At 65.1% G+C, this 45,332-nt stretch carries 45 protein-coding genes, 1 tRNA gene and 1 pseudogene; 21 read left to right on the top strand and 26 right to left on the bottom strand.

Annotated features, from left to right (window positions below):
• Positions 1-779, bottom strand: a 779-nt coding sequence (locus Q4G14_RS12690) for an AbrB family transcriptional regulator (protein WP_303362125.1), incomplete at its 3' end; no start/stop codon positions are given.
• 77 nt (positions 780-856) lie between these two features.
• Here Q4G14_RS12690 and Q4G14_RS12695 point away from each other — a divergent pair.
• The 4 genes from Q4G14_RS12695 to Q4G14_RS12710 all read left to right on the top strand — a co-directional run bounded on the left by Q4G14_RS12695 (position 857) and on the right by Q4G14_RS12710 (position 4,473).
• A complete protein-coding gene (locus Q4G14_RS12695; RefSeq protein ID WP_303362126.1) occupies positions 857-1,522 on the top strand; it encodes a GntR family transcriptional regulator in 666 nt (221 codons plus the stop codon).
• On the top strand, positions 1,519-2,907 hold the full coding sequence (gene tcuA, locus Q4G14_RS12700; protein WP_303362127.1) for an FAD-dependent tricarballylate dehydrogenase TcuA: 1,389 nt from the start codon (positions 1,519-1,521) through the stop codon (positions 2,905-2,907). The genes Q4G14_RS12695 and tcuA overlap by 4 nt, the downstream gene beginning before the upstream one ends.
• A complete protein-coding gene (tcuB, locus tag Q4G14_RS12705; protein WP_303362128.1) occupies positions 2,897-3,991 on the top strand; it encodes a tricarballylate utilization 4Fe-4S protein TcuB in 1,095 nt (364 codons plus the stop codon). The genes tcuA and tcuB overlap by 11 nt, the downstream gene beginning before the upstream one ends.
• 98 nt (positions 3,992-4,089) lie before the next feature.
• Positions 4,090-4,473, top strand: a complete 384-nt coding sequence (locus Q4G14_RS12710; RefSeq protein ID WP_303362129.1) for a VOC family protein — start codon at positions 4,090-4,092, stop codon at positions 4,471-4,473.
• Here the strand turns inward: Q4G14_RS12710 and Q4G14_RS12715 are convergent.
• The 5 genes from Q4G14_RS12715 to Q4G14_RS12735 all read right to left on the bottom strand — a co-directional run bounded on the left by Q4G14_RS12715 (position 4,470) and on the right by Q4G14_RS12735 (position 11,063).
• Positions 4,470-5,555 carry a 4-oxalomesaconate tautomerase gene (locus Q4G14_RS12715; protein WP_303362130.1) on the bottom strand — a complete coding sequence of 362 codons (1,086 nt, stop codon included), beginning with the start codon at positions 5,553-5,555 and terminating at the stop codon, positions 4,470-4,472. The genes Q4G14_RS12710 and Q4G14_RS12715 overlap by 4 nt on opposite strands.
• 66 nt (positions 5,556-5,621) lie before the next feature.
• The gene (locus tag Q4G14_RS12720; protein WP_303362131.1) at positions 5,622-7,616 is read right to left on the bottom strand and encodes a tripartite tricarboxylate transporter permease; all 1,995 of its coding nucleotides are present in this window, start codon (positions 7,614-7,616) and stop codon (positions 5,622-5,624) included.
• Between the two features lie 183 nt (positions 7,617-7,799).
• On the bottom strand, positions 7,800-8,900 hold the full coding sequence (locus tag Q4G14_RS12725) for a tripartite tricarboxylate transporter substrate binding protein (RefSeq protein WP_303362132.1): 1,101 nt from the start codon (positions 8,898-8,900) through the stop codon (positions 7,800-7,802).
• A gap of 97 nt (positions 8,901-8,997) precedes the next feature.
• Complete coding sequence (locus Q4G14_RS12730) at positions 8,998-10,395, bottom strand: sensor histidine kinase (protein ID WP_303362133.1); 1,398 nt, start codon at positions 10,393-10,395, stop codon at positions 8,998-9,000.
• Positions 10,392-11,063, bottom strand: a complete 672-nt coding sequence (locus tag Q4G14_RS12735) for a response regulator transcription factor (RefSeq protein ID WP_303362134.1) — start codon at positions 11,061-11,063, stop codon at positions 10,392-10,394. Before Q4G14_RS12735 ends, Q4G14_RS12730 begins: the two co-directional genes overlap by 4 nt.
• Positions 11,064-11,232: 169 nt before the next feature.
• Between Q4G14_RS12735 and Q4G14_RS12740 the strand changes: the two genes are divergently transcribed.
• Entirely contained in the window at positions 11,233-12,339 is a 1,107-nt protein-coding gene (locus tag Q4G14_RS12740) for a tripartite tricarboxylate transporter substrate binding protein (protein ID WP_303362135.1), read from the top strand.
• A 19-nt stretch (positions 12,340-12,358) separates the two neighbouring features.
• Here Q4G14_RS12740 and Q4G14_RS12745 read toward each other — a convergent pair whose 3' ends face one another.
• Positions 12,359-13,432: an isocitrate/isopropylmalate dehydrogenase family protein gene (locus Q4G14_RS12745; protein ID WP_303362136.1), complete on the bottom strand. Its 1,074-nt coding sequence runs from the start codon at positions 13,430-13,432 to the stop codon at positions 12,359-12,361.
• Between the two features lie 111 nt (positions 13,433-13,543).
• Between Q4G14_RS12745 and Q4G14_RS12750 the strand changes: the two genes are divergently transcribed.
• From Q4G14_RS12750 to Q4G14_RS12790, 9 genes are all read left to right on the top strand, one after another.
• Entirely contained in the window at positions 13,544-14,479 is a 936-nt protein-coding gene (locus tag Q4G14_RS12750) for a GntR family transcriptional regulator (RefSeq protein WP_303362137.1), read from the top strand.
• Between the two features lie 3 nt (positions 14,480-14,482).
• Positions 14,483-15,304: a universal stress protein gene (locus Q4G14_RS12755; RefSeq protein ID WP_303362138.1), complete on the top strand. Its 822-nt coding sequence runs from the start codon at positions 14,483-14,485 to the stop codon at positions 15,302-15,304.
• Between the two features lie 123 nt (positions 15,305-15,427).
• Entirely contained in the window at positions 15,428-15,670 is a 243-nt protein-coding gene (locus tag Q4G14_RS12760) for a BolA family transcriptional regulator (protein WP_303362139.1), read from the top strand.
• 33 nt (positions 15,671-15,703) lie between these two features.
• Complete coding sequence (grxD, locus tag Q4G14_RS12765) at positions 15,704-16,066, top strand: Grx4 family monothiol glutaredoxin (protein WP_303362140.1); 363 nt, start codon at positions 15,704-15,706, stop codon at positions 16,064-16,066.
• A 117-nt stretch (positions 16,067-16,183) separates the two neighbouring features.
• On the top strand, positions 16,184-17,140 hold the full coding sequence (locus Q4G14_RS12770; RefSeq protein ID WP_303362141.1) for a TAXI family TRAP transporter solute-binding subunit: 957 nt from the start codon (positions 16,184-16,186) through the stop codon (positions 17,138-17,140).
• A 71-nt stretch (positions 17,141-17,211) separates the two neighbouring features.
• Positions 17,212-19,323 (top strand): TRAP transporter permease, encoded by a 2,112-nt coding sequence (locus Q4G14_RS12775; protein WP_303362142.1) that lies wholly within the window; start codon positions 17,212-17,214, stop codon positions 19,321-19,323.
• An 11-nt stretch (positions 19,324-19,334) separates the two neighbouring features.
• Entirely contained in the window at positions 19,335-19,679 is a 345-nt protein-coding gene (locus Q4G14_RS12780) for a DUF1850 domain-containing protein (RefSeq protein ID WP_303362143.1), read from the top strand.
• A gap of 57 nt (positions 19,680-19,736) precedes the next feature.
• Positions 19,737-20,939, top strand: coding sequence for an L-2-hydroxyglutarate oxidase (gene lhgO, locus Q4G14_RS12785; RefSeq protein ID WP_303362144.1), 1,203 nt, complete (start codon positions 19,737-19,739; stop codon positions 20,937-20,939).
• 52 nt (positions 20,940-20,991) lie between these two features.
• A complete protein-coding gene (locus Q4G14_RS12790; protein ID WP_303362145.1) occupies positions 20,992-21,357 on the top strand; it encodes a hypothetical protein in 366 nt (121 codons plus the stop codon).
• A 39-nt stretch (positions 21,358-21,396) separates the two neighbouring features.
• Here the strand turns inward: Q4G14_RS12790 and Q4G14_RS12795 are convergent, their stop codons facing one another.
• Both Q4G14_RS12795 and Q4G14_RS12800 read right to left on the bottom strand, forming a co-directional pair.
• The gene (locus Q4G14_RS12795) at positions 21,397-22,101 is read right to left on the bottom strand and encodes a phage holin family protein (protein WP_303362146.1); all 705 of its coding nucleotides are present in this window, start codon (positions 22,099-22,101) and stop codon (positions 21,397-21,399) included.
• Between the two features lie 9 nt (positions 22,102-22,110).
• Positions 22,111-22,569 (bottom strand): DUF883 domain-containing protein, encoded by a 459-nt coding sequence (locus Q4G14_RS12800; RefSeq protein ID WP_303362147.1) that lies wholly within the window; start codon positions 22,567-22,569, stop codon positions 22,111-22,113.
• Positions 22,570-22,634: 65 nt separating this feature from the next.
• Between Q4G14_RS12800 and Q4G14_RS12805 the strand changes: the two genes are divergently transcribed.
• Entirely contained in the window at positions 22,635-23,858 is a 1,224-nt protein-coding gene (locus tag Q4G14_RS12805) for an amidohydrolase (protein WP_303362148.1), read from the top strand.
• Positions 23,859-23,864: 6 nt separating this feature from the next.
• On the opposite strand, the gene Q4G14_RS12810 is transcribed toward Q4G14_RS12805, so the two are convergent.
• Positions 23,865-23,941 (bottom strand) — tRNA-His (locus Q4G14_RS12810).
• Positions 23,942-24,036: 95 nt separating this feature from the next.
• Here Q4G14_RS12810 and Q4G14_RS12815 point away from each other — a divergent pair.
• Positions 24,037-24,264, top strand: coding sequence for a DUF6324 family protein (locus Q4G14_RS12815; protein ID WP_303362149.1), 228 nt, complete (start codon positions 24,037-24,039; stop codon positions 24,262-24,264).
• Here the strand turns inward: Q4G14_RS12815 and Q4G14_RS12820 are convergent.
• From Q4G14_RS12820 to Q4G14_RS12850, 7 genes are all read right to left on the bottom strand, one after another.
• Complete coding sequence (locus Q4G14_RS12820; protein WP_303362168.1) at positions 24,245-24,712, bottom strand: MmcB family DNA repair protein; 468 nt, start codon at positions 24,710-24,712, stop codon at positions 24,245-24,247. The genes Q4G14_RS12815 and Q4G14_RS12820 overlap by 20 nt on opposite strands.
• Positions 24,713-25,072: 360 nt before the next feature.
• Positions 25,073-25,945, bottom strand: coding sequence for a YdiY family protein (locus Q4G14_RS12825; protein ID WP_303362150.1), 873 nt, complete (start codon positions 25,943-25,945; stop codon positions 25,073-25,075).
• Positions 25,946-26,343: 398 nt separating this feature from the next.
• Positions 26,344-26,664 (bottom strand): hypothetical protein, encoded by a 321-nt coding sequence (locus Q4G14_RS12830; protein WP_303362151.1) that lies wholly within the window; start codon positions 26,662-26,664, stop codon positions 26,344-26,346.
• Positions 26,665-26,740: 76 nt separating this feature from the next.
• Complete coding sequence (nusB, locus tag Q4G14_RS12835) at positions 26,741-27,202, bottom strand: transcription antitermination factor NusB (RefSeq protein WP_303362152.1); 462 nt, start codon at positions 27,200-27,202, stop codon at positions 26,741-26,743.
• Positions 27,199-27,750, bottom strand: a complete 552-nt coding sequence (locus tag Q4G14_RS12840; protein ID WP_303362153.1) for a 6,7-dimethyl-8-ribityllumazine synthase — start codon at positions 27,748-27,750, stop codon at positions 27,199-27,201. Before Q4G14_RS12840 ends, nusB begins: the two co-directional genes overlap by 4 nt.
• Positions 27,751-27,753: 3 nt before the next feature.
• A complete protein-coding gene (gene ribB / locus Q4G14_RS12845; RefSeq protein ID WP_303362154.1) occupies positions 27,754-28,872 on the bottom strand; it encodes a 3,4-dihydroxy-2-butanone-4-phosphate synthase in 1,119 nt (372 codons plus the stop codon).
• Positions 28,873-28,911: 39 nt separating this feature from the next.
• Complete coding sequence (locus tag Q4G14_RS12850) at positions 28,912-29,499, bottom strand: riboflavin synthase (RefSeq protein WP_303362155.1); 588 nt, start codon at positions 29,497-29,499, stop codon at positions 28,912-28,914.
• Between the two features lie 291 nt (positions 29,500-29,790).
• Here Q4G14_RS12850 and Q4G14_RS12855 point away from each other — a divergent pair, with 291 nt between their 5' ends.
• The 3 genes from Q4G14_RS12855 (at position 29,791) to Q4G14_RS12865 (ending at position 34,360) form a co-directional block, all read left to right on the top strand.
• Positions 29,791-31,125, top strand: coding sequence for a capsule biosynthesis protein (locus tag Q4G14_RS12855; RefSeq protein WP_303362156.1), 1,335 nt, complete (start codon positions 29,791-29,793; stop codon positions 31,123-31,125).
• Positions 31,126-31,256: 131 nt separating this feature from the next.
• Positions 31,257-32,360: a polysaccharide biosynthesis/export family protein gene (locus tag Q4G14_RS12860; RefSeq protein ID WP_303362169.1), complete on the top strand. Its 1,104-nt coding sequence runs from the start codon at positions 31,257-31,259 to the stop codon at positions 32,358-32,360.
• A gap of 5 nt (positions 32,361-32,365) precedes the next feature.
• Positions 32,366-34,360, top strand: a complete 1,995-nt coding sequence (locus tag Q4G14_RS12865) for a capsular polysaccharide biosynthesis protein (protein ID WP_303362157.1) — start codon at positions 32,366-32,368, stop codon at positions 34,358-34,360.
• A 69-nt stretch (positions 34,361-34,429) separates the two neighbouring features.
• On the opposite strand, the gene ribD is transcribed toward Q4G14_RS12865, so the two are convergent.
• From ribD to rpoD, 6 genes are all read right to left on the bottom strand, one after another.
• Entirely contained in the window at positions 34,430-35,437 is a 1,008-nt protein-coding gene (gene ribD / locus Q4G14_RS12870; RefSeq protein WP_303362158.1) for a bifunctional diaminohydroxyphosphoribosylaminopyrimidine deaminase/5-amino-6-(5-phosphoribosylamino)uracil reductase RibD, read from the bottom strand.
• Positions 35,434-35,895, bottom strand: coding sequence for a transcriptional regulator NrdR (gene nrdR, locus Q4G14_RS12875; protein ID WP_303362159.1), 462 nt, complete (start codon positions 35,893-35,895; stop codon positions 35,434-35,436). Before nrdR ends, ribD begins: the two co-directional genes overlap by 4 nt.
• Before the next feature lie 181 nt (positions 35,896-36,076).
• Positions 36,077-37,573: a DNA recombination protein RmuC gene (rmuC, locus tag Q4G14_RS12880; RefSeq protein ID WP_303362160.1), complete on the bottom strand. Its 1,497-nt coding sequence runs from the start codon at positions 37,571-37,573 to the stop codon at positions 36,077-36,079.
• 153 nt (positions 37,574-37,726) lie between these two features.
• The gene (locus tag Q4G14_RS12885; protein WP_303362161.1) at positions 37,727-38,326 is read right to left on the bottom strand and encodes a VPLPA-CTERM sorting domain-containing protein; all 600 of its coding nucleotides are present in this window, start codon (positions 38,324-38,326) and stop codon (positions 37,727-37,729) included.
• A 187-nt stretch (positions 38,327-38,513) separates the two neighbouring features.
• On the bottom strand, positions 38,514-38,948 hold the full coding sequence (locus tag Q4G14_RS12890) for a BLUF domain-containing protein (protein ID WP_303362162.1): 435 nt from the start codon (positions 38,946-38,948) through the stop codon (positions 38,514-38,516).
• Positions 38,938-40,905, bottom strand: a complete 1,968-nt coding sequence (gene rpoD / locus Q4G14_RS12895; protein ID WP_303362163.1) for an RNA polymerase sigma factor RpoD — start codon at positions 40,903-40,905, stop codon at positions 38,938-38,940. Before rpoD ends, Q4G14_RS12890 begins: the two co-directional genes overlap by 11 nt.
• Positions 40,906-41,501: 596 nt before the next feature.
• Between rpoD and Q4G14_RS12900 the strand changes: the two genes are divergently transcribed.
• Both Q4G14_RS12900 and Q4G14_RS12905 read left to right on the top strand, forming a co-directional pair.
• On the top strand, positions 41,502-42,116 hold the full coding sequence (locus Q4G14_RS12900) for a PIN domain-containing protein (protein ID WP_303362164.1): 615 nt from the start codon (positions 41,502-41,504) through the stop codon (positions 42,114-42,116).
• Between the two features lie 43 nt (positions 42,117-42,159).
• Positions 42,160-42,711, top strand: a complete 552-nt coding sequence (locus Q4G14_RS12905; RefSeq protein ID WP_303362165.1) for a MarR family winged helix-turn-helix transcriptional regulator — start codon at positions 42,160-42,162, stop codon at positions 42,709-42,711.
• Between the two features lie 114 nt (positions 42,712-42,825).
• On the opposite strand, the gene Q4G14_RS12910 is transcribed toward Q4G14_RS12905, so the two are convergent.
• The 3 genes and pseudogenes from Q4G14_RS12910 to Q4G14_RS12920 all read right to left on the bottom strand — a co-directional run.
• Positions 42,826-43,254, bottom strand: coding sequence for a GNAT family N-acetyltransferase (locus Q4G14_RS12910; protein ID WP_303362166.1), 429 nt, complete (start codon positions 43,252-43,254; stop codon positions 42,826-42,828).
• A 44-nt stretch (positions 43,255-43,298) separates the two neighbouring features.
• Positions 43,299-44,345 (bottom strand): pirin family protein, encoded by a 1,047-nt coding sequence (locus Q4G14_RS12915; protein WP_303362167.1) that lies wholly within the window; start codon positions 44,343-44,345, stop codon positions 43,299-43,301.
• A gap of 505 nt (positions 44,346-44,850) precedes the next feature.
• A pseudogene (locus Q4G14_RS12920) lies at positions 44,851-45,332 on the bottom strand (aminomethyl transferase family protein); the annotation flags it as partial.

Below are 45,332 nucleotides of genomic sequence, written 5' to 3' on the forward strand. Positions count from 1 at the left end.
TCGCGCAGGGTGACGCCGACATAGTTCACACCGATGCCAATGCCGATGAACAATTGCGCGGCCATGATCGCCTCGGCCGGCGGGCGGGTGGTGATGATCCCTGCCAGCGACAGCACCGTTGTCACGATCATCGGCCCAAGGATCGAGGCTCCGAACAGACCGATCCGTTCGCCCCCCTTCCAGCCGATCAGCGCGGCAACCACCATCAGCGCAAGCTGATCCCAGCCGGTCTGCGCCATCGGCTTGCCGATCGCGCCGGTCAGCGACACATCATACAGCCCGACCAGAACGACCGGCACGATCGTCACCAGAACCGCAACGCGCGTCGCATGGATCAGCGACAGGGCGCGCACATCGGCCCCTGCCTCGGCACCGAACACGACCATATCCTGCAAGCCACCGGGCATGGCGGCATAATATGACGTGACCGGATCAAAGCCCAAACGGCGAAAGAACGGCACGCCGATCAGCCCGATCAGCAGAACATACAGCGGCACCAGCGCCACGCTCAGCGCCATGTGCGGCACCTGCGCCACCACATCGGGGGTAATGGATGCGCCCACGGCCACGCCCAGCACCGTCCGCGCCGCAACCGAAATCTGCCCCAGACCACGCAACGGCGCGCCAGCCAGTGCCGCGATCAGGCAAAAGCTCATCGGGCCGAACAGGAACGGCAGCGGCAGGCCCAGCAGCCAGAAAACCGCAGCGCCACACAGTGCCAGCGCGATGGTCGCGCCGCGAGGGACAAGCTGCGGCGGCAGGGTCAAGGGATGGGCCATCAGCATCAACTCCTCTGGTTGACAGGTTTGGGATACTCTTGTATCCACTCGTATGCAACGCAAAGCCGCAGCTTATAATGACTGACGATCCCAATTCCCCGCAAGGGCAATCCGCCTATCGCCGCCTGCTGACCGAGATTCGTTCCGGCCAGCTTGCCCCCGGCGCGCGGCTGCGTGAAACCGAACTGGCCGACCGCTTTGGTATTTCCCGCACCCCCGTGCGCGAGGCGATCCGCCAGCTAGAGGCGGACGGGCTGGTGATCCATCAGGCCCGGCAGGGCGCGACGATCCGCACGCTGGACCATGCCGAGGTGATCGAGCTTTACGAAATGCGCATCGTGCTGGAGGGCACGGCGGCGCGCATGGCTGCGCGCATGGTCCTGCCGGTCGAGCTTGACGAATTGCGCGACATAAACGCCACGATGGCGCAGGCCGCGCCGGGGTTCGAGGCGCAGGAGCTGAACCGCCAGTTCCACCGCGCGGTTCTGGGGGCCGCGCGCAACCGCTTTCTGGTCAAGGCGGTCAGCGCGCTGCAAAAGACCATGCTGATCCTTGGCCCGACCACGCTGGCCGAACCCGCCCGCCCCGAAACCGCTGCATCCGAACATGCCGCCGTCATCGACGCGCTGGATCTGCGCGATGGTGCCGCCGCCGAACAGGCCATGCGTGCCCATCTGGAAAGCGCGCTGAACGCCCGCCTGCGCGCGATGCGCAGTCTCGAAATTCCGCTGGAGGACGAATGACCCAAGCCGAAACCTATGACATCGCCGTGGTCGGTGGCGGCAACGCCGCATTGTGCGCCGCCATCACCGCCGCCCGTGCAGGTGCCCGCGTCATCATCCTGGAAGGCGCGCCCGAACCCTATCGCGGCGGGAATTCACGTCACACCCGCAACTTTCGCTGTATGCACCGCGGGCCGATGTTCCCGCTGACCGGCGCCTATGAAGAAGACGAATACCTGCACGACCTGATGCTGGTCACAAAGGGCAAGACCGACGAACATCTGGCCCGCATGGCGATCCGCACATCCGAAGAATGCCTGCCGTGGATGCAGGAAAACGGCGTGCGCTTTCAGCCATCCTTGTCGGGCACGCTGTCGCTGTCGCGCACGAATGCGTTCTTTCTGGGCGGCGGCAAGGCGCTGGTGAACGCCTATTACAACACCGCCACCGATCTGGGCGTTTCTGTGATCTATCAGGCACAAGTGCGCCATGTTCACCGCGAGGGGCAGGACATCACCCATCTCGACATCGAGGTAAAGGGCGTGCCACAGACCATCCGCGCGCGGGCCTATGTGCTGGCCTCGGGCGGGTTTCAGGCCGACATCGACTGGCTGGCCCGCGCCTGGGGGCCAGCCGCGCGGAACTTTCTGATCCGCGGCACGCCCTATAACCGTGGCGTGGTGCTGCGCGACATGCTGGATCAGGGGGCCGACAGCGTGGGCGACCCGACGCAATGCCACGCCGTCGCCATCGACGGGCGCGCGCCGAAATATGACGGCGGCATCGTGACGCGGCTGGATTGCGTGCCGTTTTCGGTGGTGGTGAACCGCGATGGCCAGCGGTTCTATGACGAGGGCGAAGATACCTGGCCCAAGCGTTACGCGATCTGGGGCCGACTGGTCGCGGCGCAGCCCGATCAGGTCGGCTATGCGCTGATTGACGCCAAGTCGATCGACCTGTTCATGCCCTCGGTCTTTCCGCCGATCAAGGCGGACAGCATCCCGGAACTGGCGCAAAAGATGGGCCTTGATCCCGACGCGGTGGACCGCACCGTGGCCGATTTCAACACCGCTTGCCATCCCGGCACGTTCCATGCGACGGAACTGGACGGGCTGGCGACCGAGGGGCTGAACCCGCCGAAAACCAACTGGGCGCGGCCTTTGGATACGCCGCCCTTCTATGGCTATCAACTGCGCCCCGGCGTGACCTTCACCTATCTGGGGCTGAAAGTGTCCGACCGCGCGCAGGTCCACAGCGCGCAAGGCCCGATCCGCAACCTGTGGGCGGCGGGCGAGATCATGGCCGGGTCGATCTTGGGTCAGGGCTATCTGGCTGGTTTCGGCATGACCATCGGCACTGTATTCGGACGTATCGCAGGCAAGGAGGCCGCCGCCCATGTCGCTTGATTTCACCCTTCCCGCCCAAGCCTCTGCCATGGACGAGGCGCGCCGCCAGATCGAGATCTGCAACGCCTGCCGCTATTGCGAGGGGTTCTGTTCGGTTTTTCCGGCGATGACCCGCAACAAGGCCTTTGCCGATGGCGATCTGACCCATCTGGCGAACCTCTGCCACAATTGCCGGGGCTGTTACTATGCCTGCCAATATACCCCGCCGCATGAATTCGCGCTGAACATCCCCGCCGCACTGGCCGAGGTGCGCACCGACAGTTGGGAACGTCTGGCCCGCCCGCGCGCGCTGGCCGGGCTGTTTCAGCGGCATGGCGTGGCGATGGCCGGGCTGCTGGTGGCGGCACTGGCGCTGTTCTTTTGGCTGGTTGCCGCGTTCCGCCCGGTCGAGGGCGCGGGTTTCTATGCCCATATGGCGCATAACCTGATGATTGCGCTGTTCATTCCGGCTTTTGTTGGGCCGCTGGCGCTGATCGCGCTGTCGCTGCGCGATTACTGGCGCGAGGTGGGCGGAGGGCGCATCCGGCTGGCCGATCTGGCGCGCGCAGGCGACATGGCCGCGCGGATGAAGAACCTGAACGGCGGCCATGGCGACGGCTGCAACTTTGAACAGGGCACCCGATTCAGCCAGAACCGGCGCGTGTTCCACCAGTTGCTGATGTGGGGCTTTATCGCCTGTTTCGGCGCGACCAGCGCAGGGACAATCATGCACTATGTCTTTGGCTGGCACGCCCCTTATCCGCTGTGGTCGCTGCCGAAACTGCTGGGCGTTCCCGGCGGGCTGGCGATGGTGATCGGCGCGGGCGGTCTGGCGGCGCTGAAACTGCGCGCCGACCCCGAACTGGGCGATCGGCGCGTCTGGGGCGGCGAAATGGCCTTTGTGCTGCTGCTGGCGATTGTCGCGGCCACCGGGCTGGCACTGTATGCCGCCACCGGCACGGGTGCCGTCGGCGCGCTGCTGGCCGTGCATCTGGCCAGCGTGATGACGCTGTTCCTGCTGATGCCGTTTTCCAAGATGGTCCACGGATTTTTCCGCTTTACCGCACTGGTGGCCGAGGCGGGCAAGCAGAGGCAGAGCGCCTAAGCCTGCTGACCCAAGGTTGCGGGGCTGCCTGACCTGTGCAAACGTGCAGGTTGGCGGCCCTTGCTGTTGGCCTGACCAGACAACAAGGGAACAGGCAGATGTTGCAGATCGACCGGCTGGATCACCTTGTTCTGACCGTCGCGGATATTGACCGCACCTGCGATTTTTACCGCGATGTGCTGGGCTTTCAGGTGGTCACATTCGGTCAGGGGCGCATCGCGCTGAGCTTTGGTCAGCAAAAGATCAATCTGCACCAAACGGGGCAAGAGTTCGAGCCAAAGGCCCTGCGCCCCACCGCCGGGTCTGCCGATCTTTGCCTGATTACGACGCTGCCGCCCGATGCCGTCATTCAGGCCCTGACCCGCGCGGGCATCGCTATTGAACAAGGCCCCGTGCCCCGCACCGGGGCCACGGGGCCGATCACCTCGGTCTATATCCGCGATCCCGACCAGAACCTGATCGAGATCGCCAGCTATGATTAGACGGTGCCAGCGGGCACAAACACCTCGCCTGTCAGCAGCTTGCGCGCGGTGCGGATGGCGCCGGCGCTGACCACCTGCAAATCCGCGCCCTGCCCTTGGGTGCGCAGCGCCACGTCGATCATGCCGCTGGGGTGTTCGATCAGGATCTCGCGATCCTCACCCTCGGGGCGCAGCGCCAGCCCGTCAGAGACCGAGCCTTGCAGCATAGCCACGGTGGACACGCACAGCGCGCCGGTGACGGCAAAGGCGGCGTGGGTCTTGTGCGGCACCAGATAGCGCGCGGCGATATGGCCGTCGCCCTTGGGCGCGGCGATGATGCCGATCTTGGGGATCACCTTGCCCGCGACATCACCAAGGCCCATGCGCTGCCCCGCCTCGCGCCGCATTGCCTCGATCCGGGTGAAAAAGTCACGGTCGGCATCCAGTTCGTCGGGGGTTTCATAGCCGGTTTTGCCCATATCGGCGGCGCGCACGATCATCATCGGCACGGCCACGTCGATCAGCGTCACATCCACGCCGTCAATCTGTTCGCGCAACTGGCCCGTCGGCAGCAGCGCATCGGTTTTCGACCCGACAATATCCATAAAGTTCAGCCGCACCGCCGCCGCCGTGCCGGGCACGCCCGCAATCGCCGTGTCTCCATCGTAAACCACGCCATCCGCATCGGTCTGCACAATCGCCTCGATCCGGCTGGAGGTGTTCAGGTTGTGGATCACGACGCGCGTTTCGCCGCCCGTCGCCGCAACCATTCCGCGTTCGATGGCAAAAGGCCCGACTGCGGCCAGAATATTGCCGCAGGACGGCGCGGTATCGACCACCGGATCCGTGATCGAGACCTGCGCGAACAGGTAATCGACATCCACCCCCTGACGCGATGATGGCCCGACAATCGCCACCTTGGAGGTCAGCGTATCCGCGCCGCCGATCCCGTCGATCTGGCGCAGATCTGGCGACCCCATCACGGCCAGCAACATCCGGTCGCGCGCGGCCTCGTCTGCGGGCAGGTCGTCCATGCGGAAATACGGCCCCTTGGACGTGCCGCCGCGCATGACCATCACCGGGATTGCGTGTTGTTTTGCCATGATCTTTCCTTCCATATGAAAAGGCCCGCACCGGTGATGGCGCGGGCCGATGCTGTCATCCGCGACCTAGCCCAAGAGCCATGGCAACTGGCCATAGAACTGATCCTGCAACAGCCCGGCGGGCAGCATCAGGTTCAGCGTCGAGGTCAGCGCCGCCAAGATCGCCACGGCCAATGCCGTCAACGCAATGATCTGAAGCCAGCCCGACTTGGCCACGATCCGCAAGAAGGCGACAAAGAACACCATCAGCGCCAGGAAATACCCGACCAGTGAAATCGCCACGACAAAGCCCACCAGCCAGGCCATGTATTTGCGCGGCGTCAGGGGGCCGTCGTCATCCGTGCTCAGCTTTTCTTCGCTGTCGAACACCGCGCCGCTGGTGCGGTTGCCGGTGATCTGCGGATACAGCACAAAGAACGACGCGATCAGCCCGACGATGGCCACGCCCATCGGGAACACCTTGCCCAGCAATTGCAGGTTGTAGGTGTCATAGATGGTAAACAGAAAGAACGCGACCAGAACCAGCGTAAAGGTGATCTGCGGCCACAGCGGATAGGCATCCGATACGGTCCCCGCACCTTCGGTCTGGATCTTGTTGTTGCCGCCCCTGGACCGCAGGCTAAGAAAGATCGACAGCGCAATGATGGCCGCGATAATCAGCACGATCGGGCGTCCGAAAAAGCTCCACCCCGAAAATTGCAACGCCTGATACAGATAGCGTTCCCCTTGGGTGGCCAGAACGAAGCCGATCAGAAACGCCGGGCGCGGCCAGCCAAAGCGGCGCAGCATGATGCCGATGATGCCCATGCCCACCAGCGCCACCAGATCATAGAGCGAGCGGTTGGGCTGGAACGCCGCGAACGAGATCACCATCACCATAAACGGCGCGATCAGCGCGTAGCGCACCATGGTAATGCGCGCGATCCCCGGTGCCAGCATCAGGCACAGCAGCGTGCCCATGACGTTGGCCAGCGCCAGCGACCAGACGATGGTATAGGTCACGTCAAGGTTGGTGGACACCATCGAGGGGCCGGGCTGCAAGCCGATCAGCACCATCCCGGCCAGAAAGATCGCCATCGCCCCCGAACCCGGAATGCCGAACAGCAGCGTCGGCACCAGACCGCCGCCCTCTTTCGACGAGGTGGTCGATTCCACCGCGATCACGCCGCGAATGTCACCCTTGCCGAACTGGCTTTTGTCCTTGGCGGTCTGCACGACATGGCCATAGGCGATCCAGTCCACGACCGAGCCGCCAAGACCGGGGATCATCCCCAGCATCGCGCCCAGTCCGGCCAGACGCAGGGTCAGCCAGCGATAGGCCCATGTGTCCTTGATGCCCTGCTTCCAGCCTGCGCCCAGCGCCGAACCCTTGGCCGCAATTGCGCTGTTCTTGCGCAGCAGATCGCCGATTTCCGGCACGGCGAACAGCGCCAGACCGACGATCACCAGCGGCAGGCCGTTCATCAGGTAAAGCGTGCCGAACTCCATCCGGTATTCGCCGGTGGCCGGGGCAGACCCGACCGAGCCAAGCGCCAGACCGGCAGCAGCGGCGACCAGACCTTTCGCAAGGCTCTGCCCCGACAGCACGCCGACCATCGACAGGCCGAACATCGTCAGCATGAACAGTTCCGCCGCGCCGAACGACAGGATCAGCGGCCGGGCGACCAGAACGCAGACGGTCAACACCGCCGCGCCGAACAACCCGCCAATGAACGAGGCCGTGAATGCCGCGCTGAGCGCGCGGGCAGCCTGCCCCTTTTTCGCCAGCGGGAATCCGTCAAGGATCGTCGCCTGCGACGATGACGACCCCGGAATCCCCATCAGGACCGAGGCGAATGTGTCGGAAATCGCCAGCACCGGCAGAATGCCGATCAGCATGGCCAGCGCCGAGGTCGGCTCCATCCCGTAAACGAACGGCAGCAGCAGCGACATGCCGACAATACCGCCCAGACCGGGCAGAATGCCGACGATCAGACCGACGCCAACCCCGACCATCAGATAAGTAAAGTGATTCAGCGTCAGCACAGTGCCAAGCGCCTGATAGATTGCATCCATTATCATGGTGTGCCCCCTGACCCCCTGATCCGGGCCAGACAGCGACGCACCGAACGGCACTGCACCGACAAGACCGGAAAAGCTGAAAATGCGATGCCTTGCGCCACGCCATGGCCCGCTGGCATCCGCCCGTTACCCCTCGGGCAGCAAAGCGGGCGCCGCAATGGTCGCGGCGCCCGGACCGGACAATCAGTCCAGCGTGACGTTGTGACGCTCACGCAGATAGTTGCGCACCCATTCGCGCGATTCCGGGTCGATGGTGGTGGCGACGCGATACAGCCTTTCCGCATCATCCCCCACGGCCTGCGTGTATTCGCCCAGGATTTCGCCCGCAGCAGCGACCAGTTCCGGGTCGGCGGCAGCGGCAGCAAAGGCATCGCGATAGGCCTTGACGATCGGTTCGGGCGTATCCTTGGGCAGAACCGCGTTCTTTTGCGCCGCGAAACCGGCGACGAAAAAGGCTTTATACGCCTCGAACGCCACGCCCGAGGGCGGTTCGCCGTGCATCATTTCATAGGCTTCGGCGAAATGCGGAATGTCGGGGAAGGTCGGATCGCGCTGGATGTTGCCCTCGGCGTCAAGCACGCCATAGGAAAACAGCGGCACGGCGGTGCCCGCCTGAACCAGCGGCACCACGTTGGTCAGATAGGCCGAGGTGGTCTGATAGTCGATGGTCGCCTCGCCCCGTTCAAAGGCCAGACGGCCATCGCCGCGCCCGGTCATGCCGAACACATGGCGCACGTTCAGGCCCATCACCTCGAACGCCAGCATCGGCACCAGATCCAGCGAGGTCGCGCCCTGGCTGGCGTAAACCAGTTCACGGTCGGCGATCTTGCCCAGTTCCGAGGCATCGGCCACCTCAAAGCTGGACGGGATATAGACGACGCCGCCGGTGGGCGACACGACGACCGGCTGGAATTCGGCCAGATCGTAACGCACCCGCCGGTCGCCCAGCAGATACGGGAATTGCGTGGACCCCGAGGTGCCCAGCATTTGCAGCCCGTTCGGGCGCGCCCGCGCCGCAAATTCGTTCGATCCGGTGATGGACCCGCCGCCCGGCACGTTGCGGACGATTACGTTGGGATTGCCGTCCAGATGGCGCACCAGATAGGGCGACAGAAAGCGCGCCCACACGTCCGAACCGCCCCCTTCCGAGAAGGGAATCCAGAACTCGACCGTTTTGCCCGAGAAATCCACATCCTGCGCCATCGCAGGGGCAGAGACGGCAAGCGTCAGGCCCGCGACCGCAGCCGCAATAACGCCACGAAAATGGCGAATCGGTGATTGCATAAATTTTCCTCCCATCAGGACCAATGCGCCGGGGCGCAGATCTTTCGTGGGCTGTTTTCGCACACGAACCTGTCAGCAAGCTGTCATATCAGGCAGATCACGCTGTTTTTTGCGTCAGCGGCAGGCTGAACCGGATGGTGCAGCCGACAGAGGACAGCTCGACCATCGCATCCCCGCCGGCGCGGCGCGCGATCATGCGGACGATGGGCAGCCCCAGCCCGGAACCGCCGTCATCGGCATAATTGATGCGGAAAAAGCGCTCGAACACGGCCTCGTGCAGATTGGACGGGATGCCCGGTCCCTGATCGCTGACCCGCAGCACCGCCTGCCCGGCCCGCCGCGACAGTTCCAGCCGCAGTTCGCTGTCCGGCGGGCAGCCGTATTTCAGCGCGTTGTCGATCAGATTATCGACCGCCTCTTCCAGCAGAACGGCGTTGACGGCGACGCGCAGCGGGCGGTCGGGTTCGATCAGGGCCACATCGACACCCCGGCGCAGCGCGGCAGGCACATGGCGGCGGGCGACCTCGGCCACGGTCTGGGTGAAATCGACCGGCGGCCCGGCGGTCATCCCCTGCCCGTCGCTGGCGGCATCCAGCCGCAGCAATTGCTGCGTCAGCCGTGACAGCCGCCGCGTCAATTCGCCCAGATCGCGCAGCCTCTGTTCGCGGTCGCCCGCGTCGCGCGCGCTCAGCGCCGATTCGGCTTGCGCCTGAATGGCGGCGACCGGGTTGCGCAGCTGATGCGCGGCGTTGGATATGAAGGCCCGCCGCCGGTCCAGTTCCGCAGACAGACGGGTGAACAGGCTGTTGATGGTGGCGACCAGCGGCATCACCTCGCGCGGGACATTGCGACGGATCGGGCGCAGTTCGCTGGTGCTGCGCAGCGCCACCGCATCGCGCAGATCGGTCAGCGGCGACAGGCCGCGATTGATCCCGAACCACACCAGCCCCGTGACCGAGGCCACCATCAGCGCCAGCACCGCCGCCGCCTGCCCCAGCATCTGCCGGGTCAATGCGTCGCGGGCGGTGACGGTCTGCCAGACGCGCACGGTCGTCCAGCCATCCAGTTCGGCGTCGGTGATATATTCGCGCAGCACCACCACGCGCACCGGCCGCCCGTTCCACGACGCGCTGTAAAAGACCGGCACCGCCTCGGGGTATTCGACACCAGCGGGCAGCGGCGGCGCATCGGTGCGCCCGACGATAAAGCGCCCCCCGGCGGCGTGAACCTGATAATAGATCGGATCGCCAAGCGCCCCTTCCAGCGAACGCAGCAGATCGCCCGCCAGCACATCGCCGCGCGTCACCATCACCTCGCGCGCGACGGCATGGGCGACGACCTTCAGCGTATCGTCATACAGCGCGCGCGACACATCGCGCGCCATCCAGTTCAGGATGACGCTGGCCGTCACGGCAATCACAAGCTGCGGCACCACGATCATCACGAACAGGCGTGCGCGCAGGCTGCGCCAGACCGGGCGACGGCGCCGCGTCACCTTGCTGCAACCTGCAAGATATAGCCAAGGCCGCGGATGGATTTGATCTGCACGCCGCCCCCCTCGATCTTGCGGCGCAGGCGCGACACCAGAATTTCCACTGCGTTCACATCGACATCCGCGCCGGTGCCATAGATGCTGTCGCACAGCGCCGCCTTGGATACGACCCGCTCGGCACTGTCGAACAGCGCCTCCCACAGCGCCAGTTCGCGGCGCGACAGGTCGATGGTGCCCTCTGGTCCCGACAGGCGGCGGCCCGCGCGGTCGAATTCCAGCCCGGCGATGGGTTCCACCATCTGCCCGCGCCGCCCGCGCCGCCGCCCCAGCGCACGGATGCGCGCGGTCAGTTCGGCCATCTCGAACGGCTTGGTCATATAATCATCGGCCCCCGCATCCAGCCCGGCGACGCGATCATCCAGACTGTCGCGCGCGGTCAGCACCAGAACCGGAATATCGGTTCCCGATGCCGCCAGACCTCGAATCACCTCCAGCCCACCCATGCGCGGCAGGTTCATATCGACGATGGCCAGATCGGCCCCCTCGCTGGCCAGAAACTCGGCCCCGTCCTGCCCGTCGGCCAGCCAGTCCACCGAATGCCCTTCCTCGCGCAGCGCCTGAGCGACGGCGCGCGCCAGCATCTGGTTATCTTCGATCAGCACGATACGCATGGGCGTCAGAGACTCGTCATCGCAGCGGGACAGGATCAACCTGCGCAAGCGCGCGCCCGCGCGCAACCCCGCCGCACAAAAATCAGGTGGCAAGGGGTAACGGCCCCGCCTACAATCGGCGCAGGGTCCGGTCACGGCGACAAACGAACGCACCGGGTGGGAGAGTTGGATGCAGGCAGGATCGCCGCTTTGGCGCATCGCCCTGATCGCGATATGCGCGGCAAGCCTGCTGGACGGGCGCCCGGCGGTGGCCGATACCGCGCGGCCAGATTTCACCGGCACCGTTGTTGAATGGATCATTCCGTTCGGGGAAGGCGGCGGGTCAGACATGTGGGCGCGGTTTCTGGCTCCGCTGATCGTCCAGCACTTGCCCGGACAGCCGCAGGCGATAGTGCGTAATGAATATGGCGGCGGCGGCACGCGCGGGGCCAATCTGTTTACGGCACAGGCGCGCCCCGATGGGCGCATGGTGCTGGGCACATCCGGGTCAACGCAGATCGCCTATATGCTGGGCGATCTGCGTGTGCGCTATGATTACGACGACTGGGATGTCCTGATGGCGACCCCGACGGGCGGGGTGGTCTATGTCTCGGCCGATCTGGGTGTCGGGTCGTGGCACGAGATTGCCGATCTGCAAGGCCAGCGGCTGCTGTATGCAAGCATGGGGCCTGCTTCGCTGGATCTGGTGCCGATGCTCGCCTTTCGCCTGCTGGGGTTGGATGTGCGCTATGTGTTCGGCTACACGGGCCGGCATGACGGGTTGCAGGCCATGCAGCAGGGCGAGATCAGCATCGACTATCAGACCACCCCCGCCTATCTGGCCAATGTCGCGCCGCAGGTGGCGCAGGGGCGCGCCGTGCCGCTGATGACATGGGGTGTGCTGGACGCCGATGGCCGGGTGCTGCGCGACCCGACCTTCCCCGACCTGCCCACAGTCGAGGAGGTTTACGAACTGATCCACGGTGCCCCGCCCTCTGGTCCCGATTACGAGGCGTATCGCGCCTTTGCCACCGCCGGTTTTGCGGCGCAAAAGATGCTGGTGCTGCCGCGCGAAACGCCCAGGGCGATTCAGGACGAATGGATCAGCGCGATCCGCAAGGCACTGGCCGACCCCGACTATCAGGCCAAGGCCCCGGCGCGGCTGGGGGCCTATCAGACGGTGGTGGGCCAGGATGCCGAGCGTCTGGCCCGCAGCGCGACACATATCGCGCCCGAGGTGCGCCAGAACGTGCTGGACATGCTGGCCAGCGAATATTCCGTCCGACTGTCGGAATAGCCCGCCCTGCCCCGCGATTCTATCGTCCGCCCTGCGCGCCAAGATTGTCGCAGATGCGGGCGGCAAAGGCACGCGTGCCCAGCGGCCCGCCCAGATCGGCGGTGCGGCTGGCCGGATCGTCCAGCGCCTGTTCGACGGCGGCCTCGACCGCACGGGCGGCGGCGGCGTAATCCGCGCGGTCATGCCGCCGCGCCAGCCAGTCCAGCAGCATCGCCGCCGACAGGATCAGCGAAGTGGGGTTTGCGCGATCCTGCCCGGCAATATCCGGCGCCGACCCATGCTGCGCCTGCGCCACGCACACATCCGCCCCCTGATTGATCGAGCCGCCAAGCCCCAGACTGCCCGACAGTTCCGACGCCTCATCCGAAAGAATGTCGCCGAACATGTTGGTCGTCACGATCACGTCAAAGCTGTCGGGGCGGCGGATCAGATGCGCGGCGGCGGCATCGACGATCAGTTCCTCTAACTGCACATCCGGGTAATCTGCGGCAACGCGCCGCACCTCGCGCAGAAACAGGCCGTCGGTCAGCTTCAGCACATTGGCCTTATGCACCGCCGTCACCTTTTTGCGGCGGCTGCGCGCCAGATCAAAGGCGGTGCGGGCGACGGTGGCCGATGCTTTTGCGGTGATCTTGCGCACCGACAGGGCCATGTCATCATCGGGCATGAACTCGCCCGTGCCGGCGACCATGTTACGGTCGGCATAGAAGCCTTCGGTATTTTCGCGCACCACGATCAGGTCCATGGGCTTGCGCAGCACGCTCAGATCAGGGCGCGACCGGGCGGGCCGGATATTGGCATACAGCGAAAACTGCACCCGCAACGCCCCCGAGGGGTTGATGCCGCCCTGTTCACGCGGCGGGTAATCGTAATGCGACACCGGCCCAAGGATCACGCCATCCACCTGCGGAATGCGATCCAGCACCGCCTGGGGCAGCGTGGTGCCCTGTGCCGCCAGCGACGCAAGCCCGATCTGCGCCTGTTCCAGCGCCAGCCCCAGATCGAAGGCCGCATTCACCCGGTCCAGCACCGCCAGTGTGGCTTGCGTGATTTCGGGGCCGATCCCGTCGCCGGGCAATACCAGAATGCGCATCTGACAAACTCCGATTGGTTCTTTTTCCTCTTAAAGTGCCAGATAACGCATGTCTGGCCTTTTGCAAGCGCAAAAAACCAATCTTGGCAATTTGCGCGGCATCTGTCATGGATGGCCGAAAAGGACGGCCCCGAATTGACCAGCCTTGCCGACACCCTTGCCAGCCGGATCGCGGCGCATATCCGTGCGCAAAATCTGCGCCGTGGCGAACGGCTGACGGAACGGCGGCTGGCCGAACAGTTCCGCGTCTCGCGCTCGCCCATAAGGGCCGCGATGAAGCAACTTGCCGCCGCCGGTGTGTTAAAGGCGACGGAACGCAGCGGCTATCAGATCCTTGATGCGGATGCCGCCGTGGCGCTGTCAGACCGGCAACCGGCCACCGACCCCGACGAACAGCTTTACCTGACCATCGCCCGCGACCGGGTGCAGGGCCGCCTGCCCGACCGGATCAGCGAAAACGAATTCCTGCGCCGCTATGATCTGACGCGCGGCCAGTTGGGCCGCCTGCTGCGCCGCATGTCGCAAGAAGGCTGGATCGAGCGGCTGCCCGGCCACGGCTGGGAATTTCAGCCGCTGCTGACCTCGCTGGAAAGCTATCGCGACAGCTATCGGTTCCGGCAGTTGATCGAACCGGCAGGGCTGCTGGAACCGGGCTTTGCCCTGAACCGCCCGGCGCTGGAACAGCGGCTGGAGCAGCAGGAATGGCTGGTGGCGGGCGGCATCTGGTCGGTCAGCGACGCGCGGCTGTTCGATCTGAACAGCGGGATGCACGAAACGCTGATGGAATGCAGCGGCAATCTGTTCCTGATCGACGCCCTGCGCCGGGTGGACCGGCTGCGCCGCCTGTTCGATTACGGCCAGACGCTGGACCGCGACAGCGCCCGCGACCGCTGCGTGGAACATGTGCATCTGTTGCAGCTTGTGCTGGCCGGCAAGAACGCGGATGCTGCGGATTATTTGCGCGCGCATCTGACCGCACTTGTGCCACTCAAGGCCATGCGTCTGCGCCCCGCCCCGACTGAAACGACACCTGCACCGGAGGATTGACAGATGACCATTCGCAGTATCCTGACCAACTATACCGGCAACGGCGGCGGCCCTGCCGCACTGCGTATGTCGATCCAGATGGCGCAGAAATACGACGCCAGCCTGACCGCCGCCGTCTGGGTGCCCGACAACCCGATGCGCCGCCGCGCGGGTGCCTTTCTGACACCCGAGATCGACAAGATCCTTGATGGCTATGAAAACGATTTCATCGCCGAGCGGCGCGGGGCCTTTGAAACCGCCGTCGCGCAGGCCGGGCTGACCGGCGAGACGCATTTCGAGGCCTATGGCACCCGCAGTCGCAGCATCACCGAGGTCGCGCGCGGCCATGACATCGTGGTGATCGGCAGCGCGACCGACCCCAATCAGGCGCAGGATTTCGGTGTGCGCCCCGATGTCGTCGCCCTGCGCAGCGGCCGCCCGGTGCTGGTCGTGCCCTCGACCTATAACGCGCCGTCGATCATCGAATCCGCCGCCGTTGCATGGGACGGCAAGCGCGCGGCGGCGCGGGCGCTGGCCGATGCGATGCACATCCTTGGCACCAAGGACCGGGTGATCCTGATCGGTATCGGCGACGATCTGCCGCCCGATTACGGCGCAGAGGTGATGCGCCTGATGGAACGCCACGGCATCGAAGCCGAACTGGTCATCCGCCCTCAGGGCGCGGGCGGCACCGGGCAGACCATCATCGACACCTGCCTGGAAACCGGCGTCGGGCTGTTGGTCATGGGTGCCTATGAACACAGCAAGTTCACCGAAGATCTGCTGGGCGGCGTGACGCGCGACATCTTTGAACGCGCGCCGCTGCCGGTGCTGATGTCGCACTGACGCGCGCCGGGGCAGCAACGCCCTGCCCGGCGGCACCACAGCCGCCGGGGCAATCCGCGCCGCGCCACCTTGCGACACCAGCCCGCATCCCCTACATCAGACGGGACAGTGAAAGGACGTGCCATGGCTATGGAAGCGCATGATATTGAAGCCCTGATCCGCGCGGCGTTCCCGGATGCGCAGATCACGATCACCGACCTTGCCGGCGACGGAAACCATTTCGCCGCCGAGGTGATCGACGAAAGTTTCCGTGGTCAGAACCGCGTTCAGCAGCAGCGGGCCGTTTATGCCGCGTTGCAGGGCAAGATGGACGGGTCGCGCGGCGAATTGCACGCACTGGCCCTGACCACCAAGGCGCCGGACTGATCCGGCCCGATCAACCACAAGGACAACCGAAAAATGAGCGATGCGCAGGCGCAGATCCGCGAGACTGTCGATGGCAATGACGTGGTGCTGTTCATGAAGGGCACCAAGGAAATGCCGCAATGCGGTTTTTCCAGCCGCGTGGCCGGGGTGCTGAACTATATGGGCGTCGATTACCGCGACGTGAACGTGCTGGCCGATGAAGGCGTCCGTCAGGGCATCAAGGATTTTTCCGACTGGCCGACGATCCCGCAGCTTTACGTCAAAGGCGAATTCGTCGGCGGCTGCGACATCGTGACCGAAATGACCCTCTCGGGCGAGCTGGACCAGTTGTTCGATCAAAAGGGCGTCTCTTACGACAAAGAGGCCGCCGACCGCATCCGCGAGGCGAATGCCTGATAAAGCGGCGCCTGCTTCGACGGCAGGCGCCCCGACCTGACTTTCGGTCAGTTGTGCTTTGACCGATCTCGTGTTCACTCTTAAGGTCACAGAGACTGACCAACAGGAGGAGAACACATGACAACCCGCTTTCGGCTGGCCGCCGCCGCCCTTGGTGCCGCACTGGCCGTAACGCCCCTGACCGCAAAGGCGGAAACCTTTATCAACGTGCTGACCGGCGGAACCTCGGGGGTGTATTACCCGATGGGTGTGGCCATGTCGCGCATCTATTCCGAACATATCCCCGACGTTCGCGTGCAGGTGCAAGCCACCAAGGCCAGCGTGGAAAACCTGAACCTGCTGCAACAGGGGCGCGGCGAGATCGGCTTTTCGCTGGGCGATTCCGTGAAAATGGCCGCCGAGGGCGACCCCGAGGCCGGTTTCCGCGCCCCGCTGGACAATCTGCGCGGCATCGCCGCGATTTATCCGAACTATATCCAGATCGTCGCCAGCGAGGCATCGGGCATCAAGACGCTGGATGATCTGCGCGGCAAATCGCTGTCGGTCGGCGCGCCGCGTTCGGGCACCGAACTGAATGCCCGCGCCATTCTGGACGCCGCCGGGATGAGCTATGACGATCTGGGCAAGGTCGAATACCTGCCCTTCGCGGAATCGGTCGAGCTGATTAAAAACCGTCAGCTTGACGCGACGCTGCAATCGGCGGGGCTTGGCGTTGCCTCGCTCAAGGATCTGGCGACCTCGGTTCCGGTGCAGGTCGTGTCCGTTCCCGCCGACATCGCGGAAAAGCTGGGCGCGCCCTATGCTGCGGGCGAAATTCCGGCGGGCACCTATGACGGGCAGGCCGAGGCCGTGCCGACCGTGACGATCATCAACTTTCTGATCTCGCACGATGGCGTGGACGAAGAAATTGCCTATCAGATGACCAAATCGCTGTTTGATAACGTCGAGCAGTTGAAAACCGCTCATGCGGCGGCAAGCGCGATTGACCTGCAAACCGCCGCGCAGAATATGCCGGTGCCGCTGCATCCGGGTGCCAGGCGGTTCTATGACGAACAGGGCGTGGCCACCGAATAAGCGGCCCTGCGACACTCAAGGCGCGGGCCGCCCCAGGCCCCGCCGCATAAAATCACCAATAGGGACGACAGATGAGCCAGCCGACCGAACCCCTGCACGCCCCGCCAGCAGGCAACCCTGATCTGGGCATTCACGATCCGCTGGCCGACAGCTTTCCCGCGACGACGCAGGGCAAGGTTCTGTTCTGGCTGGCGGTCGCCTTTTCGCTGTTCCAGATCGGATCGGCGGCGCATCTGTTCGACCTGCCCAGCCAGATCCTGCGCGCGGTCCACGTTGGTTTCCTGACCGCGCTGGCCTTTCCGCTGATGGCGGCGCTGCGGGGTGTCGCCCTGCCGCTGCGTGCGCTGGCATGGGGCTTTGCGCTGGCGGGTGTCGCTGTCGCGGCCTATCAGTGGATCGAATACCGCGACCTGATCTTCCGCGAGGGCGACCCGAACCAGATGGACCTGATTATGGGGTCGATCGCGCTGATCGTGGTGTTCGCCGCCGCGTGGGTCATCATGGGTCCGGCGCTGCCGATCATCGCCGGGCTGTTTCTGGGATACTGCTTCTTTGGCGAATACCTGCCCCGGCCGCTGAACCATCGCGGCTATGACTTCTGGCAGGTCATCACGCATATGTCCTTTGGCACCGAGGGGATTTACGGCATCCCCACCTATGTCAGTTCGACCTATATCTTTCTGTTCATCCTGTTCGGGGCGTTTCTGGAAAAGGCCGGGATGATCCGGCTGTTTACCGATGTATCGCTGGGGCTGGTCGGGCATCGCATGGGCGGCGCGGCCAAGGTGGCGGTGGTGTCGTCGGGGCTGATGGGCACGATTTCCGGTTCCGGCGTGGCCAATGTCGTCACCACCGGGCAGTTCACCATCCCGCTGATGAAACGCTTTGGCTATCGTCCCGCCTTTGCCGGCGGGGTCGAGGCGACCGCCTCGATGGGCGGGCAGATCATGCCGCCGGTGATGGGCGCGGTCGCCTTTATCATGGCCGAGACGCTGGGTATCCCCTATCTGGAAGTGGTCAAGGCCGCGATCATTCCCGCCATCCTGTATTTCGCCGGCGCCTTCTGGATGGTCCATCTCGAGGCCGGGCGCATGAACCTGCGCGGCATGTCGCGCGACCAACTGCCCTCGGCGCTTGGGGCGCTGAAGGCCGGGTGGTATCTGATCCTGCCGCTGGCGGTGCTGGTCTGGCTGCTGTTTTCGGGCTTTACGCCGCTGTTCGCGGGCACCGTCGGCCTTGCGCTGACGATGATGCTGATCCTTGGCGCATCCATCGTGCTGGGCCTGCCTGCCGGGGTGATCCGGGTGATCTTCTGGGTCGGGCTGGGGCTGCTGGCGGCGGCGCTGATGCGCATCTCCGAGGTGTGGCTGTGGTATGGCGTCATGGCGCTGATCGTGCTTGCCGTGCTGACGGCGCAGGGGCGGCTGACCATCGGGCAGGTGATCGACAGTCTGGCCGAAGGCGCGAAAACCGCCCTGCCCGTCGGCATCGCCTGCGCCCTGGTCGGCGTCATCATCGGCACGATGACCCTGACCGGCGCGGCCAACACCTTTGGCATCTTCATCGTCAGCGTCGGCGAAAGCAGCCTGCTGCTGTCGCTGATCCTGACCATGATTACCTGCCTGATCCTTGGCATGGGCATCCCCACGATCCCGAACTATATCATCACCTCGTCCATCGCCGGACCGGCGCTGTATGAGCTGGGCGTGCCGCTGATCGTCAGCCATATGTTCGTGTTCTATTTCGGCATTCTGGCCGACCTGACCCCTCCGGTCGCGCTGGCCTGCTTTGCCGCCGCGCCGATTGCGCGGGAAAGCGGGCTGCGCATCAGCTTTCAGGCGATCAAGATCGCGGCGGCGGGGTTCGTGATCCCGTTCATGGCGGTCTATACCCCGGCGCTGATGCTGCAATCCGGCGGCCCGCTGGCCGAGGCCATCGGCTTTCTGCCGGCGGTGATCTACATCGTGGTGAAATGCGCGCTGTCCATCGTGCTGTGGGGCGTGGCGGTGGTCGGCTGGCTGGTCTATCCGCTGCCGGTCTGGATGCGCGCCATCGCGATGATCGCCGCCTTTACCCTGATCGCCGCCATGGCCGTCACCGATGAGGTCGGTTTTGCGCTGGCCGCCGTTCTGGGCCTTGTCTGGTGGCGCGGCCTGAAATCGCGCGCCGCCACAACGGCATGAGCGGTTGCCTGATGGTCGGTGCCGCTATGCTGATGCTGGGTGGCACCGGCTTTCAACTGGAATGGACCCATTCCGTCGAACGCAGCGGCTGGCGCGAGGATTGGCGGATCGAGGGCGACAGCCTGCGCCTGACCCGCGCCGCCGTGCGCGGATCTGGTGCCGGGATGGAGCCGGGCGCGGGCGCGCAATTGCAGAACGGCTGGTGGGTCTGGTCGCCCGACCTGCCGCCGCAACCCGCGCTGCTGCTGGCGGCCTCGGGCGCGACCGGCGGCGGCTGGCGCTTGTGCGAGGGCGACCGCTGCCAGACCATCGGCACCAGCGCCAGCGATCCCATCCAGATCAGGCCCTGCCCATGACCTCTGCCCCCCTTTGCACCGCCGCACGGCCCGCTGTTTCTTGTCTGGATAACGCCCATGTCCCATTTGCATCCTGATCTGGTCGTCGTCGGTGGCGGCATCCTTGGCCTTGCGACCGCGGCCGAGGCGCAGCGGCGCGACCCTACCGCGCGGGTGTTGGTGCTGGAACAGGAACCCCAGCTTGCCAGCCATCAGACCGGGCGCAATTCCGGGGTGATCCACGCCGGGGTGTATTATCCGGCGGGCAGTCTCAAGGCGCGGTTCTGCCGCGAAGGGGCCGCCGCCACCCGCGCCTTTTGCGAATCCGAGGGCATCCGCCACGACACCTGCGGCAAGCTGATCGTCGCCACGCAGGAAGCCGAGGTTCCCCGGATGCAGGCCCTGCTGGAACGCGCCCGCGCGAACGGCATCGACATCACCCCGCTGCCCGGCGACGAAGCCCGGCGGATCGAGCCGAACATCCGCGCCGTCGCCGCGCTGATTTCACCCGCGACCGGGATCACCGATTTCGCGGCGATTGCACGGCGGATGGCCGAACGGATCACCCTTGCGGGCGGCGAGATCCGCAGCGGCGTCACCGTCACCGGCGGGGCGGAAACCGCGCAAGAGGTGCGCTTGCAGACCAGCGCCGGGCCGGTAACTGCGGGGCGCGTGGTGTTTTGTTGCGGGCTGTGGGCCGACCGGATGGCGCGGCAATTCGGCGCCCGCCCCGACAGTGCCCCCGATTTCCGCATCATCCCGTTTCGCGGCGAATATTTCCGCATTCTGAACCAGTCGCCCGATCTGGTGCGCCATCTGATCTATCCCGTCCCCGATCCTGACCGGCCGTTTCTGGGCGTTCACCTGACGCGCAAGCTGGACGGCGGCTTTACCGTCGGCCCGAATGCCGTGCTGGCTGGCGCGCGCGACGGCTATGCCAAGACCCGTGTCAGCCCGCGCGACCTGCGCGATGCACTGGCCTTTCCCGGCTTTTGGCGGATGCTGCGGCGCAATGCTGCGCCTGCCTTTTCTGAACTGGCGGGTTCGCTGTCGCGGCGGCTGTATCTGCAAAAGGTGCGCCGCTATTGCCCGCAGATCGGGCTGGCGGACCTTGCGCCCTATCGGCCCGGCATCCGGGCACAGGCGGTTGCGGCAGACGGGCGGCTGATCGACGACTTTCTGTTCGCCCGCACGCCGCGCACCCTGCATGTCTGCAACGCGCCGTCGCCTGCCGCAACGGCAGCCATGCCGATCGCAGCATACATCCTGAACCAGTTGTAGAATAAACAAAAATTTTATTGAGCGATGACCAAACGCCGTTCACATTGCCGCCATGACACAGCGGCCGCTTCACTTTTGCATTATCGAGCGCGATCTGTTTATCGCCTCGGATATGCGTGCCGGGCTGGAACTGGCCAGCCCCGGCTGCCATGTGCATCACCTGCGCGACATGGACGAAGTGAACGGCAGCACGCCGGAAAACGGCACGATCTTTATCACCAAGCTGGCACTGGCTGATCTGGACCCAAGCGGCCTGCATGCTCTCGCGCAGCGTGTGCAGGGGCGGATCGTTCTGCGCGATGGCACCGACAGCGAAGACGCGGTGATCGGCCAAGGGCACGACCGCCTGCCCTCGCCCTTTTCCAACCGCGATCTTCGCGAACTGGTCGAGCGTCTGCACAACGGCGGGGCAGAATAAATCAGAATAAAACAGCCCCCTTGGGGGCTGCTTTCTTCGTCAATACCGCCGGTCGTCATAGGGATCGTCATACCATTCCGGGTCAACGTCCTGATCGCTGCGGCGCCAGTCCTGCACCTTGGATGCCAGGGCCACACCCACGGCAAGCGCACCGACCAGCTTGGCCATGCTGCCCGCATTGGTGTTCGCGGCTTCGCTGACCTTGTGACCGGCGTCACGGGCCATGCGGCGGGCCTCGTCCACCTTTTCCTGCGCCGTGTTCAGGTTTTCCGCCGTCAGACCCACGCTGCGGGCCGTGTTGCGGGCGAACCCATAGGCGCTGCGTTCGGCATCGCCGACAACCTTGCTGGCCTGATAGCTGGCGCGGTCGATCAGCGAATGCACCCGGTTTTCGGCCATATCGGCAAAGCGGGCGGCCTCGGACTGAGCGCGGTTCATGGCAGCATCCGCCGCAAGGCTGATCCGCGCCTCGACCTCGGCCTTCAGGTCATCCGTGGTCGGCGGCTGGTGACGCACCTTGCCCGCAACCAGCATCACGATGACACCGATCACGACAAAGCCACCCCCCACCGCCAGCGAGGCCATGGTGGACCCCCACCCCAGATCAGTGGCCAGAAAGCTCCACAGCGCGGCCAGCAGAAACCCGGCACCAACGGCGATCACCACCCCGGCAGCGGCCTTGAAGGCCGTCCGCCGTGCGGTGTCCGCCAGCGCCAGTTTCATATTGCGCGCATAATCGAACATGACTGCCCCTTACCGGCGCGCCGCCAGAACCAGACCGATCAGAAAGCCGACGCCAGCCGCAATCCCAAGGGCCTGAGCAGGCTTGCGGCGGACCAGATCGGACAGTTCGTCATAGCGTTCTTCGGCATAATGGGCGGCGTCGCCCGCGTGACGGCGGCCTTCCTCATACAGATGATGCGCCTTGTCGCGGGCAATCGCGGCATATTCCTCGCCGGTTTCGCGCGCCATATCGGCATATTCGCGGCCCACCTCGCGCGCCTGATCCAGCACTTCCTGACCTTTGTCTTTCAGGCGCGACACGGGGTCGTTGCCGGTCAGTTCGTCGATCTTGCTGCGGGCATCGGATGCCAGACGGCTGACGCCGGATTTTACATCATCCGCCGTCTCGCGGGCGGCGTCACGCACATCGCGCGCGGCGTCGCGGGCATCATTTTTCAGTTCTTCGGCAGTCTTGTCGTGATTGGACATGGAAGGACTCCTTAGTCTGCAATAGGTTGTCGGGGAAAGAACAAGGGGCGGGGCGGGATTGTTCCATGACGAACGATAAATATTTGCAAAACCTCAGCCTGTGGGCCGAGGCGAATCAGGATCTGCCCGAGATCGGCCAGCCCGGTGACGGCGCGCTGATCGACACGCTGATCGCGCTGCGCCACCGGCTGCACCGCAGCCCCGATCTGTCAGGCGATGAAGGCCAGACCGCCGCCCTGATCGCCGAGGTGCTGCGCAACACCAGGCCTGACGATCTGCTGACCGGGCTGGGTGGCCACGGCGTTGCCGCGATCTGGCGCGGGGCCGCCCCCGGTCCCACCGTGATGCTGCGCGCCGAGCTGGACGGCCTGCCGATCCACGAACAATCCGATGCCCCGTATCGCAGCACCCTGCCGGGCAAGGCGCATATGTGCGGCCACGACGGGCATATGGCGATTCTCGCCGGGGTTGCGACGCTGATCGGCGCGCGGCGTCCGGCGCGCGGGCGCGTCATCCTGCTGTTCCAGCCCGCCGAGGAAAACGGCATGGGCGCGGCCTCTGTCATCACCGATCCCCGCTGGCCACAGATCGCGCCCTATTACGCCTTTGCGATCCACAATATGCCGGGCGTCCCGCTGGGTCACGCCCGCCTTGCGCCGGGTGCCGCCAACTGCGCCTCGCGCGGGCTGCGGCTGCGGCTGAGCGGGCGCACGGCCCATGCCAGCCAGCCCGATACCGGCATTTCCCCCGTCCCGGCACTGGCGGCGCTGATCCCGGCGCTTGGCGCGCTGTCACACGGCAGCGGCCCGCAGGACAGCGGCTTTCGGCTGGCGACCGTGACCCATGCGCGCCTTGGCGATGCGAGCTTTGGCGTTGCGCCGGGCGATGCCGAACTATGGGTGACGCTGCGCAGCCGCGATGACGATGGCATGGCCGACCTGCTGAATCAGGCGCAGACCCTGGCCCAGCAAACCGCCGACACGCACCGGCTGGGCCTGACGATCAGCCATGACGACATCTTCCCCGCCTGCACCAACGACGCCCGCGCCACGCTGATCCTGCAAGACGCGCTGGATGCCGAGGGAATCACCCGCTCGACCGCCGACCTGCCCATGCGCGCATCCGAAGACTTTGGCCGCTTTGGCCGCGCCGGCGTGCGTTCCGCAATGGTGCTGCTGGGGGCGGGCGACGGACCTGCGCTGCATAACCCGGATTACGACTTTCCCGACGCGCTGATCCCGGTCGGCCTGCGCCTGATGCGCCGGGTGCTGTTCGATCTTCTGGACTAAGGGGGATGGTACCGCCTCCCCGGCTCGAACGGGGGACCTCTAGATCCACAATCTAGCGCTCTAACCAACTGAGCTAAGGCGGCACAGGGCGTGTCCATAAACCGCCCCGCGCGCTGATGCAAGCCCGACTTGCCGGGAATTTTCATGCGCGTTAAGCAGGGGCAAAAGGAACCAAGCCATGAGCATCAACAAACAAAGCGACATCGCCGCCAACCTGCAAATCGGCCCCACCGATCAGGGCATGGTGCGCATCTATGTCGAGGCCGAAGGCGGAATCGAACTGCCGCTGGATTTCGACCCGGACGAGGCGCTGGAAATCGCCGAAGAACTGGCCGCCGCCGCCGAAGCAGCCCGCAGCATGGACGCCCCGGCCCCGGCCGGCAAACCTAAAGCCCCCCGTCGCTGATAACAGCAGGATCAACCGCCCCGTGCAGCCGCAACGCCGCCGCACGGGCGAAATCGCGGGTGATCCGGCTGCGCCGCGCAGCAGCCAACCGCATCTCTTGCGGCATCCGGGCCAGTTCGGCGCCATAGGCATCGGCCAGAATCAGCCCGGTGTCGGGCGGCAGCAGATCGACCGGAAAATCGGCATCCACAGCCCAGAAATAACGGTCGCACCAATCCAGATACCCGCCCCACTTGCGATCCCCGGCAAAATCGGCGCGGCAGCTTTTGCATTCGACGATCCAGATTTCGCCCTTGGGACCAAGGGTTATCAGATCGACACGCAACCCGCGCACCGGGACAAATTCAGTCAGAACCGCATGGCCCAGACTGCGCAACAACCGCGCCGCACCGCGCGCCAGCCGCTGTCCGGGCATCAAAGGCAAAAGCTGATCCATGCGCGCCACCATGAACAAACCGAAAACAAAGCGCAAGCCGCTTCCTGTTTGCCCAAATACGCATACGACCTTGAAACCCGCGCAACAGCGCCTATCTTAGACAACCGGCGGGTTTCTGTTCTTCTCGCGTGCGGCCTTTTTTCCACTGGCCTATAAATTTTCCGAGGGGGCTGGCTCTGTCATGGCCCTGGCTATGTTACCCGGCGCCCACCTGATTAGTCAGGCTTTCGGGAAATCTGTTGCCGCCGCGGTCGCTACGGTTCCCGCCACCTGAAAACGCCGCCCTGCGGGGCGGCGTTTTTCATATCCGCCCGCAGCGCATGAAAAAGGGCGACCCGAAGGCCGCCCCCGTTCAGATCCGATCCGGTTGGATCAGAAGCCGTAAACCAGCGAAACACCCAGTTTGTTGTCGGTGCGGATTTCACGCTCCGACTGGTATTCGGTGGTGTAGGACACGCGGGTCGCGAAAGCGTCCGACATGCGCAGGTTCAGACCCAGCTCGTTGGTGATCGCGTCGCCAGCATCGCTCGACGACAGAATGTCGGTGTCGTTGGTGACAAAGACGTTCTCGTTGAAGCGGTGGTAGAAGCGCGAAGCCAGAATGTAACCGGTTTCGGTGGTCGAGCTTTCGTCGGCCAGACCGTCACGCTGGTTGGCGGTCGCGGTGTAGCGGATACCAACACCGGCCTGCACGCGCCAGGTGGTGTCCGGCGTGTTCAGAACGCGGTAACCCGGACCAAAGCCAAGGAAGCCGTCGCGACGCAGGTTGTCGCCTTCGGCCAGAGCGTCGGTGCTCAGACGGCCCAGAACGAAACCATACAGGCGGTCATCGAAGTAATACTGGCCATCATAGATGACGTAGGTTTCTTCTTTGTCCTTGGTGCCTTCGGTGTTTTCACCGAATTCCAGCAGCATACCCAGCGACTGTGCCCACTGACCCTGATTGTGGTTCAGGCGGGCGGCCAGAGCAAAGTCCTGCTCGTCGGTGTTGCCCGAGGAACCGGCATAGGTCAGCGCGACCGAACCGAACAGGCCCTGACGGCGGTCAGCCGGACCAAAGCGGTCACGGTCCTGCGAACGGGCAAAATCGTCACGAACGGCGTCTTCGACGTCGGTCATGGCTTCGTTAACTTCGGTAATGCCAGCAGCGTTTGCACCGGTGGCGATTTCCGACTGAGCGAAAGCAGGAACGGACAGAGCGACCAGAATGGCCGAAGCGCCGGCGAGGGAAGCGATATTTTTCATTTTACGACCTCATTGAGTAAGGTTTTCTTGCGGTCATCCCGGCTGTTGGGGCCGGAACATCCTTGCCATGCCGATTTAGTCCGCAGTGCCCGGATGGTTAAGGGGGGCAAGGCCGATCAATCCACCATTTGTCGCATCACGCGCCTGTGACCCCGATCGCGACGGCGGATTTCAGCCTACACGAAATCTTACAGAACCAAGGCGGAACTTTTACGCGACTGCAGTAAAACCCTTGTATTATTGAAACTTAAAGCGCCTCAACCGATGGTTGAGGCGCCGCCATTGTTACAGTTTTTTGTGATCGAAAATTTTTGCCTATTTTTTAGGCGGCACTTTCCGTTAACGTTAACCATGCCCCTGTTGCACAATCGACACGGCGAGATGTTAATAAATGGCCGTCAGGAACGCGACGCCGCCCGTTTCGACTCGACCGTGGCGCGGATCAGCGCGGGACGGGTAAACAAATGCTGGCGCAATCCGCCGCGCGGCGGGGTTTCCGGTTCGGCCATGCGCATCACCGCGATGGCAAATTGCACGCCGCCGAATACGATGGTGTTGAACACAACCAGCATCACCACCGCCAGCCAGCCGCCCCGGACATTCATGACCAGATGCTGCAAGTTGGCGACATTCAGCCCGATCAGCAGCGCAGTAAAGGCGACCGCGATGGCAAAGCCGATCAGAACATGGGTGATATAAAGACGGACAAGTTTGGGCATGACATGCTTCCTCGGCAGGGCTTGCCATCGATGATAGCACGTTTCCACCCCGCGACCAGAGGCAGCTTGCGCCGGGTCAGAAAGCGTCAGGCCGCAATTCGCGCGCCATATGGTCCAGCACGGCATTCACGAATTTCGGCTCGCGTCCCTCGGGGAAAAACGCCTCGGCCAGCCGCACATATTCGGTGATGACCACCTTGGGCGGAGTCGCCGGGGTCACAAGTTCGGCCCCTGCCGCCCGGAACAGGGCGCGCAGCACCGGGTCGATGCGGTCGATGGGCCATTTGGCGACCAGCGCGTGATCCGTGGCCTTGTCCACCTTGGATTGCCAGGTGACGGCATCATCGACCAGACGGCGGAACAGATTGGAATCGGCTTCGGGCGAAGGGGCATCGTCGTCTTCGACGCCGATGCGCCAATCCTCGAACTCGCGCATCACGCGGTCGGCGGATATGCCCGCGGCTTCCATCTGGAACAGGGCCTGCACGGCATACAGCCGCGCGGCTGCGCTGCGGGCGCGTTTGTCGGTCGGGGTCATACCGCGTTCCCCCCGTCGATGGCACCAGCCAGCCGCACCGGGTCGTGATCGGCGCGCAGCACCTCGCGCGCGGGGCGGGCGGTCCAGCGCCGTTGCAGGGCGATCAGGTGCAGCGCGGCAGCGGCAGCGCCGCCGCCCTTGTTCTGCCCGGCGGGATCGGCCCGCACCTCGGCCTGCGTGACGTTTTCCACCGTCAGAATGCCGTTGCCGATGGCATGGCCTTGCAGCCCCAGCTCCATCAACCCGCGCGAGCTGTCATTGCAAACCGTATCATAATGCGTCGTCTCGCCCCGGATGACACAGCCAAGCGCGACAAAGCCGTGATAATCGGCATGGCGCGCGGCCAGCCCGATGGCGGGCGGAATTTCCAGCGCGCCCGGCACCTGAACCACATCACAGACCGCCCCCGCCTGGGCTGCCACCGCCTGCGCACCGGCCACCAGATCAGCGGCAATCGCCTTGTAATAGGGCGCCACCACGATCAGCAGCCGCACCGGGCTGTCGAAACGCGGCAGGTCAAGCTGGTGATGTTCGATGCTGGCGGCCATGGCTTATTCCTTGGGAATCGGACGGGTTGAATGGATCGAAAGCCCGTAGGCGTCAAGCCCGACAACCTTCACCGGGGCGGAATTGGTCAGCAGGATCAGATCCGAAAGGCCCAGCGCCGACAGGATCTGCGCCCCCAGCCCATAGTTGCGCAGCGTATGCGCCCCCACCTCTCCGGGACGGGGCAACGCGGGCGACAGATCGCGGATCAGCACCACGACGCCGCGCCCCTCACGCGCGATTTCCTCCATCGCGATGGACAGATCACCGGCAGCTTCGCGCCCGATACCCAGCACATCATGCAGCGGGTCCAGCGCGTGCATCCGCACCAGCATCGGGCCGGGGGCGGTCAGGCTGCCCTTTATCAGCACGATATGTTCGGCCCCCTGCGTCACGTCGCTGAACACCCGCATATCCCATTCGCCGCCAAAGCGGCTGGTCACGGTGGATTGCGACTGCTGGCTGACCAGATTGTCATGGCGGCGGCGATAGGAAATCAGGTCGCTGATGGTGCCGATCTTCAGCCCGTGCTTTTGCGCAAAGCCGATCAGGTCGGGCAGCCGGGCCATGGTGCCGTCCTCGTTCATGATCTCGCAGATCACGCCCGAGGGGTTCAGCCCGGCCAGCCGCGCAATATCCACCGCCGCTTCGGTATGGCCCGCGCGCACCAGAACCCCGCCATCGCGCGCCCGCAGCGGGAACACATGGCCCGGCGAGGCAATATCGGCGGCCCCGCGGGTCGGGTCGATGGCCACGGAAATGGTGCGCGCCCGGTCATGGGCGGAAATGCCGGTGGTCACGCCCTCGCGCGCCTCGATCGACAGGGTAAAGGCGGTCTCGTGCCGGCTGGAGTTCTTGGACGACATCAGCGGCAGGCCAAGGGCGTCGATCCGGCTGCCCGGCATCGACAGGCAGATCAGCCCGCGCCCGTGCGTCGCCATAAAGTTGATCGCCTCGGGCGTGGCCATTTGCGCGGGGATGACCAGATCGCCTTCATTCTCGCGGTCTTCGTGATCGACCAGAATGAACATGCGTCCGTTGCGGGCATCGTTGATGATGTCTTCCACCGGCGAGATCACATCGGCCAGATCGCGCTCGACGGGACCGGGGTTTTCATACTGCATGGGCATATCCCTTAAAAATGCGTCGGCCAGACGACCCGTTCAGCCAAACTCGGCCAGCCGCGCAACATAGCGGGCCAGCGTGTCGATTTCCAGATTGACCGCATCGCCCGCCTGCGCCGCGCCCCAGTTCGTCACCTCACGCGTGTGTGGGATCAGGTTGATGCCAAAGCGCGTGCCGTCCACCTCGTTCACGGTCAGCGAGGTGCCGTTCAGCGCGACAGAGCCTTTGGGCGCAATGAACCGCGCCAGTGCGGCGGGGGCATCGAAGGTCAGGCGCAGGCTGTCGCCCTCGGGGCAGAGGTCCACGATCCGCGCCACGCCATCGACATGGCCGCTGACGATATGGCCGCCCAGTTCGTCGCCCACACGCAGCGCGCGTTCCAGATTGACGCGCTGCCCGCTGGCCCAGGTGCCCAGATTGGTTTTCGACAGGGTTTCGGCGGAAATATCAACGTCGAACCAGTCGTCGCCCTTGGCCACCACGGTCAGACACACCCCGTCGCAGGCGATCGAGGCGCCCAGATCGACGCCCGCCATATCATAGGCGCAGCCAATCCGCGCCCGCATATCGCCACGCATCTCGACCGTGCGCAGCGTGCCAATATCGGTGATGATCCCGGTGAACATGCCGTCCCCTTTTCCCATTCAGGCAGGTGCCCTATTGGCCTAGGCCATCGCCCGCGCGGGCGCAAGCAGGTGAAAACGCCCCTGCCCTGCCGAAAAGACAGGTTGAGTCTCTGATGATTATGGGTTTTTTAAATATTATGTGAGATCTGGCGAATATGTGCAGAGGAATAAGGCGCTGATCGCCCCCTGTGTGCGAAATTTGCTAACCGCGCCCCGCCATCGTCATCTGTCGGCAGGGCATCTTGCCCTTGGCCATGTTGCCGGGGTGTCGTTGTCATTTGCGGGCAGGTCATGTTCGAAAAGGTCGTTCGCCTCTCAGATGCCGCCAATCCGCAGGGTCAGCCCCCGGCGCAGCGGCACTTTCTGATGTTGCAGGGGCCGCACGGGCCGTTCTTTGACCGGCTGGGCAGGTTGCTGCGCGATGCGGGCGCGACGGTGTGGCGGGTCGGCTTCAACGCGGGCGATTCCTTTTTCTGGCGTGACCGGGCGCATTTCATTCCCTTTACCGATCCGATTGCCGCATGGCCCGCCCGGCTGGCGCAGATCGTGCGCGACAAGGGGATCACCGACATCGTGCTGTATGGCGACGTGCGCCCGGCCCATGCGGCGGCGCGTGAACTGGCCGGCCGGCGCGGCCTGCGCCTGCATGTGTTCGAGGAAGGCTATCTGCGCCCCTTCTGGATCAGCTATGAACGCGGCGGTTCAAACGGGCATTCCGCGCTGATGAACATCCCCATCACCGAAATGCGCGCCACGCTGGCCGATGCCGGGGACGAGATGCCGCGCCCGCCTGCGCATTGGGGCGACATGCGCGAACACAAATTCTATGGCGCGCTGTATCACTTTATGATTCTGGCCGCGAACCGGCGCTTTCGCCAGTTCCGCAGCCACCGCGCCATCCCGGTGTTCGACGAATTTCGCCTGCATCTGCGCCGCCTGATCCTGTCGCCGCTGGATGCGCTGCTGCGGGCACGGGCGGTGCGCTCGATCAACGCGGGGGGCTGGCCGTTCGTTCTGGTGCTGCTGCAACTGGAACATGACAGCAATTTTCAGGCGCATTCCCCCTTTCGGCGGCAGCGCGACTTTACCGACCTGTGTTTGCGCGAATTTGCCGCACATGCGCCGCGCCACCACCGCATCGTCTTCAAGGCCCACCCGCTAGAGGACGGGCGCGGCCGAATCGTCGCCGCCATCCGCGAACAGGCCCATATGCTGGGTATTCAGGACCGGGTGCATTTCGTGCGCGGCGGCAAGCTGGCCTCGCTGCTGACGCAGGCGCGGTCGGTTATCACGGTCAATTCCACGGCGGCCCAGCAGGCGCTGTGGCGCGGCCTGCCGGTCAAGGCGCTTGGCCGCGCCGTCTATGGCAAGCCGGGGCTGGTCTCGGATCAGTCGCTGGCCGATTTCATCCGCCAGCCCGACCGCCCCAACCGCGAGGCATATCGCAGCTATCGCAGCTATCTGCTGCAAACCAGTCAGGTGCCGGGCGGCTTTTACGCGGCGCGTTCCCGCAACCATGCCTTGCGCATCATCAGCGATCTGATCCTGATGGATGATGACCCGTATGAGATGCTGGCAAACGGCCGGGCGACATTAAGGCAACAATTCGCCCTCCGCGATGGATGAGGGGTCAAAATGGTGGCGCAGACTGACCAACTTGGGTATTTTACAACGAATTACGGCCAAAACCCGCACCCCAAGCGGGAATCACGACGGGACAGGAGATTACCGAGGTGAAGTTTAACCTTTCGCGCAACATGATGCGCCTTGCGGCCCTTGCCGCACTGACACTGGTTGCGGCCTGCGCGCTGCCCCGTTCTGGCCCCAACAAGAACGAGATTTTCGGCGGCGCGGTGGAACGCGGCGGCAATACCCATGTGATCTATGTGAACGATCACGTCACCCGCGCGGCGAATTTCGCGCCGTCTTACGGCTTTTCGCGCTCGTTCCAGACGGCGGGGGCGGTTGGCGCCGATGAAATCCGCGCGGGCGACGTTCTGGGTCTGGGGATCTGGGAAAACGTCGATGACGGCCTGCTGGCCGGTCTGGGCCAAAGCGCCACGCAATTGCAGCAAATTCAGGTGGACAGCCAGGGCTATATCTTTGTGCCCTATGCCGGGCGCGTGCGCGCGGCAGGCAGCACGCCCGAACAGTTGCGTCAGTCGATCACCTCGCGCCTGTCGGCGCAGACCCCCGATCCGCAAGTCACCGTGACCCGTATGGCGGGCGACGGCGCGACCGTTTCGGTCATGGGCAAGGTGATGAGCCAGGGCGTCTATCCCATCGAACGCCCGACCCGCACCCTGTCGGCCATGCTGGCGCGCGCGGGCGGTGTGGCCATCGAACCCGAAATCGCCGTCGTCACGGTCAAGCGTGGCAGCGACAGTGGCCGCGTCTGGCTGCGCGATCTGTATGGCAGCAGCTCGAACGACATCGCCCTGCGCCCCGGCGACATCATTCTGGTCGAGGAAGATCAGCGCAGCTTTACCGCCCTTGGCGCGCTGGGCGGCCAGACCAAGGTGCCGCTGGGCAACGAACAGATCAACGCGGTCGAGGCGATCGCCATGGTCGGCGGCCTCAACTCGAACCTTGCCGACCCGACCGGCGTTTTCGTGCTGCGCGACGAACCGGAATCGGTGGCCAGCCGCGTGCTGGGCAAGCCGGTCTTCGGCACGCAGCGGATCGCCTATGTGCTGGACCTGACGCGGCCCAACGGCCTGTTCCTGGCGCGCGATTTCATTGTCCGCGACAGCGACACCATCTATGTGACCGAGGCCCCCTATGTTCAGTGGAGCAAGACCCTTTCGGCCATTACCGGCAGCGCGACCACAGCAGACCGGCTGAGCAGCATCGGCAACTGACGCGAATGCCCCTATCGTATGACGCAGCCGCCGGGGATCATCCCCGGCGGCTGTTCGCATTCAACGGCGGTTTCTGGACCCAGCCCCGCCTGCGCCGCATCCTGACGCTGGCGGGGTGGCGGCTGACCTTTGGGCTGCCCGGCCCCGGCGATCACGTCGCGATCTGGGGGGCATCCCCCACCGCATGGCGCGGGCGCGCTGTTGCAGCGCGGCGCGGCGCGCGGATCGTCACGGTCGAGGATGCGTTTTTGCGCTCGATCCTGCCGGGGCGTGCGCGGGGGCCGCTGGCCCGACGCGGGCCGATTGGCCTGTTGATTGATCCGCATGGGGTGCATTTCGACCCTTCGCAGCCTTCGTTGATTGAAACCCTGATCCCACAAGCGGCCCCACATCGCGCCGACGCCGCCGCCGCGCTGGAACACCTGCGCGCCGCCGATCTGTCGAAATACAATGCGCACCTGCCCGACGCGCCGCTGCCCGCGCCCGGTTATGTGCTGGTGATCGACCAGACGCGCGGCGATGCCTCGCTGCGGGGGGCTGGTCGGGCACTGTTTTTGCGGATGCTGGATGCGGCGCGCGACGAACATCCCGCAGCGCGCATCGTGGTCCGCGCGCATCCCGAAACGGCCGCCGGCCTGCGCCCCGGCCATCTGACCCGCGACGATCTGCGGCCGGGCGAGGAATTTTGCGATGCGCCCGTCTCGCCATGGCGGCTGGTCGAAAACGCCCGCGCCGTCTATGCCGTCAGTTCACAACTGGGATACGAGGCGCTGCTGGCCGGGCACCACCCCCGCCTGTTCGGCGCGCCGTTTTATGCGGGCTGGGGGCTGTCGGATGATGATGCCGCGCCCGCCCGAGGTCAGGCTGCGCCGCAAGATCTGTTCGCCGCCAGCCACCTGCTCGCGCCGGTCTGGTATGACCCTTGCCGCGACCGGCTGACCGATTTCCACGGCGCGCTGGATCAGATCGAAGCCGAGGCCAAGGCCTTTCGTCAGGATCGCGGCGGCCATCTGGCCTATGGGATGCGCCTGTGGAAACGCCCGGCCATCGCCAGAATCTTTGGCAACGGTGCCGGGGTGCGCTTTGCACGGCAGCCATCGGCGGCGGTGACGCTGGTCTGGGCGAACAGGGCGGAGGCCGCGCCGCAGGCGATCCGGGTCGAGGACGGTTTTCTGCGATCGCGCGGTCTGGGGGCGGCGCTGGTTCCGCCGCTGTCGCTGGTCGCGGATGACTGCGGCATTTACTATGATCCAAGCCGGGAAAGCAGGCTGGAACGCTTGATTGCCGCAGGTCCGCCGCCCGGCGGCGCGGATCGAGCGGCCCGTCTGATCGCGCAACTGACCAAGGCGGGGCTGAGCAAATACAACCTGTCCGCCGGCGCGCCCACTCTGCCGCCGCGCGATGGCCGCCGCATGATTCTGGTGCCCGGTCAGGTCGAGGATGACGCCTCGATCCGCCTTGGCGCGGGGCGCGAACAAAGCAATCTGGCCCTGTTGTCACGGGTGCGGGCCGAAAACCCCGATGCGCTGGTGATTTACAAGCCCCATCCTGATGTCGAGGCGGGCCTGCGGCCCGGCCACATCCCGCCTGCGAAATTGGCTGAATTGGCCGACGTGGTGGCGGCAGGCAGTGACCCGTTAACCCTGATCGCAGCCGTTGATGAGGTCTGGACCATCACATCCACGCTGGGCTTTGAGGCGCTGCTGCGCGGGGTGCCGGTCGTAACATTGGGCGCGCCCTTTTATGCCGGCTGGGGCCTGACGCGCGATCTTGGCCCTGTTCCCGCGCGCCGTCAGGCCCGGCCCGATCTGAACGCGCTTGCCCATGCCTGCCTGATTGCCTATCCGCGCTATTTCGACCCGATCCGTGGCCTGCCCTGCCCGCCCGAGGTCGCCATCGACCGCCTGTCTGACCCGGCCTCGTCAGTCAGCGGACCGGGCCTGAGATGGCTGGCCAAGGTTCAGGGGGCACTGGCGGGGCAAAGCTGGATCTGGCGTTAGGGGGGCTGTCTGCCCCCCCGTCGCGTTCCGCGACTCCCCCCGAGGATATTTTCCGACCAAAGATACGGGTCAAGCACGGCGCCAGATTTGCATCAGGTCGGGGCCGATCTGTCGGCTTTCGGTCAGGCGATAACGCGGCGCGTCTGCCAGCCGGTGCAAATCCAGCGAGCCGAGCGCCGGACGCCCTTCGGCCCCCAGCAGCACACCGGCGCTGTAAAGCACGATCTGATCCACAACCCCGGCGTGCAGCAGGCCCGCTGCCAACTGCCCGCCGCCTTCGCACAGCACGCGAGTCAGGCCGCGCGCGCCCAGTTCGGCCATGAATGCCGCCGGGGCTCCGCCGATGTGCCACAGGGGGCCGTGGTCCGGGCCTTGCGGCGGCAGGTCTGGCAGCGGTTGGCGGGAAACGACGATGCGCACGGGCTGTTGCTGCGGGCCGAGGCCGCGCAGGTTGAGGTTGGGTCGGTCAGCGCGGGCCGTTCCGCCGCCGACCATGATCGCGTCATGGACAAGCCGCAGGGTCTGCACATGCTGGCGCGCCATTGGGCCGGTGATCCATTGGCTTTCCCCCGAAGCCGTCGCGATTCGGCCATCAAGGCTGGTCGCCAGTTTCAGCGTCAGCATCGGGCGGCCTTGGGTGACGCGGGTCAGAAACCCGATCTGATCGGCGCGGGCAGCATCTGCGCAGACGCCCTCGGTCACAATGATCCCGGCCGCCCGCAGGCGCGCGTGGCCTTGGCCAGCGGTGCGCGGGTCCGGGTCGGTCAGCGCGGTGACGACGCGCGACACACCTGCGGCGATCAGCGCATCGGCGCAAGGCGGCGTTCGCCCGTGATGCGCGCAGGGTTCCAGCGTGACATAGGCCACCGCCCCGCGCGCCGCATCCCCGGCCTGCGCCAAAGCCATGGTTTCGGCATGAGGGCGGCCGCCCGGCTGCGTCCAGCCCCGGCCGACGACCCGGTCATTATGGACCAGCACGCAGCCGACCGCAGGGTTGGGCCAGCAATTCCCCAAGCCCCGACGCCCCAGCCGCAGCGCGTGGGCCATATGGGTCTGGTCCTGAGGCTGGACGCTCACTCTTGGCTGCTGGGCCGCAGTTCGGCCACGAATTTATCAAAGTCGCCGGCGTCCTGGAAGTTCTTGTAAACGCTGGCAAAACGGACATAGGCGACGTTATCTATGCGCGACAGGGTTTCCATCACGATTTCCCCTATCGCCTTGGAGGGGATGTCGGTTTCACCCGAACTTTCCAGCCGCCGCACGATCCCCGAGATCATCTGGTCGATCCGTTCCGGCTCGACCGGGCGTTTCTGCATCGCGATACGGATCGAGCGGGACAGCTTATCGCGGTCGAAATCTTCGCGCTTGCCGTTTGACTTGACCACGATCAGGTCGCGCAGTTGCACGCGCTCGTAAGTGGTAAAGCGTCCCGCGCAGGCCGGGCAAAAGCGGCGGCGGCGGATCGCGACGTTATCTTCGGCCGGGCGCGAGTCCTTTACCTGGGTGTCGATATTTCCGCAAAACGGGCAGCGCATCCCTTGTCCCCTGTCAGCCCCGATCCGCCACCACTATAGGCCCTGTAGCACCGCTTGGGTAGCGGGGATGCGATGCCACCAGATGCGGAGGTGCAGATTTCAACCAGATAGCGGCGTCAAAATGGTTGCTATGCGGGGCCTAACGCCCTGCTGGCGGGTCAGCCAACCCATGTCCGGTGCGTCAATCCGCCCCCTGTTCCGCCGCTTTGCTTGCCGGTTCGGGCAGCGCCGTGGCGCCGCCGTCATGGTCAAGCCCGATGCGCTTTTGCGTGCGTGCACCCAGTTCGCGCAGCATTTCGACCTGCCGGATGACATTGCCCTGCCCGCGTGTCAGCCGGTCCATCGCCTGCCCATGCGCGCGCGTGGCACCGTCCAGTGCCTTGCCCACCGCCTCAAGCGATTCGACGAAACCGGCAACCTTGTCATAAACCGCACCCGCCCGGCGGGCGATTTCCAACGCATTGTTTTCGCGCCTTTCCACCGTCCAGATATGGTCCACAGTGCGCAGCGTCAGCATCAGCGTTGTGGGCGTCGCCAGTCCGATGCGGCAATCCAGCGCAAAGCTGGCCAGATCGGGATCTGCGCGCAATGCCTCGGAAAAGGCACCTTCGATGGGGATGAACATCAGCACATAATCGACCGAGGCATCGTCCAGCCGGTCATATCCCTTGGCCGATAGCGCGGTGATGTGCGCCCGGATCGCGGCAACGTGCCGTCGCAGCGCGGCATCGCGGTCGGCCGGTTCGGCGGCATTGACCGATTGTTCATAGGCATTCAGCGACACCTTGCTGTCGATCACCAACACCTTGCCGCGCGGCATCCGAACGATCACATCCGGGCGCCAGCCCTTGCCGTCTTCGTCCCGGAAAGCAGTCTGAAGGTCGTAATGTCGCCCCTCTTCAAGGCCCGAATCTTCCAGAATTCGTTCCAGAATCATCTCGCCCCAGGCACCCTGGCGCTGTTTTTCGCCTTTCAGCGCGCGGGTCAGTTCGACGGCCTCGCGGCTGATCGCCTCGGACCGGCGATGCAGGCCCTCGATCTGTTCGCGCAGGCGTGCGCCTTCTTCGTCCAGCACCTTGTTTCGGGTTTGCAATTCCGTCTGAAACCGATGCACCTGATCGCGGAACGGCACCAGCAGGGCAGACAATTGTTCCGATTGCACGCGCCGCATATCCTCGCCCTGCGAACGCAAGGTTTCCTGCGACATCAGGCGGAACTGCCCGGTCATTTCCTCGCGCAGATCGCGCAAGGTGGCGATGTCGCGGCCCATTGCCTCGCGGTCTTTTGCGGCGCTTAACCGCGCCTCGGCCAGATCGCGTTCCAGCTTGGCCGCAGCATCGCGCGCGCGAAACAGCGCATCGGACAGGCCGTCGCGTTCTTCGGTCAGGCGCGACAACGCATCGGCACGTTCATCCAGCCGGACATCCAATTGCCCTGCCCGCAGCGCCAGATCCCGCACCGCCTGTCGTTCCCGATCCAGTTGCGGTTCCAGCGCCGCAATCCGTTCGCCAAGCCGCTGCACCTCCCCGGCCTGATGACGGGCGTCGATTTCAGCACGCGCGGCCTCCGCCAGTGTCGCCGCAAGCCGCCGCCGCGTCAGCAGATGCAGCACCAGCAGGACCACCAGCACCGCCACAACACCCGCAAGCAGCCGTGCCAGGGCATCTGCATCGGTCAAGAACGAGTTAAGCCAATCGGTCTGCATCACAACCCACAGTTTGTTCCCCTTTCGTGCCGGAACATCCCGTCTGGCGCAACCCGTTGTATAGCATTTTAACGAAAAAAGCCGCCGCACAGGGGTGCGACGGCCTTCTTCAGAATGTGAATGCGATCAGGCGCGCTGACGACGACGCAGGGCGGCAACACCACCCAGCGCGCCCAGCAGCAGCAGGCCCGTTGCGGGCAGCGGAACCGGTGCCACGCGCACGCTGTCGATGTCAAAGCTGCCAGCGCCGCGCAGGTTGCCGGTGTCGAAATGGACGAACTTCATCGCGTCCCAGATACCGTCAAAGGTAAAGGTCGCGGTCGGGTTCGCATTGCTGATCGGGGCTTCGTTAACCAAAGTCCACGAATTCGGATTCGACAGGTTGCCGACGTAAACCAGCGCCTGTTCGACCCAGCCAGCGCGGTTGTTAAAGGTCACTTCGGCCACGGTCGAGGGCGACTTGAAGCTGGTGCCGAAGGTGAAGATCACCTCGTCGAAATTCCCGATTTCAAAGAACTGCCCATCTGTCGCGCCCAGCGCGTTCAGCCCGTTCGCACGACCATTCGCGGTCGAGCGGCCAGCAGCCTGATTGTCGTCGTTATAGGTCACAGTGGTGGCATAACCATCGTTATAGCCGCCCGGACCAACGGTCACGACAGCCGCACCTGCGGCACCCGCAACCAGCGTTGCGGCCAGCGCCGCACCCAAAGCCAGTGTATTTTTCATACTCATTAACTCCTGCAAAAGCGGCAATAGCCGTCTCACCCTTAAATACCCCATGCTCACGCCGTGCAAAAGGTAAAACTTTATAAAAGGTTAAATTTTTACCGCATAAAAATCAGCGCCTTAACCAGATTCAGCGCCTAAAAGTTGAATGAATAAATCATATAATCGCGCTAAAATTGCGTAACCCTCAGGCTAAATCACCTGCCTGAAACGATATATTCTGCATAAAGCGCAAAATTTCCCGGCCATAAACCTGCTCATCCCGAATCGAGACATTCGCCGCTGCCAGCCAATCCACAATCGAGTGATCGCGCGCCCCTGTCAGCCGCATATCCCAACCCCGGAAATACCGTTCCGCCAAGGGACCGCTGCCCAGAATAACGATGTCCTGATGTCTGGGGTCCGCGTTGAGCGAGGAAACAACCTCTCTCAACGCGCTTTCCGCGCCCTCAAGCCATTGAAAGAACATACCGTCTTCGCAATGCAGCAGGCCGGTCAGCCCCAAAAGGCTGTTGCGGGCACGGGCCACCCGCGCAATATCGTCGATCCCCGCCTTATCCCAAGGATCAACGGCGAGGCTGCGGTATAAAAAATAACACAGCCTCTGATTGTCACTGGTCAAGGAAGGACCGCAACTTGCGCGAGCGTGACGGATGTTTCAGCTTGCGCAGCGCCTTGGCCTCGATCTGGCGGATGCGTTCGCGGGTCACGCTGAACTGCTGGCCGACCTCTTCCAGCGTGTGATCGGTGTTCATGCCGATGCCGAAACGCATGCGCAGCACCCGTTCTTCGCGGGGCGTCAGGCTGGCCAGAACGCGGGTCGTGGTTTCCTTCAGGTTTTCCTGAATGGCCGAATCCAGCGGCAGGACGGCGTTCTTGTCCTCGATGAAATCGCCAAGCTGGCTGTCTTCCTCGTCGCCAATCGGGGTTTCCAGCGAAATCGGTTCCTTGGCGATTTTCATCACCTTGCGGACCTTTTCCAGCGGCATTTGCAGCTTTTCGGCCAGTTCCTCGGGCGTGGGTTCGCGGCCGATTTCGTGCAGCATCTGCCGCCCCGTCCGCACCAGCTTGTTGATCGTCTCGATCATATGCACCGGGATGCGGATGGTGCGCGCCTGATCGGCGATCGAGCGCGTGATCGCCTGCCGGATCCACCAGGTCGCATAGGTGCTGAACTTATAGCCGCGGCGGTATTCGAACTTGTCCACCGCCTTCATCAGGCCGATATTGCCTTCCTGAATAAGATCAAGGAATTGCAGGCCCCGGTTGGTGTATTTCTTGGCAATCGAGATCACCAGCCGCAGGTTCGCCTCGACCATTTCCTTCTTGGCCTGACGCGCCTCTTTTTCGCCGCGCTGCACCTGATTCACGATGCGGCGGAATTCGTCGATGTCCACGCCGATATATTGACCGACCTCGGCCATCTCGCCGCGCAGCTTTTCAACCTGATCGCGCGAACGGTCGAACAGCGCCTGCCAGCCGCGCCCGGTCTGCGCCGACATGCGGTCCATCCACGCCGGGTCCAGCTCGGCCCCGCGATAGGCGTCGATGAACTCGCGCCGGTTGATGCGGGCGGCGTCGGCCAGCTTGACCATGCCGGAATCGATGCTGACGATGCGGCGGTTGATCCCGTAAATCTGGTCAACCAGCGCCTCGATCCGGTTGTTGTGCAGATGCAGCTCGTTGACCAAAGCCACGATCTCGCCGCGCAGCTTCTGATAGGCGATCTCCTCGCGCGCGGTAAAGGTGCCGTCCTCGTTCAGCGTGGCCGACATGCGCTGGTCCTGCATATGGGCCAGTTCTTCGTAATCGCGGGCAATCGCCTCAAGCGTTTCCAGAACCTTGGGCTTGAGACTGGCCTCCATCGCGGCCAGCGACAGGTTCGCGCCCTCATCCTCATCGTCGTCATCGACGGGCAGAGGGTTGCCGTCGGCATCCGTCTCGGCCTCGCGCCGGGCAGGCTGATCGGACGAGGCCTCATCCTCAAGATCGGCCTCATCGCTGTCCTCGTCCATCGACTGACCAAAGGTCGTCTCAAGGTCGATGACGTCGCGCAGCAGAATATCCTCGTCCAGCAACTCCTGCCGCCACATGGTGATGGCCTTGAAGGTCAGAGGGCTCTCGCACAGCCCCGCGATCATGGTGTTGCGCCCGGCCTCGATCCGCTTGGCGATGGCGATCTCACCCTCGCGCGACAGCAGTTCGACGCTGCCCATCTCGCGCAGATACATGCGCACGGGGTCGTCGGTGCGATCCAGCTTTTCGGTTTCCGAAGCAGCCAGCGCAACCTCGCGCCCGGTGGTGCCGGTGGTGGCGATGGCGCCGCCGTCCTGCTCCTCGGCCTCACCCTCGTCTTCGATGACGTTGATCCCCATCTCGGACAGCATGGACATCACGTCCTCGATCTGTTCCGAGCTGACCTGATCGGGCGGCAGAACCGTGTTCAGCTGGTCATAGGTGATATAGCCCCGCTCGCGCGCCTCGGCGATCATACGCTTGACGGCGGCCTGACTCATGTCCAGCGAATGGTCGGCATCGTCCTTGTCGGTCTTGGGATCGTCGTCGTCCTTGGCTGCCATCAGCGGCTCCTTCTGAGGGGGCAAAGCGATTCGGCGCGACCCGAATCACAAGGTAAGGAAAGCCAAGATATAGGGCGCGCGCGGCCCGAATCAAAGGGGGACGCAAAAGAATGATTCGCCCCTGATTCGCCCCATCTTTGGTCCTCAAATATCCTCTGGGGCGTGGGGGGCGGGGGAAGAGCCCACCCGCGCCTTGCCCCGCCACCCCCCCCCCCCGGGGCACCTCCACCCGTCACCTCTCACGACACACTCAGAACGAGAACCGACGACACACCCGAGGGGATCACAGACGTGTGCCAGCATCGTGCGCCAGCATCGACCAACATTCCGAACACCCCACATCAGACAACGGAGTCGACATGTTTGGCACTGAGCTCCTCCTGCAGGTCTTGTTGTTCTCGCTCCTTGGCATCGCGGCCCTTGTCGCGGGCGTCTCCGCACTCACTCGAACCCTCGGAGCCACATCGAGGCGGCAGGGCAACGCCCATCAAGGAATCGCCCCAGCATCCCCGGCCGGCGACCCACCACCCTCTGATGCCACACGCGAGCGCTCGTGACCGGGCCGCATGCGAACGGAAGACACACCATCGGCTTGAATGAGCGATCCGCATCATGTTGACTCGCGCGGCGCACCCTGCCCGGTATGCGCACGCGCGATGCTGTGCGGAGCTCGACCCGCACTCCCCTCCCGCGCGCCCCCGCGCATCCGGCCCGCCAGCCGTCAATGCGCGCAAGTTCGCTCGACCGGCGACGCGGACGGCCACGACGCACGGCGAGACCCACTCTTCGCCGACTCGACATCGCCGACCGCGCCGAGCGCTGCCGATGGCGCGGCGACCGTCGGAATCGGCTCGGTGCTCCTCCTCACCGAGGTACTCGCGAAGCCCCTCCGCGACGACCCCGCTTCACGCGAGGTCGCCTCGCTCACGAGCCTGTTGAGCCGCATCGAGTTGCGCGCGCTCGACACCGACACGGCCACGCTCGCCCTCGAGTTCGCCGTGTCGTATCGACTGCGCGCGGCCGATGCGACGCACGTGGCGACCGCCGTCGCCGGCGGCGCCACCATGTTCCTGACCAACAATCGCCGCGATTTCACTCGGCACACCACCGAGATCGACATCGTGTCCCCCGACGAGCTGCCCGACCCAGCCGAGCTCGCGCGCCGCTCGGGAACCACCACCATCGACTCCCCAATAAACCCCCACGGCTAAGCTGAAGGAACGTTGCGCCCCGATCGCGCGCGAAGGGAGCCGAGTGACCGCCACGTCAGAGCCGCCCCTCGACGCGAGCCCCGGCGACGACGAGCGCATCACGGCCGCCCCCGCCGGCTCGACGACGACGCCGCTCGGCGACGCGATCGACCCCGATAACTTCACGCCTCGGCTCGTCTCACTGCTGTCGAACAAGCTCGTGTGGCGCGAGTCACGCCTGCTGCGCGAGCGCTTCGATCTCGGCACGAACGACTGGCGCATCATCTCGGCGCTCGGCACGAGGCCCGGTGCGACCGTCACCGAGATCGCCGACTTCATCGCCGTCAACAAGGCGATCGTCTCGAAGAGCGTGGCGATCCTGCTCGAGCGCGGCCTCGTCGCGTCGTCGCCGCTGGCCGGGCGCTCGCGCCCGCTCTACCTCACGGCCGAGGGCGCAGCCATGCACGCGCAGATGCTGCCCATCTCGATGAGCGGGCAGCACTACATCCTCGACGGCCTCGACGCCGGCGAAGTCGAGCGCTTCAACGCGCTGCTGCGCGCGATGCTCGCCCGCACCGACGAGCCGGGGTTCCGCGGCGACGGCAGCGACAGCTGAGCGCAGCCGGCTCCGCTCCCCAACCGGACATTCACTCCCCGAGCTCAGCTCGCCCATGTCCGCCCTGGTCGTTGATTCGACGCGCGCACGCACGCGTCGCGGGCAACGTGCCGATCAGCGCTGCCGCTCGCGCACAGCCCGAAGGTGCACGTCGGTCGGCTCGACCACGTGGGCGGCGTACTCGGGGTGCTTCGGCAGCCACTTCGCGACGTAGGGGCACACGGGCACGATGCGGTAGCCGCGGGCGACCACGTCGTCGACGGCGTCCCGCACGAGTACCGACGCGAGGCCCCGGCCGCCGTAGGCCTCGTCGACGCCCGTGTGGAACAGCACGCGGTGCACGGGGCCGCCGCCGTCGGGCTCGACGTCGACGTACGATTCCTCGCCGATCACGGCCTCGCCGCGGGCACCGTCATCGCTGCCAGCGGCGGGGTCGATTCGGGCGGCCTCGTCGGTTCCGGCGCCGCCGGGCCGGCGATCAACGAGCACGTAGCGCGATTCGTCGGCCCGGTGCTGCACCTCGAAGCGGTCGTCGTCGTTCATCGTGTCGCTCCTCGCGGTCGTGTTCGTGGTCGGCGTCGCCGTCGTCAGCCATCGGATGGGGTCGCGGCGGCCCCGCCTCGATCGCGTGGGCGCAGCCGCACGGTCGGCAGCTCGGGGGCCGGCAGCGGCAACGGCTGCCCCTCGGGGAACGGGCCGAAGAGCGCGGCGTCACGGTCGTCGCCCGCACCCGCATCCGGTGCCCCACCGCGCGCGTCGACGCCGATCTCTGCCTGATAGCGGCGCCGGAACTCGACGATCTCGTCGTGGGTGCGGCCCACGAAGTTCCACCACATCACGATCTGCTCGTCGAAGGGCACGCCGCCGAGCAGGATGATGCGGGCGCCGCCGTGCCCGGCGGTGAGCGTGAGCGACGCGGCACCGGGCGGCGCAGAGCCGAGCCCGCGGTGGGCGACGGGCGTGCCATCGACGGCCACCGTGCCGGTCACGGCGAGCACCGCGTGCTCGAAATCGGCTCGCACATCGAGCGTCACCGATCGATCTGGATCGATGCGCAGTTCGGCGCCGAGCAGCTCACCCGTGCGCGTGTCGACGGGTGAACGCGAGCCGAGCAGCTCGCCGATGAACACGCGCGCCGTGAGCCCCGGTGCCTCGACCGGGTCGGGCACGAAGTGGGTGAGGCCGGGCGCGCTGAACCGCGTCGCGTCGGGCAGGGCGAACCAGAGCTGCACCCCGTGCAACACCTCGGTGTCGGGGGTGCTGAACTCGGAGTGCGTGATGCCCCGCCCCGCGAACATGAGGTTAAGCTCGCCGGGGCGCACCACGGCGGCGTTGCCGGCCGAGTCGAGGTGGTCGATGTCGCCCGTGAACAGCCACGACACCGTCGCGAGACCCGTGTGCGGGTGGCGGGGCACGCGCATCCCGCCCGTCGCCGCGACGTGGTCGGGGCCGTAGTGGTCGAGGAAACACCACGCGCCGACCATCGATCGCTCCCGCTGCGGCAGCGTGCGATGCACGGTCATGGCGCGGGGCCCGCCGAGCGGCACGAGGCGCGGTTCGAGCACCTCGACCGCGTTGCACGGTCGGCCGCGTTCGAGCACCGCCTCGTCGGGGTGCCGATCGAGATTGCTCACGGCACCACCCTGCCATCGATGCCGCGCGGACGCACCGGATGGCGGCTGAGGATCGAGACGCGGCCGCGCGCGTTGATCGCCACCGCCACCCACTCGGCTGCTGCGAGTGCAGGTCGAGGCGAACGCGCATCCGTTGAGCTGCGACGCGCGCACCGCGATCAATTCGGCCTCGGCGGCCGAGAACGCCTCGGCCGCCTTCCAGCCTCGGCTCCTTCGTCGCTCGGCCAGCGACGAGGACCTCGCTCGGTCGGCGAGACGCCCGGGCAGCTCGACCTGCGCACGAGGGGCGCTCCGCCCGAGCACGTGCGTTGTGGTGTGTGGTTCTCGGCGTGTCGCGCAGTTTTGTGCACGACACGCCGAGGAACACACACCACAACGCACGCGGGGCCTCGGCTCCTTCGTCGCTCGGCCAGCGACGCCTCCGACGGTCGAGCGAGCGGAGCGAGACGAGACCTCCCGGGGGCCTCGGCTCCTTCGTCGCTCGACCGGCGGTGTCGCGCCGCCGCTACTTCGCGCTCGAGGTGCGCCAGCCCCCCTGGTAGGTCTCGCGGGCCACGGTCGAGTAGGGCACGGGGCTCACGATCGCGCGCACGGCGAGCTGCTCGTGCGGCTCGACCGTCGTCTTGGCGCTGCCGCCGTCCGGCTCGCCCCACACGACGCGCACCTCGGCACCCTCCGGCACGTCGTGGTCGACGGTCGCGAGCGACAGGCCGCGCTTCTCGTTGGCGGTGACGCCCGTGAACAGCGACAGCCCCACGTTGTTGCCGTCGGCGTCGATCACGGCGTCGAAGTTCGACGAGCCGTAGTTGGCGTTCGGCAGGTCGAAGAACTGGTAGCCGTCGCCGTCGCGGTCGAGCACCGTCGTGAGGAGCTTCGCGAGGTCCTCGTCGTTCCACGCGAGCGTGACCTTCTTGCGCTGCGTCGCGGGGTCGATCTGCTCGAGCGCGTCGCGGCCGATGAAGTCGTGGTCGAACTTCACGAACGAGC

The sequence above is a fragment of the Paracoccus sp. (in: a-proteobacteria) genome (genome assembly GCF_030538755.1).
Lineage (GTDB): Bacteria > Pseudomonadota > Alphaproteobacteria > Rhodobacterales > Rhodobacteraceae > Paracoccus.

Bases quoted from the DNA above. Each gene is read 5' to 3' on its own strand.
- Q4G14_RS12885 (WP_303362161.1), bottom strand. From the start codon at position 38,326: ATGAAAAATACACTGGCTTTGGGTGCGGCGCTGGCCGCAACGCTGGTT.
- Q4G14_RS12775 (WP_303362142.1), top strand. From the start codon at position 17,212: ATGAGCCAGCCGACCGAACCCCTGCACGCCCCGCCAGCAGGCAACCCT.
- Q4G14_RS12720 (WP_303362131.1), bottom strand. From the start codon at position 7,616: ATGATAATGGATGCAATCTATCAGGCGCTTGGCACTGTGCTGACGCTG.
- Q4G14_RS12755 (WP_303362138.1), top strand. From the start codon at position 14,483: ATGACCATTCGCAGTATCCTGACCAACTATACCGGCAACGGCGGCGGC.
- Q4G14_RS12725 (WP_303362132.1), bottom strand. From the start codon at position 8,900: ATGCAATCACCGATTCGCCATTTTCGTGGCGTTATTGCGGCTGCGGTC.
- Q4G14_RS12820 (WP_303362168.1), bottom strand. From the start codon at position 24,712: ATGGTGGCGCGCATGGATCAGCTTTTGCCTTTGATGCCCGGACAGCGG.
- tcuB (WP_303362128.1), top strand. From the start codon at position 2,897: ATGTCGCTTGATTTCACCCTTCCCGCCCAAGCCTCTGCCATGGACGAG.
- Q4G14_RS12900 (WP_303362164.1), top strand. From the start codon at position 41,502: ATGAGCGATCCGCATCATGTTGACTCGCGCGGCGCACCCTGCCCGGTA.
- Q4G14_RS12795 (WP_303362146.1), bottom strand. From the start codon at position 22,101: ATGTTCGATTATGCGCGCAATATGAAACTGGCGCTGGCGGACACCGCA.
- nusB (WP_303362152.1), bottom strand. From the start codon at position 27,202: ATGACCCCGACCGACAAACGCGCCCGCAGCGCAGCCGCGCGGCTGTAT.
- Q4G14_RS12910 (WP_303362166.1), bottom strand. From the start codon at position 43,254: ATGAACGACGACGACCGCTTCGAGGTGCAGCACCGGGCCGACGAATCG.
- Q4G14_RS12830 (WP_303362151.1), bottom strand. From the start codon at position 26,664: ATGCCCAAACTTGTCCGTCTTTATATCACCCATGTTCTGATCGGCTTT.
- Q4G14_RS12800 (WP_303362147.1), bottom strand. From the start codon at position 22,569: ATGTCCAATCACGACAAGACTGCCGAAGAACTGAAAAATGATGCCCGC.
- Q4G14_RS12780 (WP_303362143.1), top strand. From the start codon at position 19,335: ATGGTCGGTGCCGCTATGCTGATGCTGGGTGGCACCGGCTTTCAACTG.
- Q4G14_RS12760 (WP_303362139.1), top strand. From the start codon at position 15,428: ATGGCTATGGAAGCGCATGATATTGAAGCCCTGATCCGCGCGGCGTTC.
- Q4G14_RS12855 (WP_303362156.1), top strand. From the start codon at position 29,791: ATGTTCGAAAAGGTCGTTCGCCTCTCAGATGCCGCCAATCCGCAGGGT.
- Q4G14_RS12735 (WP_303362134.1), bottom strand. From the start codon at position 11,063: ATGCGTATCGTGCTGATCGAAGATAACCAGATGCTGGCGCGCGCCGTC.
- Q4G14_RS12745 (WP_303362136.1), bottom strand. From the start codon at position 13,432: ATGCGCATTCTGGTATTGCCCGGCGACGGGATCGGCCCCGAAATCACG.
- Q4G14_RS12715 (WP_303362130.1), bottom strand. From the start codon at position 5,555: ATGGCAAAACAACACGCAATCCCGGTGATGGTCATGCGCGGCGGCACG.
- Q4G14_RS12815 (WP_303362149.1), top strand. From the start codon at position 24,037: ATGAGCATCAACAAACAAAGCGACATCGCCGCCAACCTGCAAATCGGC.
- grxD (WP_303362140.1), top strand. From the start codon at position 15,704: ATGAGCGATGCGCAGGCGCAGATCCGCGAGACTGTCGATGGCAATGAC.
- Q4G14_RS12770 (WP_303362141.1), top strand. From the start codon at position 16,184: ATGACAACCCGCTTTCGGCTGGCCGCCGCCGCCCTTGGTGCCGCACTG.
- Q4G14_RS12805 (WP_303362148.1), top strand. From the start codon at position 22,635: ATGACGAACGATAAATATTTGCAAAACCTCAGCCTGTGGGCCGAGGCG.
- Q4G14_RS12740 (WP_303362135.1), top strand. From the start codon at position 11,233: ATGCAGGCAGGATCGCCGCTTTGGCGCATCGCCCTGATCGCGATATGC.
- tcuA (WP_303362127.1), top strand. From the start codon at position 1,519: ATGACCCAAGCCGAAACCTATGACATCGCCGTGGTCGGTGGCGGCAAC.
- rpoD (WP_303362163.1), bottom strand. From the start codon at position 40,905: ATGGCAGCCAAGGACGACGACGATCCCAAGACCGACAAGGACGATGCC.
- Q4G14_RS12825 (WP_303362150.1), bottom strand. From the start codon at position 25,945: ATGAAAAATATCGCTTCCCTCGCCGGCGCTTCGGCCATTCTGGTCGCT.
- Q4G14_RS12750 (WP_303362137.1), top strand. From the start codon at position 13,544: ATGGCCGAAAAGGACGGCCCCGAATTGACCAGCCTTGCCGACACCCTT.
- ribB (WP_303362154.1), bottom strand. From the start codon at position 28,872: ATGCAGTATGAAAACCCCGGTCCCGTCGAGCGCGATCTGGCCGATGTG.
- lhgO (WP_303362144.1), top strand. From the start codon at position 19,737: ATGTCCCATTTGCATCCTGATCTGGTCGTCGTCGGTGGCGGCATCCTT.
- Q4G14_RS12790 (WP_303362145.1), top strand. From the start codon at position 20,992: ATGACACAGCGGCCGCTTCACTTTTGCATTATCGAGCGCGATCTGTTT.
- Q4G14_RS12840 (WP_303362153.1), bottom strand. From the start codon at position 27,750: ATGGCCGCCAGCATCGAACATCACCAGCTTGACCTGCCGCGTTTCGAC.
- Q4G14_RS12850 (WP_303362155.1), bottom strand. From the start codon at position 29,499: ATGTTCACCGGGATCATCACCGATATTGGCACGCTGCGCACGGTCGAG.
- nrdR (WP_303362159.1), bottom strand. From the start codon at position 35,895: ATGCGCTGCCCGTTTTGCGGAAATATCGACACCCAGGTAAAGGACTCG.
- Q4G14_RS12710 (WP_303362129.1), top strand. From the start codon at position 4,090: ATGTTGCAGATCGACCGGCTGGATCACCTTGTTCTGACCGTCGCGGAT.
- Q4G14_RS12865 (WP_303362157.1), top strand. From the start codon at position 32,366: ATGCCCCTATCGTATGACGCAGCCGCCGGGGATCATCCCCGGCGGCTG.
- Q4G14_RS12695 (WP_303362126.1), top strand. From the start codon at position 857: ATGACTGACGATCCCAATTCCCCGCAAGGGCAATCCGCCTATCGCCGC.
- Q4G14_RS12860 (WP_303362169.1), top strand. From the start codon at position 31,257: ATGATGCGCCTTGCGGCCCTTGCCGCACTGACACTGGTTGCGGCCTGC.